This is a genomic window from Rhodococcus sp. GB-02 (assembly GCF_053470465.1).
In genome coordinates this window covers 225,357-283,027 of the sequence record NZ_JBPUKE010000005.1, presented here as the reverse complement: position 1 = coordinate 283,027, position 57,671 = coordinate 225,357, and the positions used below count along the sequence as shown (strand labels likewise).

Sequence of the window (57,671 nt, the reverse complement as noted above, 5' to 3'; positions counted from 1 at the left end):
AAAGCCAAATCCTGCGGTTTGAGGAACGCATCGAAATAGAAGTCATAGGTGCCAGCCGACTGGCCGTGTAGAAGGATGACGACCAGCTTGGCCGCGCCGAAACTGAGTATCAGCGTTACGATGTAGAGGGGGATGATGGTAGTGATCGCCGCGACTACACGCGTGCTGACGATGTACGGAATCGGCCGCACCGCCATCGACTCGAGCGCATCGATCTCTTCAGCGATACGCATCGAACCTATTTCCGCAGTGAGGCGACAGCCGGCCTGGGCTGCGAAGCCGATCGCGGCGATCATCGGTGCCAACTCTCGAGTGTTGGCGTATGACGAAATGAATCCCGTAAGAGACCCCATCCCGACCAGGTCTAGCGAGGCGTAGCCCTGGATGCCGATGGACGCCCCGACAGCCATTCCGAGAATCACAAGCACGATCGCGGTACCCCCGCCGACCAGTACAGCGCCTCGTCCCCAGGCAAACTCCTGTATGAATAAAAACGTCTGTCGTCGATAGGTGGTTGCGACGTGCCGAATTCCGGCGACGGTGTCGATGGTAAATGTTGTAATGTGCCCGAGCTGCGCGGGGACCTCAGCGAGGGGCGTCACAGCACGCACGATCGGACGAGTAACCGAAGTATAACGGGTGGATGGTACTGCGGTCACGTGTTCTCCGTCATCCGATGGTCTGCGGGACGAACATGATGGTCAGTTGGGTGATGAACACGTTGATGACGAAGCACGCCACCACCCCTAGGACCACGGTGGCGTTGACAGATGTAGCCACACCTTTAGGGCCATCTTTCGTGGACAGGCCCCGATGACACGCGATTGTCACGACCACGAGACCGAACACCACTGACTTGATCAGCGCTACAAGGATGTCCGCCGATGATGCGAACGATGCGAACGATGCGACGTAGCTCCCCGGCGTGATGCCCTGGACGTTGACGCTAAGGATGTAGCCGGCCACGAGACCGGTAAACACGATGAGCATGCATAACATCGGAGCGACGATGAGAACCGCGACGAATCGAGGTGCGACGAGTCGACGTGTCGAATTTAGTCCGAGCGTCTCCATGGCATCGATTTCTTCACGGACGGTGCGTGCGCCAAGGTCAGAGGCGATGGCCGACCCTGCCGCACCACCGAGCAGGAGCGCGGTGACGATCGGTGCCCCCTGCTGAATGATCCCGAGTCCACCGGCGGCTCCGGCGATAGATGTGGCCCCGACCTGCTGGGTTAGACTTCCGACCTGCACCGAGACGATGACGCCGAAGGGAATCGCGACCAGGATCGCTGGCAACGTCGTTACGGTGATGACGAACCACGTCTGTGTGACAAACTCCCGAAACGGAAACCGTCCGGTGACAATATCGCGCACGGCCCACCGCAGTGCCTGGCCGGCGAGGGCAATCGAATTTCCAAAGGTCACAAGACTGGCTGTCGCTCGACCAGCAATTTCTGTATAGATACCGGTCTCTCCTCTTCTGTCTGCGCAGCTCGTCGCGATAAGGTGTTCACACAGTATCAGGTACGTGCAGTACCTGATACATGGTTTCGGGAACTTCCGTCGGATTAATCAGCTGACAGGTTGGCGTGTCCCCAAGTGAACGGAGCCATCTCGATTTAGAGCCTTGTTGCCCATGAGCTGGGCGGATAGGACGATGGAAAACATGGCTGGACGGAAACGCAACTCTGCCGAGGACATCGTGCGCAAGCTGCGCAGTGCCGACGAACTGACCGCTGCGGGCAAGACGCAGGAGGAGATCGCGGCGGCGCTCGAGGTGTCGGCGGCGACGTTGTACAACTGGCGGCGTCAGTACGGCGGGATGGCCACCGATGCCGCGAAGGAACTCAAAGAGTTGCGCGAGCAGAACGGCAAGCTCAAACGGTTGCTCGCCAAGGCCGAGCTGGAGAAAGATGCACTGCGGGAGGTAGCGAAGGGAAGATTCTGAGCCCAGCCGCCAAGCGCAGCGCTGTCGACATGCTCGTGAACACCATGAGTCTGTCGAAACGACTGGGCGTGCAAAGCTGCTGGGCTTACCCGCTCCACCTACGCACGAACACCGATCGCCGAAACACCCGCGGACCCCGACGCAGCCCTGAGGGCCGCGTTGCGGACGTACGCAGGCTCGCATCCACTGCACGGCTTCCGACGCGACTGGGCGCATCTGAGGCACGACGAGGGGCTTGTCGGTGAACAAGAAGAAGGTGCACCGGCTCTGGAAGGAGGAGGGTCTGCAGGTTCGGATCTACCATCCCCGCAAACGCGCCGGCGTCAGCTAATGACCGCAGATCGAAGCCGATGCCCCGAAAGTGGTGTGGCCTACGGACTTTCAGTTCGATTCGACCGTCGATGGTAAGGCGATCAAGATCGCGTCGATGATCGATGAACACACCCGGCAGTCCCTGTTGAACATTGTGGAGCGGTCGATCACCGCACAGCGGCTTACCGACGAGCTCGACAAGACGTTCGCGCTGTGGGACGCAAGTGCTGCGGATGGACAACGGTCCGGAGTTCATTTCCCATGTGCTGCAACATTTCTGCCGCGACCGTGTCGGTATCTCCTACATCCAGCCGGGGACGCCGTGGAACAACGGACACATCGAATCCGTCAACAATCGACTACGGAGGGCCTCAACCGCAATCACTGGACGAGCTTGCTCGAAGCGAGGGTCGTGATCGAGGACTTCAAAGACCACCACAACCATCGACACCGGCACTCATCACTCGGATACCTCACGCCGTCCTGGGGGTCCCTCCCGCTTGCGGGGGCGTACGCTGCCCAATGCACCCACAACCACCAACCGGTCGAGGGCTGGGAGGTCGACTGAATCAACTACACCGTGGATCTAGAACACGGTGGCCCGACTTATCGGGGACCTGCCAAGGTCGCCTCGTCGAGCGTGTTGACAACGTCGGCGAGTTTGCAGATGAGGGTCATCCACCCCGCAGCCCAGCGGCTGGCGTCGTGATCTGATCGGCCCAAGGATTCGGACACTGGACCCGCTTGGAATAGGGATCTACCGACATGAGTCCAACAAGCATGAGCAGATCGCGTCGATCGTTCAGCACCGAGTTCAAAGACGAACTGTGCCGAGAGGTCATCGACTCTTCCAAGCCGATCAGTGAGGTCGCCAGGGCGTACGGTGTCGGCGACGACAGCTGCAGCACAGTGCGATGCGCCCCGTGTACCGCGCGCCATTGGACGACGGTGGGCATCATCTCGTGATGGCGGACAGCGAGCGTGAAGCAGACTCCAGGGACTCCGCCAGGATCAGCTCGAGTGCAGGCAGTCTGGCAGCCGACACGGCCACCGCAGCTGCGCGTGTTCGTGCATCGAGACCGCGTTGTGTTCCGGCGCGGGCAGTTTCGGTCCAGGCCTGGGCGCAGTGATCGGCGGCCGCCGCGAGGTCTGCGGTAGCGGGATCACCGGTCAGACGTGCAATTTCGGTACAGCCGTCGGCGAGAAGCCGACGAAAGAGCCCGCCTCCGGTTCCGGCCTTTTCGATGAAGACACCGAGACTGAACAGCAGCGTCTCGAGGTCATCGGGCGGAAGGTCGACCCAGCTCCTCACGTCGGTTGCCAGCTGGTCGACCGCGGCCAATCCTTCGGCACTGGCCGCTGGTACGTGGTCGGCTATTCCCGGTGTCGATGGGGAGCGCATGCTGGCGGCGGATCGGGCAAAGGCCGCAGCCGCGGCAGTCGACACGGGCGGCAGTGTCTGCGGCCATGCGATTCGGTACGTGCAGTGACGTGTCGGTTGTGGGAACGAGGTGGAAGATCGCGCCCGAGCCAGCGCGTCGAGCGGGATCTCCTGCACGTCGGCCCGATCGTTGTCGACGACCGAGGCAGTCCCCCCGATCTCGTCGTAGCCGATCACCACGATGTCGTGGCGACTCATCTGCAGTTTCACCCGTAAGTAGGGCAGCTCAGCGATATCGGCCCATACCAGACTGGGTCGTCCCGCATCGATGTCGTCGCGAACCCATGACCATCCCTCACCGGGATCGTCGGTCGTGAGAACCTCGACTTGTCCGCCGAGCCTGCGCGGCAAGTCGATCTCGAAGTCGGCGCCGCGGCCGACCAAGTACATCGGTGGGACCAGGTCGTTCGATCGCAGGTAGGACAAACCGAGATCACCACCCAGTGCGAACACCAACCCCTCGTCGGGTGGTCCGTCCCATCCCAGACCGTGCCAATGGAGAAGGTCTCGCATTGCACCTGACCCGCAGTGCCCTCCCATCCGGTGGGGATAGTTCTCGATCAGAGTCGTGTGGGTCACTGTGACTGCCTTTCGGGTGGATGGTCGAGCGCGCGTGTCGGCACACTCAGCTGTTCTGGATTCTGTCGAGATACGTTCGGCGAGCATCCATGTCCACGTCCGCGAGGAACACCGAATCTGTGTTCAGGGCCGCACCCAGTCCGGTCGCCAACCGCCGGGGGACGAATTTCACCGCCGCGACCATTGCGCCTGCGAGACGGGTGACGCGGACGAAGGGGCGTGGATTCTCGATCAGATCCGCTGTCGCGCGGGCGATCTCCTCCGGCTCGGCGTTGCGTAATCCCTTTGCGCCGGCGGTTCCGGCGACGAGTTCGGTGTTGGTGAACGTCGGCCGGACTGTGGACAGTCGAACCCCTGACTTGCGGTACTCCAGTCGTGCGGCCTCTGTGAATCCGATGACTGCGAACTTGGTAGCGCAGTAGGTCGCCAAGCCAGGTACCGCGAGCTCGCCGGCCAATGACGCAGTGTTGATGATGTGTCCGGTGCGGCGCGGCAGCATTCGCTGAAGAGCCAGTTTGGTCCCGAAGATGACACCCAGGACGTTGATCTCGACTTGCCGCCGGGTTACTGCATCGTCCTCTTCGTGGGCGTGGCCGGTAGGCATGATGCCCGCGTTGTTGATCAGGATGTCGAGGGGTCCGAGTTCACGTTCGACCAGGTCCAGAAACGTTGTGAACGAGTCAGGTTCGGTGACGTCGAGTCGGGTGACGACCTTCACCCCGAGTTCGGCGGCGGCCTCCTTCGCACGTGCCTCGTCGATGTCGCCGATGGCGACCCGGTGGCCTCGTCGAATCAACTCCTTCGCTGTCTGATAGCCGATGCCGCGAGCTCCACCGGTGATCGCCACCGTCCTGGCGGGGGTGTGAGGTGCGTTGTTCATCATGCTGCGCTCCTTGCATAGATATGCGACATCGGGATACGCCGTTCGGCCCGCTCTCGCGGTAGTAGCTGCGCACACGGAAGAGGGATATGGGTATCGCGCGGCGTCTCGGCCCTGGGGAGGCGTTCGGATCGGTCGTTGATCGCGCGCAGCCACAACCCCAGAGGAAGAGCGGGTCTCGTCTGTTCGGGTTACTTCCGGTGTCGGCCAGAACACGGCCACGCCGACGAGAGAGTCATGTGGCACAGCTCTGCCAGCAGGTATCGGCTCACCCGATTCGAGGGTGTCCGAGGTAGTCCGAGTGTTCACGACCGACGGTTGTCGCGGAGAGGGCTCCGACCGATCGGCAGTCGGCCGCGATACGGGGTTCAGGGCGTATGTTCTCACCGTTTGGGTTCATCGAGACTCCCGCGGCGGGGTTTCGATCCCCCGGAGTTTCGTACGGCCGGGTGCGGTGATCGGGTGCGGCCGGTGAAAACATCATCGAGTGGGTGAGCGCCCGTGAAGATCGTGGGGCCGTAGGCGTGCCGAAGCACCGTCAAGATCGCGTTCAAGGGTAGGTCGTCGAAGACTCCTCGCTCGCGGACATACTCCATGTGCTGAGCTCCGTCTGCGGTGAAGGCATGCATGAGAGCATCGCGATCGCCGTCGAATTCCACTGGCGGCACGCCGAAACGAGCGCACAACTCGACATTGAATGCCGGCGTGGCCTTCAACCACCGGCCCTCGATGTAGAGGCGACTGTAGCCGTGGTAGACGAACAGGTCGGTGCCGCCCATCAGCGCGCGCAACGTCTCGGTCTGCAGGTGATTTCGGACGTCGGCGAAGCCGAGCAGTGCCGGGATACCCGCCGCCCGGCACACTGCGGTCAAGAGCACCGCTTTCGGGACGCAGTAAGCGCGCCCGGTCTCGAGGACGAAGCTCGCTCGGTAGTGGGCAGGATCGTCCGACACGGTGTACGGGTCGTACCAGATCTGGTCGCGGACGGCGGCGAAGAGGCGTCTGGCCTTGTCACGGTCGCTGCTCGCATCCCCGATTGCCGCGGCGGTGAACGCCCGCACGGATTCGTGCTCGATGTCGAGGAAGTCAGTTGCTCCCAGGTACGCGTGTGGTGGCTGCGTCGTATGTGCCCCGGGCGGGCGGTCTGTCAGGGTCATCGCTGATGTTTCCTTCTGTGAGCAACCGGTTGCTGTTGTGTGCACAACGACCGAAGGATCGGTCAGTTGCGCGCGAGTCCGCCGAGCATCAGGTCGGCGCGTTGGACGGGGAGTCGCTGGGCGATCACCCGTTTGCTGTACATGAACTCGCGCGGGCGACCTATGCAGTCGGCGGCAATGAGCTCACCGGCCTGGAGATAGAAGCAACTGAAGTCACTGTCGCGGGTGGGGTCACCGCTGAGAACCACTTCGTCGTATCCGGTGTTGAGGCCGGCGATCTGCAGCTTGAAGTGATATTGATCTGACCAGAACCACGGCAACGCTTCGATTTTTCTGGACTTCCCGCAGGCGGTCGAGGCAGCGACTTTGGCCTGCTCTCCTGCGCTCGAGACGGACTCCAACCGTAGTCGACGGCCGTAACGGGCCATGTCGTGGCTCGCGCAGTCCCCCGCCGCCATGATGTCGGGGTCGTTGGTCCGAGTGTGATCGTCGATCACGATGCCGTTGTCGATGGCAAGACCCGCATCGGCGGCGAGGTCGGTGTTCGGCTCGACGCCGACACCGACGATGACCAGATCTGCGGGGATCGATTCTCCGCTGGCCAAGCTGACTTCGCGAACCTCACGGTCACCGGACAGGCCTTCGACCATGGCGTTCGTTCTGATGTCGACTTCCTGCTCGCGATGTATCCGCTCGAAGAACGTCGATACCTCGGGAGCAGTGACCCGCTCGAGGACACGCGCAGTTGCCTCGAGGACGGTGACCTGTAAGCCCAGTGCGCGCAGCGATGCCGCTGTCTCGAGTCCGATGTAGCCGCCTCCGACGATCACCACCCGCCGGCCAGGGCCGGTGGCCATACGGATCCTCTCGACGTCCGCTGCGGTACGTAGGTAGTAGACCCCGTGGAGATCGGCCCCGGGAACGGTGAGCCGACGAGGGCGGGCTCCCGTGCACAGCGCGAGCTTGTCGTAGGCCAGCTTCTCCCCGGTGTCGAGAACGACGTTGCCGTCCGATCGAGCGATGGCCTCCACCTGCGCGTTCAGGAGCTGAATACCTTGCTTGGAGTAGAAGTCCGTGCTGCGAATGGCGATGTCGTCGAGTACGCATTTGCCCGCCAGGTATGTCTTCGACAGCGGGGGGCGTTGATAGGGAGTGGCAGACTCGTTACCGATGAGGACGATCTCGCCTGTCCAACCTTCTTGGCGCAAACTAGCTGCCAGTTGTGCCCCAGCATGGCTTGCGCCGACGATGATCGCCCGTTGCGATGTCATGCGCTGGAAGTAGGCGTCAGGCGCACCATCATCTTGCTGATGCCCCGCACGAAATTCGACTGAACGTACTCGGGGTCGCCGACGACCTCGATGTTCTCGAAGCGGGGAAGCAACTCCTCCCACAGAATCCGCAGCTGCATTTCGGCCAGCCGATTGCCCATACACCGGTGTACACCGAATCCGAACGCGATGTGATTGCGCGCATTGGCACGATCGATGATGAAATCATCAGGATTCTCGAAAACGCGTTCGTCGCGGTTACCCGAGGCGTACCACATCACCAATTTGTCACCCTTGCGGATGAATTGTCCGTTCAGAACGGTGTCGGCTTTGGCGATTCGGCGCATGTACGCCAAGGGTGTTTGCCATCGGATGATTTCCGAGTTCATGTTGGGGATCAAATCGGGATTGGCCTTCAATTTCTCGAACTGGTCGGGGAATTGGTTCAACGCAAGAACGCCACCGCTCATCGAGTTTCGCGTCGTGTCGTTCCCACCGACGATCAGCAGGACGAGGTTGCCCAGAAATTCCATCGGACGATCGATCAGATCCTTGGTGTCCTCGTTGCTCTGCAACATGGTGATCAGATCGAAACCGGACTCTTCCCCTGCAGACCTCCTGGCTGCTTTGTCATGCCAGAGAGCGCTGAGGCCACGGGCCATGTCACGCATGCCCTCGAACACCTCGTCGTTGTCCGAGGGCCCACCGTTGGCTTGCTCCATCGAGGTTGCCAAATCGGACCAGTAGACGAGTGTGCGGCGTTGTTCGTAAGGGAAATCCAGAAGAGTTGCGAGCATCCGAGCTGTCAACTCGATCGAGACATTCTGCACCCAGTCGAACGGCTCGTTCAAGGGGAGGTCGTCCAGCACCTCCCGTACCCGCGATCGGATCAGTCCCTCCATCTCCCGGAGGTTTTTCGGTGCGACAACCCCCTGGACGGCAGCGCGCTGCTTGTCGTGGCGTGGCGGGTCCATCGCGATGAACATCTCGATATCGAGAAACCGGGGCGGGACGCCGATGACGATGAACGGTTCGGCCGAGAACACAGCGTGATTCTTGTCGACGGCCACGATATCGGCATGGCGCGTGACCGACCAGAACGGGCCGAACGGACTGTTGGGTTGGTAATGAACCGGTGCCTCGTTCCGCACGCGCTCGAAGTACGACTGCCACCGCCCTTGTCTGTAAAGAAAGGGGTTACTGAGGTCGATGTCGGCGAGCTCGACATCCTCGACCGGTGGAATGGGACTTTCGACGAAAATCTTCTTGCCATTCGTGCCAGTCACCCACCGTCGGGTCTTGTCGTACAGATGAGCGCCCTGGATCTGCAGCCCTATAGGGATGGTCGACTGGACCTTGTCGGTGATCGACTCAGAAACTTTCATGCTGTCGTGCCTGCCTTTCACACATCACAATTGGAATTCAGGTGTTCGAACGATCAGGCCATCCCACGCTTCCGAGGCCACCATCTGGCACGACAACCGAGACGTGGGTTCACGCTCGGGGTTCATCGCCAGCATCTCCTCCTCGTTGGCACCGGACAGACCCACCTCTCCTGACCACTGCGGGTCGACGATCACATGGCAGGTGCCACAGGCCGTTTCGCCCCCACAGTCTCCATCGATCCCCGGCACAGCATTGTCGGTTGCAATCTGCATCAACGATCGACCTTCGACCAAGCCCGCCTCGTGCTTCTCACCATCGTGGGCGACGAAAGTTACAACTGCCATGTCAACTCCTCAATTTTCTTCCGCGATTGATAACAGTGTCGCCGCAAACGTGAATGGCGGCCATGTTACGTAGAGTCAAAAACTTGTGAATTCGGGTCAGACGGTTCGCCCCAGAGATCCGACCTGAGTCCACTCCAGATGTGGAGTGCGACAACTCTGCGCTCCGCACGAAGGCATCGAGCGACTGGGCTCCTGTTTCGAAATGCGCGCTCACCAAGTACTTCTTTCACCGCGAAGCCGTCTCACCGGCGACCAGATGGCCATTTCGGATCTCGACGATAGGCAATCTCAGTCCACCCGGAGCGTCCACCGGAACAACGGGCGAGTTGGGGGCGATGGGATCGAGCCGCTGATACGGAAGCCCCTGTGCCGGACGAAGATCCAGCTCGCCCTTGTTCGGCCACAGTGCGGCGGACCGCTCGGCCTGCGCACTGATGGTCAGCGACGGATTGACCCCGAGGTTTGCCGACACGGCCGCCCCGTCCACCACGCTCAGCGTCGGGTAGCCGTGGACGCGGTGGTACGGATCGATGACGCCGTGCGCCGAATCCGAGGCGATGGCGCAGCCGCCGAGGAAGTGGGCGGTGAGCGGAATGTTGAACAGCTCTCCCCAGGTACCGGCCGCGAGGCCGCCGATCTTCTTGGCGATCCGCCGGGTGGCGTCGTTGCCTTCGGGGATCCACGTCGGATTCGGCTCCCCGTGGCCCTGCCTGCTGGAGATCGTGCGGCCGAACGGCCCACGCTTGGTGAACGTGGTGATCGAGTTGTCCAGGTTCTGCATCACCAGCGCGATGATGGTGCGCTCGCTCCAGTGCCGGACGTTGACGACGCGGACGAACTGAATCGGATGCGCGATCATCGCGAACACGAATTTGAGCCAACGCGGAATCTTTCCTCCGCCGTCGGTCATCAGGGTCTGCAGCATGCCCATCGCGTTCGAACCCTTGCCGTAGCGGCACGGCTCGATGTGCGTGTTGGGGCTGGGGTGGAACGAGGACGTGATGGCAACGCCACGCGTGAGATTCATCGACGGGTCCACCTCGTATTTGGCCGCTCCGACGATCGACTCGGAGTTGGTACGCGTCAGTTCGCCGAGTGTGTCCGACAGCTTGGGCAGCGCGCCGGTGTCTTTCATCTTGTGCAGCAGGTTCTGAGTGCCCCAGGTACCGGCTGCCAGAACGACATTGGCCGCGCTGTAGGTCTTCTTGCCCTTGCGGAGCCGAGCGCCGGTGCGCTCGGTGTCGACATCCCAGGTGCCGTCGGATCGGGGGCGCAGGCCGGACACCGTCGTCATCGGCACGATCTCGGCTCCTGCGCGCTCGGCGAGACCGAGGTAGTTCTTGAGCAGGGTGTTCTTGGCTCCGTGGCGGCAACCGGTCATGCACTCACCACATTCGATGCAACCGGTGCGCTCGGGGCCTGCGCCGCCGAAGTACGGGTCCGGGACGGTCTTGCCGGGCTCGTCACCGAAAAACACGCCCACCGGTGTCTGAATGAAAGTGTCGGCGACGCCCATGTCCTCGGCGACCGACTTCATCACCTCGTCGGCAGGGGTCATGTGCGGATTGCGCACCACGCCCAGCATGCGGGTGGCCTGGTCGTAGAACGGCGAGAGCTCACTGCTCCAGTCGGTGATGTGCGCCCACTGCTTGTCCTCGAAGAACGGTGTCTGCGGCTTGTAGAGGGTGTTCGCGTAGTTCAGCGATCCACCGCCCACTCCGGCACCGGCGAGGATGAGGCAATCGCGCAGCAGGTGTACGCGCTGGATGCCGTACAGACCGAGTTTCGGTGCCCACAGGAAACGCTTGAGATCCCAACTGTTCTTCGCGAAGTCCTTGTCCTCGAAGCGTTGCCCGGCTTCCAGGATCCCGACGCGGTACCCCTTCTCCACCAGCCTCAGCGCGGTGACACTTCCGCCGAAGCCCGAACCGACGATCAGAACGTCGTAATCGATTGAACTGCTCGGTGGCGTCGCCATGGCGTCTCCTTCTGGTTCTTCAAACCGGATAACTGCTCCTCGCCCCAGGGGCCTGGACCCCAGCGCAAGAGTGCGCCCCCTCGACGGTGAGACCAAAGCCGACCGCCTGCCTACCCGGGCACACTACTATACAGACGATGACTTTTTGTCCAATTAATTGACAGATGCAGCCTGCGTGTACAGATACTAGTGATGCAGCTCATCAACCACAAGCCGCTGACGCTTCCGTCACCGGCGAGCCGAACCGAAAGGAGCCGGTGCGTCAGAAGCCAGCAAGGAGGGCTCTGACGAGAAGCCGAGGTGCACAGGCGGCGGGGCAAGCCCCGAGATCGACAAGCTAGATCCGCAGCGATCGTCACCGAAATGGCGTGCCGCTCCAGAATTGAACTACCAGGGTAGGTATGACACTAAAATGATATCGACTCATTTGATGGAAACACTTGTGGACGAGATGGAGGACAGGAAGGCAGAGTTGACCGAGAATATCTCTTCATTCATAAGTGCATCAATCCATGAAATGAACGGCAATGCAGACGCAACCGGACTTCTACACACCAGTGTGAAAGCCAACATCAATGCGGCTATCGACTTCCTGGCCGACAGGACTGAGCACGACAACTTGCGAGCTCCGCATGCCGCCCTGTGCCATGCTCGCGTTCTCGCACACACGCATGTCCCGCTGACGGCGCTCGCCCGCGCTTATCACCTGGGCCAATCGAGATTTCTTGAGCATGTCCTGTTCTCGCTCTCGCGAGCTACGCACACGTTGGCCGCGAATCAACTTGCGCATCTGGTCAGCAGGTCTGCCGTCTTCATAGACCGCGTGTGTCAGGACGCATGTTCAGAATACGAAGCGGAGAAATCGAAGATACGTGAAGAAAATAGTTCTGTAAACACGGAACTCGAACGCGCAATGTCGCCATCATGCACAGATCCTTTGGACGCATACAAAATCGATTCATATTACAATCTCACAGGAAACCCTATTGCCATTGAGTTTTGGACGAATGACCGGGAACCATTCCCGAGCAAGTCCTGGCACCAGCTCGTAGATACCGTTAACGTCAGACTCGGTACGATCGGTCGACCGCAAGTCAACAGTAAAGGCGATGCCCGATCCCTGGTTTGGTTTCCGATAATTCACGCCGGAAGGATTTGCCTTGAAAGCGTTACAGACGTTCTTCAGAAGTACGGCCGAATTCGAGCAGCAATTGGAACCGTGCAGAGTGGTGAAAATGGTTTTCGGAAGACAGCCAGGCAGGCAGAGCGCGCGGCCCGCGTGGTTTCGGACGGCAAGGTCGATATCAGTCCGGTGGTAACTTTCGAGGAAGTTGCAGCCATCACTCTTCTGCTCGAAGATCCGGAAAGCCTAAGGGCTCTAGCGGAAGACTCACTCGGAGGCTTGCTTCTGGACAGTGCGCGGAACCGCTGGCTCCGCGAGACCTTGCGAGTCTACCTGGCAAACAACTGTAGCGTTACCGCGACCGCTCACGACATGACGATCCATCGCAACACGGTCAAATACCGCATCCGACAAGCAGCGAAAGAGTGCGGTTGCAAGCTGGACGATGCCGGCATCCTCATGAACCTCAGGATTGCGCTGGATGCCGCGTGGTGGACACCCAGCACAGTACTCAAATTACCCATACCGCTCGGCTCAGTAGACGCACGGTTGACGGTTTGAGCAGGGTGGCTGCGACCCGGCTCAAACCTTCCAGGTTTCCAGCGCCACGTTCGTCAGACTCCATTGCCATGCTGATTCACGATTGTTGCTATCAGAATATCGAATGCCGCATTCGGTGAAAGCGACTTGATTCGGTCATTGATATCCATTTCTTTGCCCTCGATTCCTTCACTTGTCGCAATGTTCGCCGCATTTGATTCGACAGATCCTTCGGACGTCTCCAAGATTCGACCGGCCCACACTCCGGCTGGCGAAGGATCAGTAGCAAGATACTGCTCGCAGTCGGTCAGTATATGACATTTCATGCAAGAGTCCGCTGCAGTTTTATGACGCGCAGCTCGCTGAGCAACCGTCTCGTAGGGTGGATCGGATTCGTAGTCCCACAGTTCGGGCTCCCCCTGGCAGGGTGTGACCAGCACCCGACCACGAACTGCGAGACGGTCCAATGCTCGATTCAAGGTTGATTCCTTTAAATACGGGAGCGAACTCGATACGACCTAGTTGTACGATAGCCATTCCTCATGTGTCAAAGAGGGAAGGATGAGTTGTGCATAAAGAACAAGGACTCCTTGCGACTTTGGCCAACTTGGACATATCACAGAACGGTGCCGATCCAGTACGATCGACACCACGACGACGGCTTCTTCAGGCCTCCATGAATGCAGTGGAAATCGAGGTATCGTGCTGGATTTTGTATTCTTCACATTGACACCGCTCCTACTGTTAATGTTGGCACCCGCGTGGATTCCGTTGACTTACCATGGGTGCGCGAGTCTGATCGAACGCCGAAATATTCGCGACGTGAAAACCAGCCAGATGTAGGTCGAGCTACGCAGACGAGGGGTGTGCGTAGCCGACCTCTGCAATGGAGAGCTTTTCTGACGCCACACGCCGGCAGTTGTGCCGAGTTGCATGCTCTGCGTTCGCTGCACGCCGCTCGGGAAACCTACCGAAAGAACAGATGAGTTCTTCGTAGGTGTTCGGCTCACCGCTGCGCCTGGTTCGTTCGCCCGCCGATAACGCCACTGGTCGCATCGCTGGCAGCATCGACGCGCTGGCGACAGCGACATCATCCCCCACCACCAATGTCCGAACGCGCCTAGACTTCTATTCATGAGTTCCGTCCACACTGCGCGGAGATATTGTCAAGACCTGTGGATGAGGGTGTTTCAGGCGACCTCCGTTTCGCTTGATTCGTCGGGCTCAGCGGGTGAGATGTCGATGGGTCGTTCGAGCAGCTTGCCTTTGTGGAACACCGCGCCGGCACGGACCAGCGCGACCAGATGGGGGGCGTTGACCGCCCGCCAGCGGGCTTGTGCGGCGTCGATCAGCTTGTAGGCCATGGCAATCCCCGCTGCGCGTGACCCAGGGCCCTTGGTGACCTTGGTTCGCAACCGCACGGTCGCAAACGTCGATTCGATCGGATTCGTAGTGCGCAAGTGGATCCAGTGCTCGGCCGGGTACCGGTAGAACTCCAGGAGCACGTCGGCGTCGTCGACGATCTTGGCGACCGCCTTGGGGTACTTCGCGCCGTAATCTACCTCGAAGGCCTTGATCGCGACCTGGGCCTTGTCGATGTCCTCGGCGTTGTAGATTTCCCGCATCGCCGCGGTCGCACCTGGATGAGCCGACTTGGGCAGCGCAGCAAGCACATTGGCCTGCTTGTGAAACCAGCAGCGCTGTTCACGGGTATCCGGAAACACCTCCCGCAGTGCCTTCCAGAACCCCAGCGCCCCATCACCGACGGCCAGCACCGGGGCGGTCATCCCGCGGCGTCGGCATGAGCGCAGCAGATCAGCCCACGACTCTGTGGACTCCCGGAACCCATCGGTGAGCGCGACGAGCTCCTTGCGGCCGTCGGCGCGGACGCCGATCATCACGAGCAAGCACAGCTTCTCCTGCTCCAGGCGGACCTTGAGATGGATGCCGTCGACCCATAGGTACACGAAATCGGTGCCCGAGAGATCCCGGTCGGCGAAGGCCTTCGCCTCGTCCTGCCATTGCGCGGTCAGCCGGGTGATCGTCGAGGCCGACAGCCCGGCACCAGTGCCGAGGAACTGCTCCAACGCCGCACCGAAGTCGCCGCTGGACAGCCCGTGCAGGTACAGCAGCGGCAACACCTCGGTCATCTGCGGGGACTTGCGTGACCACGCCGGCAGGATCGCCGAGGAAAACCGTTGCCGTTCACCGGTCTCGGCGTCGACACGGCGGTCGTTGACCCGCGGTGCGGTCACCGTCACCGCCCCCGCCGCGGTGAGCACGTCACGCTCGTGGTGATAGCCGTTGCGGACCACCAGCCGCCGGCCGTGCTCATCGAGATGCTCGGCGAACTGCTCGATGTATGCGGCGACTTCGGCGGCCAACGCCGCCGCGAGCATCTGCCGGGCACCGTCGCGAACGATCTCGTCAAGCAACGACCGACCAACACCGCTGTCGTCGTTGGAGGATTGCTGATCCTGAACTACCGTGAGCATGGGCGTACCTTCCCGAACCAGCGCGCCAACGCCGGTCCTGATCAGAGCTGATGGAATTTCAGATCATTCCCGGGAAGGTGCGCCCACTCACGCCGCCTCGCCGAGAACCATCCACAGGTTCTGATCATTGCTCACTGCGCGCCCTGATGGTGGCTACCGGACAGCGGCAAGCACTCTCCTTCGTGCGACCGCGTTAGACGCATTGAGCGCTCTCCTGCTGCGGCAGAGCTGGAAGTCCGTGACCATGTCCGAGGTCGCGAAGGAAGCCGGTTTGTCTCGACAGACCATCTATAACGAGTTCGGGTCCCGGCGCGGTGTGGCGGAGAGCTACGCGATACGACTGACCGATCAGCTGGTCAGTGTGGTGGACGATGGACTCTACACTTGCGTTGGTGATATCAGATTGGCGCTCGGCCGAGGTTTGGCTGCGTTTTTCGCCGTCTCCGAACGTGACCCATTGGTCAGATCGCTACGAGAAGAAGACGCATCCGCAGACCTCCTGCGGCTCATTACTGTTCACAGCACCCAGCTTGTCGAGCGAGCCGCAGATCACCTCTCTGCCACATTTCAGCGATGCTGGGTGCAAGCCCCGAAACGCCAAGCCGATATCCTGAGCACGTCCATCGTTCAGATGGCCTTGGCGTATGTCTCACGGCCCCCGACTGACGCAGCCCAGACCGCCACCGATATCGCAGACCTACTCGCTCCGTACATCGAGGGGTTCCAAGATTTTCAAGCCAATCCAGAGTTGAGCAAGACGACTCGATTCGGTCGACCGTAGCGACAGCGGTGTAGCGCCGCTAGCGTCGGTGTCACGCAATATTCCCATTCTCAAGAGAAACGAACTTCCGGACAAGAATCCGTCCAGCTTGCCACCACCTCAGTTCCTGGCGTGATCGACGAAAGTGTCGTCGCAAACGTGGGTGACGGCTATGTTCGGTGGAGTCATAAACTTGTGAATTCGGGTCAAAGGAATCACCGTGAAGCTGAGCGATGAGGGTTTGCCACCGCTTGCGTTCGTGCAGCTGCTCGAACGCCGCGCACTCGACCCTGGCGCCGCCGCGCGCCTTCGCGCGATCATGCACCGCGAAGGAACCAGTGAAGCGACGCTCATTCAGCATGACGTCCAGGCACCGATACGGTGGTTTCGGGAGGTCTATCCCGAACTCGATATCGCCCAGGCCACTCGACTCGGATTTGCGTTTGCCGAGCAGGCCCAGTTGACATCGTTCGGGCCCCTGAGTTCACCTTTGATCAGCGCTGGTTCGGTCGCCGAGATCGTCGATCTCCTAACATACCTGCCATTGATCTCCACGGCGTTGAAATCGCAGTTCCACACTGGCGACTACGGTCTGATCGTCGGGCTCACTGCGCACACAGGCGATTCCGCACTGGACTGCTTGGTCATCACCTACGGTGGGTCGGCGTTATTACGACTGCTGGACATGCTCGCCGGTGACATATCGCCGGTGACACTCCATCTGAGCTGGCCGGAGCCGACCGAGGTGAGCCACGACAAAGGTCCGGGGGCGAATCGCCGGTTCTTCGACGCTCCGATTTCCTTCGTCCACGTACCCGAGGACACACTAAACAAGGCTTGTCGGTTCTCGGACCCTCTCGCATATCGACTCGCTATCGCTGATCTGCAGCGAACACTCGCCCATCGGAGTGGGTCCATGCCATCCGCCGAGAAGGTGAGGCAACTGTTGGAAAAGGACCTCGGACAGCGAACCAACCATGATGTTGCACAAGCTTTGTCGATGTCCAGCAGCACGTTGAAGCGGCGGCTTGCCGAAGAAGGGACCACTTATAGCAAGTTGCGCCAATCGCTGCTGTACGAACGCGCGATGCTACGGCTCCTCGACCGCTCGGTTTCGGTCAGCGAGATCGCTTCTGAACTCGGATACAGCGACCTCGCCAACTTCTCTCATGCCTTCAAACGCTGGACCGGGCGCTCTCCGAAAGACTTCCGAAACCCACGACTCTCGGACGACCCGGATTCGACGTAGACCACACAGACGGGGTCAGATCGATGCCTCCGTTCGCGGCCTGGTCGATCTTCATCGCGGAGATTTCGGAGACGTCACCGCCACCCTGCCGTGAGAAGAAGAGTTTGTGCAAACCCGAGTACGAACCACTTGTCACTCGACGGTGTCGGCCGGTACGCGTGTGGTCTCCGATTCGAGAAAGTCGACGAGTGCTTCCAACAGGCTGTCCGCGCGCGTTTCGACATCGGCCAGAACGGAGTCCACGTCGTCGAGAAGACCGTGGGCGTGTCTACGCGCAAGCGTTCCGCGTTCGCAGTAGCCGGGGTCGAGTAGGACCCGCGGTACTGGATCCGGTGCCGCGATCTGCTCCGGCTGTTGTGACCGCGCAGTGGGCTGCAGGTGGGTGGGTGCCCGTCCGTCCAGGTGCATTCGCACGATGCCCGCGACCGCACGGGCGGTCAGCGGGGTCGCAGCCAACGGGGTGTGGCCCCACCGGTCGATAGGAGTCGACAGCGGCTGTTTCCCGGCCGGGTCGAAATACCGGTCGTATCCGCCGAGCCCGGCGCCGCCGTCCACGGCATCGAGAGCGTCGGCGATCATTCGAGTGCTCGGATACCGGGTCCGATGGCCGAGCACCTCACACCAGCGCTGGTACACCATCCGCGGCGAGATGCCCGTCCCCGCCAGCGCGAGGGAGGTGAGGGTATGAACGCCGCGGCCTGTCTCGACGCGAAGGGCGTCGAGACCCGCATCGGCGGTGACATCGCACGCCCGCAGGGCCGCGATGTGCGTGTACGGCAGACCTGTCGTAGCGAGCGTGAGGATCAGTGCGTCTCTGCGTGCGAACAACGCTGACGGCCAACCGTATTCGGGAAGCCGCGCGATGATTCCGCCGATCACGGCTGCCACCTCTTGCAGGCGCGACGTGCGGGCACCATCCAGCGCAGCCCGGACGGTCTCAGCGCGCCCGGGAGGAGGTAATAGATGCCGATGATGAGCGGTGTCGATCACCGCGATCCGACGGCGTTGGGTCGTCGGCGCGGCGGGGTGCGCGTGAAGGAACCGAGCAAGTGACTCCGGAGAGGCCGCCAGTGAGGGTTCGCCATGGGCGGTGCACCAGTCCTCGAACAGTGACCACGTGTGCCGATCCCGCCTCGGTATCGACGTGTTCGTGATGTCCGCTGGTCGTATCGGACAAGGGCGGTCGTCGTGGTCAGCATCTGCCCCGGTCGTCCCGTCGCCGGTCACGGGCTCGGTCGGGTGCCTGGTCATAGGCCGAGCTCGGTAACGGCGTTGCCGACCAGTGGCGCATTCTCGTGAGCGTATGTTTCGACCATTGCGGGTTGTGGTGTACCCGGTTTGGTGCATGATGGCGCGTACGTCTGCACCGTTACGGAAGGCTTGGGTGACGAATCCGGCACGCAGTGAAGCCCGCCCAGTTGGGCGACGGTGGCGGTATCGTAGCCAGCGCGACGCCGGATTGCCGCATGTACCGTAGCCCCGGACAGGGCTGTGTCGGAGAGATTTTCTCGTATGGCAAATAGGTCTCGCCCGCAAATAAGTCTCGACCTTCGAACTCGTTCCGTGAACCAGCATCAGCAGGAGCGCACGAGCAGGCGGGTCGAACCTCGTGTGCCAGCGCTCCGTCCAGTAAGCCGACGGCAGGGTGGAGTGGCCTTCGTGCGATTTCATTCTCCAAGACCGTGTCAGGGCACGGTCGGGCGTACGGCCACACCTCGCCGACACGTCTCGAGGCCGCGCAAGTATCCTCTTTCAACACCCGGGACCGTGTAGTAAGTAGGCCCGTGATCCATCAAATTCGCCCGAATCTGGTTCATCGCGCGGGCACGCGGTGCTAGCGCCGCCGTACGCACGGGAAGGATACCACGAAATGACGTACGGACCCTTGTCCCGGTGAATCCCGTCGATTGACGATGCCAACCCGCCGAAGACATAAGGATGCACAGACCGAATGACTTTTTGCCCTGCTCACAAAGGCCTCGTGGGGCCGAACCTAGTGGCACTGATAGACCGCTAGCACGCCCCACGCTAAGGACAACCACCTCGGACGAAACCCCACCAGCACACCCCAAAGGATCGGTCGAGGCGAATTCTGCCGTGATGCCGGGTGGCGCGCTCGGGCCAAAGGTGGCGCTCAAGGACCGCGCGGTGATGTACACCACACCGGCACAGTAGACGTGTCGGAGGTTACTGATGAATGGAGAATATGGATGAAAACTAAGGCTGCGGTCCTGTGGGGACTCGGCGAGAAATGGCAGGTCGATGAACTCGATCTCGACGATCCCAAGCCAGGCGAGGTGATGGTCAAGCTCACAGCCAGCGGCTTATGCCACTCAGACGAGCATCTGGTCACGGGCGATATTCCGATTCCCTTCCCCGTCGTCGGCGGTCATGAGGGCGCAGGGATTATCCACAAGGTGGGAGCCGGCGTCACCGAAGTCGAAGAGGGCGATCCCGTCGTCCTTTCCTTCCTGCCAGCTTGCGGACGATGCAGCTACTGCGCCCGAGGCATGACGAACTTGTGCGACATGGGCGCCTCCATCGTTCTGGGGCCACAGCTTGACGGCACTTACCGATTCCACGGACGCGGTGAAGACATCGGGCAGATGTGTGTGCTCGGCACATTCAGCGAGTACACCGTGGTCCCCGTGGCCAGCGTCGTGAAGATCGATCAAGGCTTCCCCCTCGACCGCGCTGCCTTAGTCGGCTGTGGCGTGACGACGGGCTTCGGTTCAGCGGTTCGCACTGGCGAGCTGCGCGCAGGCGACACCGCGGTGGTCATCGGAGTGGGGGGGATCGGCAGTAACGCAGTGCAGGGCGCGCGGATTGCCGGTTGCCGCTACGTGATTGCTATCGATCCGGTCGCATTCAAACGTGAGAAGGCACTTGAGTTCGGTGCAACGCATGCCTTCGCCACCGTTGACGAGGCATGGCCGGTGGTCGCGGACCTCACCCGCGGGCAACTGGCAGATGCATGCATCATCACCACTGGTGTAGCCGAAGGTTCCTACATTCTCCCTGCCCTTTCGTTGGTCGGAAAGCGTGGCCGAGTGGTCGTCACTGCCATTGGCCATCCGGACGAAGAATCGTTTTCCGGGTCACTATTCGAACTCACCCTGTACGAGAAGTCGATCAAGGGATCCCTCTTCGGCTCGTCCAACCCCCAGATGGATATTCCTCGCCTCCTTGAGCTCTACAACCTTGGTCAACTCAAACTCGACGAGCTCATTACCAAGGAGTATGCACTCGAGGACATCAATGAGGGCTACGAAGACATGCGTCAAGGACACAACATCCGCGGGCTAATCCGCTTCTAAACCCTGGGCTGACAGAGAGATCAGAAGAATGGCTAGCACGGAATATTCAGTCGATGTCGACCTGCTCATTGTAGGCGCCGGTCCGGTAGGTCTGTACGGCGCCTACTACGCAGGCTTCCGCGGACTGTCGGTCGCCGTCATCGACGCACTACCCAACCCGGGTGGACAGATCACGGCGATGTACCCGGAGAAGCTGATCTTCGACATCGCCGGATTCCCATCAGTAAAGGGACAAAAGCTGATCGACGGACTTCTTCAGCAGGGCGCACCGTTTCAATCGACATATCTGTTGGGGCAGCAGGCGGTTAGTCTCGACCCAGTTGGAGACCGGTGGAAGATTGCAACCAGTACAGGCTTGCAGATTCTGGCTTCGGCTGTTGTCATTACCGCCGGGGTGGGGTCCGTGTCGCCTCGACCTCTGCCCTGCGGCGAAGAGTTTGTGGGCAAGGGTGTGCAATATTTCGTCCCCCGGCTCGACGTGCTTGAAGGGCAAGACGTGCTCGTGGTCGGGGGCGGCGACTCAGCGGTTGACTGGGCGCTGGCTTCTGTTGAGCGTGCCCGATCGACAACCCTGGTGCATCGCCGCAAGCAATTCCGCGCCCACGCACACAGCGTCAAACTGTTGCAGGAATCGTCATGCCGCCAGCTCGTCGATGCCGAAATCATCTCACTGAACGGAAATGGCAGCGTCGACTCCGCCATCGTCAACGTCAAAGCCTCTACCGAGCCGGTCACGGTTCCCTGCACGCTGGTCGTCGCGGCCCTCGGATTCACGATGCAACTCGGTCCGCTCGCGAACTGGGGACTCGAACTTGAGAATCGGTCGATCCTGGTCGATACCACAATGAGGACCAATCGAAACCGCGTCTTTGCTGCCGGTGATATCGCCACATATCCAGGAAAAGTGAAACTTATCGCGGTCGGTTTCGGGGAGGTCGCCTCTGCGGTGAACAACGCCGCGGCCATCCTTCAGCCCGAAGTCGGTCTTGCACCCGGACATTCCAGCGACAATGCGCCGGTATTCGCAGCCATCAGCTAGAAACCCGGATCGGAAAGGAGCATCGTCATGGGCTTCGTCATCGGCGAAAATTGTATTGACATCATGGACAAATCCTGCATGGAGGAATGTCCGGTCGACTGCATCTACGAGGGCGGGCGGATGGCGTACATCAACCCAACCGAGTGCATCGACTGTGGCGCGTGCGAAATCGTGTGCCCGGTAGAGGCGATCAAACCCATGCAACGTCTGGCCGACAAGTGGAAGCCCTTCAAAGAAGCGGCTGCCAACATTTTCGAGACCATTGGGAATCCCGGCGGCTCAACCACAGTCGAGGAAGCACTTGAGGATCCGGAATTCGTCAAGAACTTTGTCAAAGACGACTAACCCGGCGAGTCACGCCACCGACACGCTATATGCATCAGTCGTCGCGGAACGCGCGGCGACATCACCGAAAAAACTGTTAGGAGCAGAGTATGGAGCGCTCGATCACACACAACGGTCGGACCGGTTTCGGCAGCCTTACCCCAGGTGGCCTGAAACTCGACAACTTCCCGATGAAACTTTTCACCAAGGGTAATGGGAAGGTCTGGAATCCGGCGGCCATCGACTTCACCCAGGATGCGGTGGATTTTGCCGCAATGAGCGCGGACGAACAGCGATTGACCATGGTGCTGGCGTCTCAATTCATCGGCGGCGAGGAATCGGTGACTCAGGACCTGCAGCCGTTCGCGGCGGCAATGGCTGCAGAGGGGCGCCTCGGTGACGAACTGTACCTGACACAGTTTATCTACGAGGAAGCTAAGCACACCGAGGGTTTCCGGCGCTTCTTCAATGCCATTGGCCACGAGAATACAGATCTGCACCAGTACGTCGAGTACAGCGACGCGTACAAGCAGATTTTCTTGGACGAATTGCCCAGTGCTCTATACACCCTGACCGAGGACCCATCCCCGGCGAACCAAATACGGGCGAGCGTGACGTACAACCACGTCGTTGAGGGTTGCATCGCTCTGACAGGCTATTTTGCGTGGGCCAAGATGTGTCAACGACGGGGGATCTTGCCCGGTATGCAAAAGCTCGTCAAACACATCGGTGACGACGAGCGCAGGCACATGGCGTGGGGAACATTCACGTGCCGCCGTCACATTGCAGCTGACGATCGTAACTGGGACGCTGTCAGTGACCGCATGCAGGAACTGCTCAATCCTGCGTTGAACCTAATCGTCAATCTCTTCAGCGAGTACGAGGATCGCGGAATTCCGTTCGGCATCACGATCGACGAGATGACCGACTACGCACTCGACAAGGTCAACCGTCGACTCGAATCGATGGAGAGTGCTCGCGGTCTAGATCCCGCGGGTATCGATCTCGACTACTCCCCCGCCGATTTGGAAGAACGCTTCCATATCCAGGATCAGAAGGCAATCGCTGACGCCATCGCACAGGACAAGAAACTGGTCGGCAGCTAGGCTATTTAGACCTTGGGGGGCTGGTCTCGACCAGCCCCCCAAGTCCCTTCAATCGCCGCCCCGTTAAGCCTGGATACACCGATCCAAATAGTGGCCGAACGCAAGTCGTAATGCGAAAAGCCTTGCCGTAGTGAATGAACAAGATTTCCTGAAGATCACATTCGGACGCAGCGAAGAGCACCTCGCAGATGCAACTATCTCAACCCCGACCATCGCAACTTCCAGATTCGACGACCCGAATCTTGTTTCCACCGTATGGCTGGGCCCCAGTGGTCGCGTTGGCCGAGCGACCCGGACTGCTCACCTGTCCGTACCGACTGATGCAGGCGCCAATGCCGGCCGAAGATTGATCACTCGGCGGCGCTCACGTCGACGGCACAGCTAGGCTAGCATGTTGCCATGGCGATCCTCCGCCACGGAGCAATGAAATCGCTATTCGACCACCCTTAGGCACCTTCGACGTCGGGTTCGTGCCTGCGCAAATTCGCCTTCGGGCACGCGCGCCAACTCGACGCCGTGGCGTCACGGTTTCTCTGCGGACTCGCTGAAATCGCCCTGACTGCCGGCGACGGCGGTCGGGTGCTAATCGACATCAACGACTCGATCATCGAAGTCCACGGCCACAGTTCAACAAGGACGCCCACACCGCGCCAACGATTGTCAGACAGACGGCTGAGGAAAGGTTCGTGCGGTTCCTCCCGAGAAACGGCCCGAAGGATCGCCGACAATGGCGCTGATCCCCAAAGGATATCGAAGCCATTACGCGCAAACTCCGCGTTTTCCGGATATCCCACTATCGGTGCGGCAGTTCGGGGAGGCTCTGTCAACGACGGGTTGGAATTGGTTCTGGCCCACTTTCCGTGACGGCTCCACCTTCACGCCGCGTGTCGTTCCGATATGACGTGGACCGTGTGGGAGATGATCGTTCTGATGTCCTGAGAACTGGTGTGACCTGCGTGCATTTCTTCCGCATCTGGCGGGTGTCGACATCGATTCGGTCGATGTGACCGCAGGCGGAGTCCGTATTCGGGCGTCACCGTTGTCGACGTTGGCGAGCTGCCCGACGTGCGGTGTTTCCTCGAAACGAGTGCACAGTCGGTACGAACGAATGCTCGCCGATACGGCTATAGCTGGCCGATCGAGTTACGTTGTCTTGCAGGTACGTCGACCTATGTGCTCGAACACCGGCTGTGACCGACGCACATTTGTCGAGCAGATCGACGGACTGACCAAGGCTTACGCACGGACCACTCCGCTGCTACGCGGAACCCTCGAGAAGATCGCATTTGGCATCTGCGCTGGGCATATATGTCGGACGCTCTACCCTGTTGCGCCTGGTCCGAGCGCTACCTGATCCGCCCACGACCACTGTCGAAGTGCTCGGTGTCGATGATTTCAAGCTGGGAAGGCGACATCGGTACGGCACAGTTCTGATCGATATGGACACTCACCGGCCCGTCGATGTTCTCTTACCAACCGGAAAGCCGAAACAGTCACCAAAATGGCTCACCGAACATCCGGGAACACAGGTGATCTGTCGTGATAGCGCTGGCGCGTATGCCGAAGCCGCCCGTGCCGGAGCGCCCGAGGCGATCGAAGTCGCCGACCGCCGGCACCTATGGCACAACCTCGCCGAAGCTGTGAGGAAAACCGTTGCAGCCCATCATAATTGCCTGAAGAATCCTGAGTTCGAGCCTGAACCTTCGATCGAACGCACCGCGTCGAAACAACTGAAGCAGGTCGCCGAGCAGGTACACACCACCCGTCCGGAGAGTTCAATGCTCGTCATCCGCACGAAGAATCGTTTCCAGGCGGTCGAGACTCTCAAGAACGAAGGCATGGGAATCCGAACTATCGCACGGCAACTCGAACTGGCACGGGAGACCGTTCGTCGTTTCTACTACGCGAACAGTGTCGATGAGTTGTTGGGGCATCGCGAGCCGGCCTGCCAACTATGTTGGACGAGTTCGCCGAATATCTTCACGAGCGTTTCAACGACGGCCATGCCTACGCTGCTGCACTTTACGAAGAACTTCAAGAATTGGGATATCGCGGCAGCTATACAGCTCCGTTCTGGATTACCTTCGCCCGTTTCGCAGGATAGGGGCAGCTCCACCGTCCACACCGAAAGGTGCCGAAAGTGCGGCGGATCACCTCGTGGATGCCGCGGCATCCCGACAACCTCACCGACGATGGGCAGATCAGGCTCAAGCAGGTTCTCGCCAGCTGCCGGCACCTCGAAGCAACTGCAGGCCATGTCAAGTCGTTTGCAGGGATGCTCACCGGACGCCTTGGCAAACAATTGAACCTGTGGATGTCGGCCGTTTCGGCTGATGATCTGCCGAACTTGCATCGGTTCGCTCGAACGAGGCCAAGCCGATACGTCGGCTTTGTGGGTCGGGCGACGTCAGGCAAAGGGTCGTCCGTTGCGCTACCCAGCTTTCGAGGCGTCGTTTCGGGCCACTGCGACTCGGCTCGGTGTTCATGCGACATCGCACATGTTTCGGCATACGGTGGCTCAGTTGCTGGTCGACACGGCGGGACTGCATGTGGCACAACAAATCCTCGGACATCGGAATGTGTCCACCACTGCCGATGTGTATGCCTATGTCGATGAGAAAGCTATGTTGAAGGCGCTCGTGGAAAGTCGCTCGCCGTCAGCGGAGCGCGCACCTGACTGTTGTGGAAGGAATCCGGACGTCGGTATGCGCGACTACGCCCCGGAGACAATTGCGGCATTGGACGATCTGGGAGGGTGCCGGTGAACGCGGTCAGCCTTCAGATCGATCGGGACCTGCGCAAAGAGCCATTCGAACCCGATCGGGTGATGGCTGCCGTCAGGGAAATGGTGCGCACCTGGGACTGCGGACCGCGGCGCCGACAGCACGTCATATCGGATACGGCGGCGATACTTACGAACACTCCTGCGCAAGAGGGTATTTCGTTGCAGCAGTGGTGGCTGATAGCCGAGGAACGGTGCACCGTCTCGGAGGGGCGGGCATTGGTGCTCGGCCGTTTCGTTCAGCCGACATGACCGTTCATCACATCCGCCCGGATTCCGCAGAACAAGGCACGAGCCATCGGTGAACCCGCCGGACGAATCGCTGCCCGCGAACTCGAAGTAGAATGACTCCGCAAGGCACTACGACGAGCCGAAGAACTCAACGACGACGTCGCCACCGCCCTCGAATCCTTCAGCTGACCAACACAGCATCAAACTCTTGAGACAAGACCTCGTCGATGATCAGTTTGTAGCGGCGAATCTTCTTCAGTTCCGCTTCGATCCGGCCTGCATGGTGTACGGCACCGAGACGAGCAATCCAGTTCGATGCCGTGTCGAAGAGGACGGAGTAGCCGGCGTGGGCCGCTTTTGCGCCGAGTCCGATTGCTATGTGTGTTTTGCCGATGCCGGGCGGGCCGAGCAGGATCACGTTCTCTGCCTTCGCCACGAATGTTTCGGTGGCCAAGGGCGCCAACACCTCACGACGTAGCGATGGCAGGCGGTCGAGGTTGAAGTCCTCGAGTGTTTTCACCGCCGGAAAGTGCGCAGTGCGGATCCGCATGATGGCACCCTTGGATTCGCGCTCAGCGACCTGCTGTTAAAAACAGCGCTGCAAGGTATTCCTCGTGTGGGACCAGTTCTCATCCCGCCCCTGGGCTGCGAGATCTTCCCAGGTTGCTCCGGTCGTCCGCGTTTTCAGTACCCGGGTGAGGTGGGCGATCATCGACGGCAACCCATCGGATGATCCTGCCGGCTTCGTTGGCGTTGTGGTCTTCGAACTGGTAAAGGTAGCCACTTACGTTCTCGCTTTCGTTGTGGGAATGCAGAAATCGACCCTGAAAAGGGCGTCATAGTCAGGCAGAGCACGCAAGGCGGCCCGGTGCCCGTCGAGATGGTGGCGGTCGGCGTCATGGTGACGTCGCTGGTCGGCGGTGAACTGTTGCCGCAACTGCGCGGCCGCCTGGACGTGAGCCGGATCGGTAACCACGGCATGTTCGCCCAGGATCGTCGGTAAGAGCCGACGACCTGTCCCTCGCAGGTGACCACCACCTCGTTCGGGTGATGCGGCGACGTCGACGAACCTGCCGATCACTCGTGGGTCGACGGAGTAGTCTACTGCATCCATCCTGATGTAATAGTCACGGGCCAACTGGATTCGGTGGTGCAGTCCGATCGGCGGGTTCACCGGCGGCGGTGGAAGCATCGCCGAATAGTCCGTGTCGAGCAGGTCGATCGCGCGGCCCCCGATCGAGCGAACCATCCGAGAGTTGGCGCGTAGGAACCAGTCGCCGAGTTAGTCGTTGAAGTCCTCGGGGGAAGCGAACCGGCGGCCAGGCGGAAACGAGGTCTCGAGGTAGCCGTTGTGCCGTTCGACTAAGCCCTTGTACTCGGGGTCCCGCGGTGGAGCGAGTTTGATCTGCGTGGCCAATGTTCCCGCGAACGCCACCGCTGGAGTGATCACCCTTCCAGTGCCACCGATCGCCGAATCTCTATCCCACAGCAGTGTTTTGGTCACTCGACCGATCTTCGCGACCGAGGTCCACATTCCCGAGAGAATACCCCCGCCCTGCCTCGAAGGAATCATCGATGCGGTCGTGAACCGTGAGAACGCAAATGTCATCACCCGCACAAGGCAGGATTCGTTCTTGCCCGGCTGCGACCGGGATTCTCGTCTCTGGGAACCAGAGATCGTATTGGGTGAGTTGACCAGGCTCCTAAGTGATTCGGTCGGCGGAGTCGATTCCCTGGTACTCCGGCCGGATCTGTCCCACCCGATCATTGAGTGTGGTCAGCGAATGTTCCCAGCCGATCCGTTCGGCGATCACCGTCGCGGGCATCCGCGGATACTCGGACAGCAGTTGCCTGATCTGTGGCTCGACTCCATCGGCGAGTGAGCCGCGTCCCCCGACCCGGCTCTGGCCCTGCGCGCGTAACGCAGTGCGCCCGGCGTCCCAGGCGATGCCCATCCGTCGTGCGATTTCCTTGATCGGTGTTTCTTCGCCGCGCTGCAGACGACGAATTTCTGCCCAATCCTCCACTGATATCACCCTCCTAGCATCGGAGACGGTCAATCCCAATCCGTCGCTAACCCCAACGGTTCAACGTGTGGCGCTCCACGCATTCTTCACCCCCACCGACCTCGCAGACATCGACACTTGTTGCGGCCGATGGAATCCATCGCCGGCATACGATCATCGAGCAAGTGCATGCGGATCTGGAGAACTCCGTGCTCGCACACAAAGCCCACAGTGCGTTTTGCGCGAATGCCGACTGGCTCGTCTGCGCTGGAATGGCCTTCAACCGCACGCACACTGCAGCGACACTAACCGGTGACTCCGCACTGGCGAAAAGCGAGCGCCGGCGCCATCCGCCGGACGGTGATCTCGGTCCCCCAACGGATCGCCTAACTCCGTCCAAAAACTGACCTTGCACCTCCCGCCGGGCTGGCCGTGGGAGAAACCGTGGACAACGTTGTTCGAGAGCATGTTCTACCGCCCCGATCATCGCCTGACCGGGTCCGACTCTTGCGCGCCCACGTTGTGAAGATCCAGTAGGACGACCCGACAGCTGAGGTCGGCTGATCGACCACGCTCACAGCTCATCCGATGGCGCGCAAGATAATTCACAACGACGAATCATTACCTCGGTGCATCCAGGAATCGGCGTCGAGTAGCCCATAGCGACCCGCCATGGCCGCTGCTTCGATACGATTTCGCGCCCCTACCCGTTGAATAAGTGATGCGACCATCCTCTTGGCTGTTCTTTCGCTGACATGCACTCGCTCAGCGATTTCCGTTGTCTCCAGACCATGAGCGAGCAGGCTCCACAGTTTCACTTGTTGTGGACCGAGCTTGTCTAGGAGATCATTCTCGGGCTTGCGACTACTTCTGAGTATTTTCTCAAGCACGCCCGCCTCGACGACTTTCATTCCGGCCGCAAGGGCGAGTAGCGGGGCCACGAGCGCGTCCGCGTCGGACGACTTCGCCATGAACCCGTCCGCACCGCTCCGCAATGCACGTTCGGCCAAGGCGAGGTCCTCAGTGCCCGAAAGTGCCAAGATCCGCGTCGTAGGATAGGCGGCACGGACTGCTGCGATGGCCTCCAATCCGCCTCGTGGTGGCAGAGTCAGGTCAATCGTCACGATGTCCGCTCGGTTCTTCCCGACCAGTGCGACTGCCTCATCGCCGTTCGTCGTGGTGCCAGCAACATCGAAAAGGTGGTCAGCCCTGACACCTAACAACAGTTCGAGCCCCTGAGTGAAGAGCGCATGGTCGTCCACGATAACTACGACGAGTGGGGTACCAGACATAGATTGTAGTGTGACATGCCCGACAAGTACGCGATGCTATGCGGGCTCTCACCTAGAGAATCTGAAGGGATCGACTCAGCGCAGCCTTGAGGAGCAACGATCATGTTCAGAGGGTATGACCCTATCGCGGGAGCTGCGATAAAGCCTGTTCATTGGAAGGAACCCGAGCGAGTAATCGCGGTGCTGCGAGTTCTCGTCATCGGCAGCATCACCGTGGTCGTAGCTTTCGGAACACCGATAAACCGTACATACCTGCCGATAGCGGTGCTCGGTCTCGGGTTCGCCTTCACGTATGCCAGTTACATTTTGATTGCCGATCTGCAGGGCCTGCGCCAACTACCCCAGGATGTGGTCGCGGCCCTCGACGGGGTGGCGTCGGTGACATTGGCGGCCGCAACTGGTGGAGCAATGAGCCACCTTGTCGCAGTTCTGCCTTTGGCGATCGTCGCGATCGCGATACGCCAGGGGATTCGGCACGCCATTGCCGGCGCCGCGTGCGTGGGTGCACTATTTGCCGTGGTTGCACTCGCCATACCGCTGCCTAGTGCGTCGATGGCGTACCGCATAGAGACGGCATGGTGGTGGTGCGGTTACCTAATTATGTTCGCAGTCTTGACCGGCACCCTACGGAGCCTCCTCGATCGTGAACATGACCGAGCGGTCCAGGCGAGGGCCGAGGCGCTCTCGGAGCATCTGACAATTGTCGAGGAACGCGATCTCCGAGCCAGACTGCTCGAAGCCCAAGCGATGCGAGATGATGGGCTGAGGATCGTACTGCACGAATTCCGCACGCCGATATCGTCATTGAGTTCGTTGGCTAACTCCCTCGCCACCCCGGGCCGGTTTGACACCCAGGCCCAGGAAAGGGCCATCAGTCTGATTGCAGCACATAGCCGGCACCTCACCGACATGCTCGACAGTTTGGCCGATGTGGCGTTGAGTACGGGCGATCCCACCGGCGTCGCCCGCGTGCGGCGCATCGCATTGGACGAGCTTGCCCACGGGTCGCTCGCAGCGGCTGGCATCTCGCGCGCGAACAGCAAAATCACCATCACACCGCCCGGTGCCGTGGTCCACTGCGATGCCCACCGACTACAACGTGTCATGACGAATCTTCTCGAGAATGCGCGACGATACGGTGCGGACCATCCCGTGGAACTGTCCCTGATCTGCACCCCATCGTCCCTGAAGGTCGAAATCGGCGACCGCGGACCGGGTTTGACCGATGACGAGGCCACCCTGGTTACCCGCAAGTTCGTTAGCCTCGGCGAGCGCAGAGGCACGGCGGGGCTCGGTTTGTGGATCGTCGCGGAAATATCGAGCGCGATGGGCGGTACCTTTGTCTTGGTACCGCGCCCGGGGGGAGGACTGATCGCCCGAGTCGTCATCCCACTGGACAGCCCTCCGGAGATCTCAGCACGCGTCGACCCACGCTGACGCGACTCCCGCACGCCGTAAGTGCAGGAAACGGTCCCAGTCTCAAGCCACGATTCCAACTGGTCAAACAGCACCGGCCTGCCTGACTCGCCTGCCTGCACCGCTCACCACCTTACGGAGAGCTTCTGCCCAGTCGATGCCGTCAATCCGGGTCCTGGTCACATATAGCTTTGCCCGTGAAAGCTGGCACCACCCCGCGACCAGAAAGCCTGTCACTGCGGATATTTCATCCCGATGCACCAAAACCAGCCCCTTTGCAACGCACTTTTCTCAAGCCTCGCACCGGCCCCGGATTGCCCGCAGTGACGGGATCCGCAGCGGTAGTCCTCTCGTGCATTATGGGCACCTCCCGCCCGTCCGCCAACTACCCGCTCGTCGGAAGCTTCGGGCCTTTCATCGCGGCCGCCGACGGCCCGCTCGGGCCATCCATGGCCCGTATGACCCGCGCAAAGACGTGACCTGGATCACCAGACTTGACCCCTAGTGCGCCGAAGTCCGGCGTCCATAAGCAGGAGATTCGATGACCACGATCATCCCTGAAGGCACGGCACCGTCCTTGGATGGTGCCGAGGAGAGTATCTTCATAGCGGGACAGCGCCGCCCAGCGTTGAGCGGCAACACTTTGGATACTGTCGACCCAGGAAACGGGAAGGTCCTGACCCGGATCGCGCTGGGCACCGGCGATGATGTCGACGCCGCTGTGCGCTCGGCCCATTCCGCCCAGACCGAATGGGGTGCGCTTAAGCCCACTGCACGTAGTCGTGCGCTTGCGGAGCTTGCGCACCTCGTCGAGCAAAACGCTGAGGAGCTTGCCACACTCGAAACCCTCGACAACGGTAAGCCCCTCACAGAGTCCCTCTTCCTTGACCTGAGCATCGCAACGGAAGTCTGGCGTTACTACTCGGGTAGTCCATCCCGGTTGACCGGCGATGTTTTGCCGGTGTCGCCACTGGTGGGCGAGGCCCTGACGTATACTCGGCGGCAACCACTCGGTGTCGTCGCGGCCATCGTCCCGTGGAACTTCCCGCTCCTTATCGCCAGCTGGAAGATTGCGCCCGCTCTGGCCGCTGGTAATGCCGTCGTCGTCAAGCCGAGCGAGATGACCTCGTTGACGACGGTGCGGCTCGCAGAATTGGCGATCGAGGCAGGGCTACCTCCTGGCTTGTTCAACGTCGTAACCGGCTTGGGTCACGAAGCGGGACAAGCACTCGTAGAACATCCCGGTGTAAACAAGATTACGTTCACCGGGTCGACTGAGACGGGTCGGCGCATCGTTGCCGCCAGTGCCCGCAACCTTGCGAAGGTGACGCTCGAACTCGGTGGCAAGTCCGCCAACATCGTCTTCGCGGACGCAGACCTCGATGCAGTGGTCGAGGGTGTCCTGACTGCCATCTTCGTAAATCAAGGACAGGTCTGTTGCGCTGGTAGCCGCCTGTTCGTGCACCGCAGCATTCATGACGAGGTGGTTGCCAGACTGGTAGAGGCGACACAGAGAATCGTGACCGGTCACGGCCTCGACGATGGCACGCAGATGGGACCATTGATCTCGGCAAATCAGCTCGACCGGGTCGAAGGTTTTGTTCAGGCCGCACTCGCGGAAGGAGCGGTCCTGCAAACCGGCGGCAACCGCTGCTCGGACTCCGCCGGCTACTTCCTCGAGCCCACGATCTTCACCGGCGTGACCGACCACATGCGTATCGCCCGCGAGGAAGTGTTCGGCCCGGTTCTGTCGGTCCTTGCATTCGATGACGAAGCCGAGGCAATCGCCCGGGCGAACTCGAGTGAATACGGACTCGCAGCCGGCGTGTGGACCCGTGATGTCTCACGCGCACACCGGGTTGCGCACGCACTCGACGCAGGGACGGTGTGGGTCAACATGTACAACATGCTGGACCCAACCTCGCCTTTCGGTGGCTTCAAAAATTCCGGGTATGGACGTGACCTCGGCGAGGAAGCGCTTCTCGGCAATACCCAGACCAAGTCGGTCTGGATAAATCTCGACTAAGGAGAAACACAAATGGGCATCTTCAAGAACGCCGACGATGTGTACAAGTATGTCGGCGGTGTATTCAATCAGGGAGTTTCGGATCCCGAATTGGGACCGAAGTTTGCGGAGTCGGGTGTGACTCTTCGGATTACGTACACCGACCCTGATTCGGTGATCACGGTCGACTTTCCAAACGGTAAAGTTTACACCGGAGTGGATGTCGGGCCCGACCCGAACGTCGAACTGTTCATGTCGGCCGACAGCGGAAACAAGTTCTGGCTCGGCAACCTCAATCTCCCCGTCGCCATGGCGAAGGGCACGGTGCGTGCCAAGGGGCCAGTGCCGAAGCTTCTCAAGATCATCCCTACAGCGAAGACACTGTTTACCCCGTACCGAAACATGCTTGCCGTCGACGAGCGGACTGATCTGCTGAACGCCTAGCCGTGTATGGGAGCGTGGTGCGTCAATTTCACCGCGCCGCGCTCCCGTCGACAAGTCCCCCTTTTTTCTGAAACCTGGAGACCCCGTGCTTAGTACGATGCAAAACTCCCCACTGCTGGTCCGCGAGATACTGCTACACGGGCAGCGCATATACGGGAACTCCACTGTCGTGACCTACGAGCCGGATTCCTGCCGTCGCACCACATTTGACGAAGTAGCCCGCCGTGCCGAACGCCTCGCCAGCGGGCTGACCGAAATCGGAGTTTCTCCAGGCGACCGGGTCGCCACGCTTCTGTGGAATACGCAGGAACATCTTGAGTGCTACCTCGCGATCCCCTCGATGGGTGCCGTCCTCCACACCCTCAACCTGCGACTGACCCCAGAGCAGTTGTCGTTCGTGATTAACCATGCTCAAGACAAAGTCATCATCGCCGACAGGACTACTCTTCCGCTACTGGCCCGAGTACTCGACCAGCTCACGACCGTCGAGCATGTAATCGTCGTCGGCGACACCGACCAGCTACCCAACAACCGATACTTTCACTACGAGGACCTCCTGACAGTGTCCCGCGCACCATACGTGTGGCCGGATCTGGATGAATCGCAGGCCGCGGCAATGTGTTATACAAGCGGCACGACGGGCGACCCGAAGGGTGTCGTCTACAGTCACCGCTCGACGTACCTACACTCCATGGCATCTGCCGCAGGGAACGTCTTCGGTCTCACCGAGCACGACATCGTGCTTCCAGTAGTACCGATGTTCCATGCGAATGCGTGGGGATTGGCCTACACATCATGGCTTTCCGGGTCCGATATGCTCTTACCTGGCCGCTATCTCCAGGCCGATCACCTGGCAAAGATGATCGAGTCCGAGCGACCCACCCTCGCCGGCGCCGTACCGACAATCTGGAACGATCTCCTCAGCTACGCCCGAACACACAGCACAGATCTGAGCAGTCTACGACTCGTCGCGTGTGGAGGATCCGCGGTTCCACGCTCTCTCATCGAGGGCTACGACTCCGATTTCGGTGTCCGCATCATTCAGGCCTGGGGAATGACCGAGACCAGCCCGCTCGCAGCGATAGCTCTGCCACCGAAGGGAAGCGCGCCGGAAGACGAAATGTACTGGCGATCCAAGACTGGCCGAGTGACCGCGGGCGTTGAAGCGCGTCTGGTAGACGACTCCGGCAACGAGGCGCCCTGGGACGGAAAGTCGATCGGCGAGATCCAGGTGCGAGGGCCATGGATTACCGCGGCATACTACGGAGTCGACGCAGCCGACAAGTTCGCGGACGGATGGCTGCGCACCGGCGACGTCGCCCATATTGACCCCCGCGGATACATCCAGATCACCGACCGAACGAAGGACGTCATCAAGTCCGGCGGCGAGTGGATCAGTTCGGTCGACCTCGAAAACGCCCTGATGGGACATCCGGAGGTCTTCGAAGCAGCCGTTATCGCCGTACCCGACGCCAAGTGGGAAGAGCGGCCGCTTGGCTGCGTTGTGCGCACCCCGGGCTCGACGATCGGCACCGATGAACTGCGCACATTCCTGAACGCACAGGTCGCACGGTGGTGGATTCCCGAACGCTGGGCATTTCTCGAGGCGGTGCCCAAAACCAGCGTCGGAAAGTTCGACAAAAAGGCGCTGCGCGCGCTGTACGCCCGAGGTGACATGGAAGAGCAACTCTCGACCCGCACAGCGCAGCTCAGTCATGATTCACCCAACGCCGACGGTACTCGGAGCCTCCGGCAGGGATCCCTCGGATAGCACGATCGGACCGTCACAAGTGGTGACGGCTTTCATTGGGTCACCGGGCTGTGCCGGGGTTCCCACAGTCGCGGGAACCCCGGCACAGCCCCTCTTCACCGTCGGTGTGGACCGCACCCCACTGGTACCGAGCGCCGAAAAGGGGCCCATCCCAGTCAAACCCGGCCGGAGGCGTCTCTGTCGACGCGAATCGAACGCTGCGGCATCCGTCGACACACTCATACACAGGCACTCATCATCGCGGAGGACTACGTGCAACTGCTGGACAGATCCCGATCGGCGGGCGAGAGTGGCGCGAAGGCTTTGGCCGCCTTACGCGTGGCACCCCGTGCGGTCGGTGCTTTCTACGCCACGTCCCTTGAGACGTTTCGCTTCATGTTTCGTCGCCCCTTTCATCTGCGCGAATTTCTCCTGCAGGCGTGGTTCATCGCCAGTGTGTCGATCATGCCGACTCTGTTGATGGCGATCCCCTTCTGCATGATGTTCGTCTATCAGATCAACATCCTGCTGGCAGAGATCGGTGCCGTGGACCTCAGCGGTGCGGGTGCCGGTGTAGCCATCGTTCGCGAAATCGGGCCAATCGTCACAGTCCTGGTCGTCGCGGGCGCCGGATCGACCGCGATCTGCGCGGATCTCGGCTCTCGGACGATCCGCGAGGAAATCGATGCGATGAAGGTCCTCGGGATTGATCCCATTCACCGGCTTTGTGTTCCGCGAGTGTTGGCCTCCATGGTCATCGCGATGTTCCTCAACGGCCTGGTCTCGTCCGTCGGTCTGGTGGGAGGTTATATCGCCACCGTGTACATGCAGGGCGCGTCGCCCGGTCAGTACGTCACCTCGATCTCCATTCTGACCGGTCTCGGGGACTTCTTCGTCGCCGAAATCAAGGCCGCGGTGTTCGGGATGCTCGCCGGACTGGTCGCATGCCACCTCGGCTTGAACGTACGAGGAGGACCGAAGGGCGTCGGTGACGCCGTCAACCAGACAGTGGTCTTCAGCTTCCTGCTGCTGTTCCTGGCGAACTCGGTGATCACGACTTTGGCCTTGCACTGAACACGTTTGGACAACTGACAGAAACCGAACGACAAGAATGACGGGAATCTCGTGTCGATAGCCAACAAACCTACGGTTCTCCGGGGAACCGGAGCCGCCGCGATCAAGTTGATTGATGCGCCGGTCAGCCATCTCGAGGAGATGGGCCGACAACTCTCCTTCTACAACCACACCATCGCGTCGATTCCGCGGACCCTTCGGCGCTACCGCGCTGAGACCGTCCGCCTCCTCGCCGAAGTGAGCATGGGCACCGGAGCCCTCGCCGTAATCGGCGGCACCCTCGTGGTCATCGCCATGCTCACCGCCGCCGTGGGATACGAGGTCGGCCAGCAGGGTTCAACCTCGCTCGGCCACATCGGCCTCGGCGCCCTGTCCGGTTTCATCTCTGCCTTCTTCAACACCCGCGAAGCGATCCCGGTGATAGCCGGCATCGCACTGACAGCGACAGTCGGCGCCGGTTTCACCGCACAGCTCGGGGCCATGCGCGTGAGCGAGGAGATCGACGCAATGGAAACCATGTCGATTCCGTCACTGCCGTACCTCGTCACCACAAGGGTGCTAGCCGGCGTGATCGCAGTGATCCCACTGTATTCGGTGGCCTTGTTCATCGGCTTCGCCGCCACCCAGCTGGTCACAGTCTATATAGTTGGGGAAGCCGAAGGCACGTTCTCGCACTACTTCAACGTCTTCCTCGTACCCAGCGATGTGATCTGGTCCGCGGTCAAGGTGCTGGCGATGGCCGTCGTGGTGATGTGCGTGCACTGCTACCACGGCTATAATGCCGTCGGAGGTCCAGCCGGTGTGGGGGTCGCGGTCGGTCGAGCAGTGCGGACCTCGCTGATTTCCATCATGATCATCGACCTACTTATCGGTATCGCCGTGTACGGCGGCACCGCCGGGGCTGTGCGGGTGTCGGGCTGACATGAGTGGACATCTGACAGAACACAGCCGCAAGGCCTACGTCACACTCGGCCTGGTCCTGATCGTGGTAGGAGCGCTCGCGACGGCGACCTCGATCGCCGTCTACCGGGGAAGCTTCACCTCGGCCATCCCCGTCAAGCTGTATGCGACCCGCGCCGGATTGTCGCTCGAACCCGGATCCGACGTAAAGATGCGCGAGGTCGTCGTCGGCCGCGTCATCGACGTGAAACTGGTCGACGGACACGCCGAGATATCGATGGACATCGACAAAAACCGTGCGTCCTCGATCGCAGCGAACGTCTCTGCGGCAGTAGATCCCACGACCCTGTTCGGCCGCAAGTTCGTAACCCTCATGCAACCCGAATCTCCCTCCCCCGAGTCGATCTCGGCGGGAACTGTGCTGTCGACCGGGCAGGTTGCGACGGAAATCAACGATCTGCTCGAATCATTGGTTACGGTGTTACGCACCGTTGAACCGGAGAAGGTCAACGGGACCTTGAATGCGTTGGCGACGTCGCTCCACGGCCGCGGCGACAAACTCGGCGACACCTTGGTCGACCTCGACACCTATCTGTCGAGTTTCAACGACAGCATCCCCACACTGCAACGTGACCTTGCGCAAGGCGCACAGACCACCGACATCCTCGCAGCCGCGACTCCTGACCTCATGGCAACTGTCGATCACGCCAGCACCACCGCGACGACGATCACCGAACGCCAAGACCAACTCAACGCGTTCATCCTCAGCTTTACCGGCTTCGGCAACAGCGGTCATTCCTTGCTCGACGCCGCCGGCGCACCGCTGAAAGAATCCCTGTCATCGTTGGCGCCGACCACGGACCTGCTCGCCGAGCGCGCGCCAGCCCTTCCCTGCTTCGTCGAAAGCCTGAAGCAGTCCAATACCTACCTCGAACGGACGCTCGGGGGAAGCGATATGCCGGGGTTGAACATCCTCGGCACCCTGTTGATGGGCGACCCGCCGTATACGAACCCGGCCAACCTACCAGTGGTGCAGGCGGACGGTCCCGTTGCCTGCTACGACTGGACACAGCCGCAGGGGCACACCAACTTTGATGACGGCAGTAACGCATATCGTCCCGCACGGACCCCGACGGATCTGATCGGGAACCCCTTCGCGCAGTTCTTCCTGGGAGGTCTGCGATGACCAAAAGCACACCGGTATTCAAGTTGCTGATCTTCGTGTTGGTGACCATGCTGACCGGGTTCGGTGTCGCCACACTGGTCGGCAATCTTCGGTTCGGCAGCACACACACTTACAGTGCAGTCTTCTCCAGCGCTTCCGGAATCGGGAGCGGTGCAGACGTCCGGGTGGCGGGAGTGCCAATGGGCAAGGTCACCGATGTCGCTCTCAACTCGGACAGCACGGCCGTGGTCACCTTCTCTCTGTCCACCGAGCGGCCGCTGACCTCTGCCACCGAAGCGAAGATCAAGTACAAGAACCTGATCGGGGACCGATATGTCGACCTGTCCCAGGGTGCATTCGATCCGCGTCCGCTCGACGGCCCCATCCCACTCGCGCAGACGACCTCCGCTCTGGATCTTGACCAGGTCGTCAACGGTTTCCGTCCCCTTCTCCAGGGCCTGGACCCGGACCAGACCAACCAATTGTCCACCTCTCTGGTCCAGGTCCTCAACGGTCAGGAATCGAGTATCAGCACGCTGATCACCCAAGTCGACACCCTCACTAACACCCTCGCTGACCGCGATCAGGCCATCGGTCAGGTGATCACCAACTTCAACACCGTTCTCGGCACCGTAAATAGCCGGCACGACCAGTTCGGGGCGCTCGTCGATCAGCTGCAGCACCTAGTCGCAGGTCTCAACGACGACCGGGGACTGATCAGCCGCTCCTTGGGACAGATCGACGACGCATCCAAGACATTGGCCGAGGTTCTTACCGAGAACCGTCCCGCCATCGCGCAGGACGTATCGGCCCTCGGCGACCTGGCCGGTCGACTCAATGCCAAGACCGACACCCTAAACATGATCTTGGCCAAGCTGCCCGAGAACTACCGCCTGACTGGTCGGGCCGGTGGATACGGAAGCTATATGAACCTGTTCGTGTGCGGGCTGGCGGTCAAGTACGCGCAGGGACCAGGCGGAGTCACGCCGATGTTCACCGCGCCCGCCGAAAGGTGTAAATAATGATGACTAAGTCATTCCTCGAACGGAACCCGATCCGTATCGGCGTCGTAGGCACCCTCATCCTCGTCGGTGCAATCGCCCTCGCCCTCAACTTCGACACGATGCCCGGTATCGCTGCGAAGACGTATCACGCCGAGTTCGGCGACGCGAGCGGTCTGGCGGTGGGTGACACCACCCAGATCGCCGGTGTCAAGGTCGGCGAGGTGCGGAAGATCTCGCTGGACGGAGACAAGGTCGACGTCGAATTCGATGCCGACAGCGGCGATATACGCCTCGGTGACGACACCCATGCCACTATCAAGGTCGAGACTGTGCTCGGACGCCGGTATCTCGAACTCGCGCCGGGAGGCGGCGGGGAGCTCGGTCGAGGCGGCACGATTCCGCTCGCCAACACCACGTCCGGATATGACCTGACACGATCGCTCGAAGAAGTGACCGACAAGGTTTCCAAGACGGACACCGTCGATCTGTCCGGCGCTCTCGATCAGCTCTCGCAGGTCGAACAGGCTCTCCCCCCCGACCTGCAGTCGTCACTGACTGGACTGTCCCGGTTGTCCGAGACGGTGGCCAGTCGCGATGCCGAACTGCGTCACCTGCTGACCAACACCGCAGGCGTCAGCAACGTCCTCTCCGACCGCAGTCAGCGTGTCGCCCAACTGCTCGGCCAGGGTCAGTCCCTGTTCTCCACGCTCAATCAGCGGGCCGACTCTATCCACAACATCCTCGTGCAGGCCCGGCAGATCGCCGACGAACTCACCGCGTTGAAGCGGGACAACGAAGGCACCCTCACACCCACCCTCTCGCAGGTGGACATCCTGGTGACCACCTTGAACAACAACTACGACAACATCAACGCCTCCCTAACCGGTCTCGAACGCTATTCCAAGCAAATCGGTGACGTCGTGGGCAGCGGGCCATTTTTCGGGGCGCTTCTGCAGAACATTCTGCCCGCGAATCTTGCAGGTCAGCTTCCCGGCAGTCTCGGAGGTCCTCGATGAAGGGGACACGCAAGCCCACTCGTATGCCGGCGAAAGTTCTGCTGCTCATCGTGGTCGTGGTCGCCGTCGTGGCCGGAACTGGGACCTGGGTCGCTACCAACGCCACCCACCAGGTCTCCGCTTACTTTCGGAGCACGACAGGACTATATGTCGGCGACCGCGTCATGATCCTCGGCGTCCCTGTCGGCCGGGTCAACGAGATCATTCCGGAAGGTGATCGCGTCCGGGTCGAGTTCGAATACGACGGCGACTACGACGTCCCGGTTGACGCACAGGCAGTGATCGTGGCACCGGTCCTGGTCACCGGCCGATACATCCAGCTCGCGCCGGCCTACACCGAGGGCGAGAAGATGCAGGACGGACAGATGATCCCCGTCGAACGCACCGCGATACCAATGGAGTTCGACGAGGTCAAGGAGCAAGTCGTCAAACTCGCGCAGGACGTCGGCCGCACGCCTGAGAACCCAGACGGATCACTAAACGACTTCGTGGCGAACACCGCAGACACCCTGCGCGGCAACGGCCAGACCCTGCACGATTCCCTCGTCCAGCTCGCCGACGCGACCACCACGCTCAGCAAGGGCGGGGAGGACCTGTTCGCCTCCGTCCGGAATCTGCAGTCGTTCACCAGCGCACTGGCCGCCAACGAGCAGCAAATCACGGCCTTCAGTAGGGAACTCGCCACCACGTCGTCGGTACTCAACGACAACCGCACCGAACTCGATGCCCTGCTCAACAGCATGCTCACAACCTTCAACGAGGTCACCCAGTTCCTCCAAAACAATCGCGGAGCACTGACCACCGACGTGGGTAAGCTCACCGACATCACCCGCCAGCTAGTCGACCGCGAGGACGCGCTCGCCTCGATACTGCACTCCGCTCCAACCTCGCTGACGAATTTCTACAACATCTACGACCCCGACTCGAACTCGCTGACAGCCGCGATAGCCGTTTCCGATACCCCCGACCCACGGTCATTGATCTGTGCCCTTCTCACCACAGTCGACGCTCCGGCCGACGAATGCATCAAGGCCACAGGAACACTCGCCAACGGCCTGGTCCAAGGCGCTGGCGCACCAGCTCCGAGTGGAGGAACCCGATGATTTCGATCAAACAGCTCGCCACCTGCTCGGCCTTGGCACTCGGGATCGCGGTGACAGCCACCGGATGTCGATTCGACGGCATCAATTCCATCCCGCTACCAGGAAACGCCGTCGGCGGCGAGACCTACGAAGTCACAGTCGAGCTCGCTGACATCCAGAATCTGGTTGGCAACTCGCCGGTCAAGGCGGACAACGTCATCGTCGGGAATATCGCTCGCATCGGTGGAGAGGATTGGATCGCTCACCTGACACTCGAGCTGCGCGACGACGCCGCGATCCCAGCGAACGTCACTGCGAAGCTGACACAGAACAGTGTGCTCGGCTCGCAGTATCTGGAACTGACGGTTCCAGCCGCAGAAGAGCCAACGGGAACCCTGCAGGACGGAGCCATCATCCCCCTGTCCCGTACCAGTCAGTACGCCTCCACTGAAGAAGTTCTGTCCGCCCTGTCCCTGGTTCTCAACGGCAGTGGGCTACAGCAGGTCCGCACGGTGACCTCCGAACTCGTTCGTGTCCTGGACGGTCGGGAGCAGAATCTGCATGAGCTCTTCGGGAACTTGGAGACCTTTATGGGCGGACTCGATCAGCAGCGAGCCGACATCGTGCGCGCTATCGACGGGCTCGACCGGCTCGGCGGCGAGTTGGCAGCGCAGAACGGAACACTCGACCGAGGCATCGAGACCATCACCCCGGCCATACAAGTGCTCAACGACCAGCAAAAGCAACTGACGACGATGCTGACCAGCGTCGGTGAGTTCGGCCAAGTCGCCACTGAGGTGCTCGACAGCAGCCGGGCGAATCTGCACGCCAATCTCACCGCGTTGCAGCCCACATTGAGTCAACTCGCCTCCGTCGGGGATTCGATCCCCGAGGCGCTCAAGATCGCCGCGACCATGCCGTTCCCGATCGAAACCACCGAGCGCGCGGCGCGTGGTGACTACGTGAACCTGTTCCTCACCCTCGATGTGAGCGCCGAGACAGTGGGCGGAAAGGTGCTCGGCAGCATTCCGTTTTCCGAGCTGGCCGGCCTCAACCCGGCCAGACAAGCCGCCAACCCGCTGCTGGCACCCACCGAGTCGCACCCGGCCGCACTTCCTGCCGTCGGGACACCCCAACAGCAGGGAGGTCAGCGTTGATGCGCACGAAACTTGTCCGCACCCAACTCGTCATTTTCACCGTTGTCGCAATCGTCGCCGTCGGTAACTCCGTCTACAGCTACATGGGGTTGAAGCGATTTTCAGGTATCGGAATGTACTCGGTGGATGTCGAACTCGAACGAGCTGGCGGACTCTACCCGAACGCGCTCGTCACCTACCGCGGCGTCGACGTCGGCGTCGTCGAATCCCTCGACGTGAACCCCGACCACGTGACCGTGCATATGCAGCTGGACTCAGACCACAAGATTCCCCAGGCGACCGATGCATACGTACGCAGCGTGTCAGCGATCGGTGAGCAGTACGTCGATCTGATGCCGACTACCTCCGAGGGACCATTCCTGGGCGACGGCGACGTCATCGATCGATCCCGCACCACCCTGCCCGTGCCAGCCGCGAAAGTGGTCGACGAGGTGAACACCCTCCTGGAAGGACTGCCCAAGGAGGACCTGAAGACCACCGTCGACGAGGCGTACATTGCTTTCGATGGTGCCGGCACCGCCCTGTCCCAGCTGATCGACTCCACCCGCCCACTCATCGCGCTCGCGCAAGCGAACCTGACACCGACCACCACCTTGATCGACGACGCCGAGCCTGTCCTCGCTGCAGCCAACGAGGCCGGCTCGGACATCACCAGCTTCGCCACCGATCTGGCCTCGTTCACCGAGCAGCTGACCATGAATGACACACAGATTCGCGGAGCATTGGACAGCGGCCCCGCATTCTTCGACGCATTCGGCGGAACTATGACCGATCTCCAACCGTCGCTGCCGCTGCTGTTGGCGAACCTGCAGAGCACAGGTGAAGTGTTGCGGGTCAACTTACCCGGTCTGCGCCAGATTTTGGTGGTCTATCCGGCGTTGTCGGCCGCGATCAACTACTCACATCTGGGCGTGCAGGGCGCAGACCGCACCTACGGCCAGGGACCTCTCGATATCAAGCTGGGCAACACCGCTAATCCCCTGCCCTGCACCGAAGGATACGGACAGACCCAGCGCCGGGACCCCGGCGATCTGTCCCCTGCCGAACCGGCCATCGACCCGTACTGCAAGTTGCCCCCGAACGAGCCCCGTGTGGTCCGTGGTGCTCGCAACCTCCCCTGCGCCACCGACCCTGCTGTGCGCACGGCCGAGGTCGGGGAATGCCCAGGCGGCCTGCCGTCGAACTGGCCGCAGATGCTGGCTCGGCCAGGGCAGCCCTACACCCCGGCGCCGGGGGAACCGCCCACGACGCCCGAACAGTCCGACAGCTCTCAGCCGACGCCCGTCACGGCAACCCCAGCCTCCTGGGACATCAGCAAAACGCCGGCGATCACCACTTCACCCTACGACCCGATCACCGGCACGTTCCGAGCCCCAGACGGCACCCTGTACTCCATCGACGCCACAACCCCCACCCGGTCCAAGGAGGAACTGACATGGCAAAGTCTGCTACTGCGTTAGCCACCGAGACGATCGACGACGAAAACGTCCTCGACCAACCCGAAACACACACTCACACCACCGATTCCGGCGACTCCGCAAGCCGACAGACCGGCCGTATTACCCTCGCTGCAATCGTGTTCGCCGGTGCTCTCGTGCTGGCGGGCACTGTTTTGGGGATAAACTCGTGGAACGACTGGCGGACTACGGAAACAGCCGCATCCCGCGACATCACCATCCTCGATACCGCCACACAGATGGCCACCAATCTGGTAACCCTCCGCCACCAGAGCCTCAAGGAGGATATCCAGAGGGTCTCCGACGGCACTACCGGAACATTCCACGACCAGTTCACCACCTCCTCAGGTGGTTTCGGTGATGTGCTGAACGAGGGACAGGTCGAGTCCACCGGGGAAGTGAAGTCCGTCGGAATCATCGACGCGACAGACGATCACGCCACCGTCCTCGCGGCAGTCACATCGACGGTCAAGAACACCGAGGCACCCGACGGTGAGCTGCGGGTCTACCGCATGAAAATGACACTCGACCAGGTCGACGGTCGCTGGCTGGTATCCAACGTGGAGTTCGTCGCATGATTACCTACATCTCTCGCATCACCTCGTTCCTCAACACGTGGAGCAGCCGCAAACGCACCCTGGTGGTCGCCGGCCTCGGCGTCCTGACGGTCGCGGTGACAATCGCCAGTGCGACGCTGACAATCCTCGCCTACGAAGGCCGCAGCCAGGAAGACACCCGGCAGCAAGCCCTCACGCAGGCCACGCAAATGGTCCCCGACATCCTGTCCTACGACTTCAACACCGTCGACGACCACTTCACCAGCGCACTCGCGCATCTCGGGGGCGACTTCCGCACTCAGTTCGAGAGCGTAAGCAAAGACATCATCATCCCGTCCGCGAAGAAGCGACAGGTAGTCACCTCGGCCACTGTCGTGGAATCTTCTGTAGTCTCGTCCGACACCGATGCCGCCACCGTGCTGATGTTCGTCAACCAGTCGACCACCAGCACTGACAGTCCCGCCCCCAAGCTGGACGGCAGCCGTATCCAGGTTTCGCTGCACCTCGACGACAACGGTTGGCAGATCACCGAAATGACCCCGATCTGAGCCCCGGCATCAACTACCCGAATTCCCCCGTTCACGAATCGATGTAAGGAAGTCACGCGATGGGTGTCGAAGTTTCAGTCAGCGACCTGACCAAGTCTTTCGGCTCGCAAAGGATTTGGCAGGATGTGTCGTTGACGCTCCCTGCCGGAGAGGTCAGTGCTCTTCTGGGACCGTCGGGCACCGGTAAGTCGGTATTTTTGAAGTCCCTGATCGGACTACTCCGCCCGGAACAGGGCTCCATCCTGATCGACGGCACGGACATCCTCCAGTGCTCGTCCAAGGAACTCTATGAGATTCGCAAGTTGTTCGGTGTGCTCTTCCAGGACGGCGCACTTTTCGGTTCCATGAACTTGTACGACAACATCGCTTTCCCATTGCGCGAACACACCAAGAAGTCCGAGTCGGACATCCGCAAGATCGTGATGGAGAAGCTCGATCTGACGGGTCTCGTCGGCGCCGAGGAAAAGCTCCCCGGCGAGATCTCCGGTGGTATGCGTAAACGTGCAGGTTTGGCGCGGGCGCTCGTTCTCGATCCCGAAATCATCCTCGTCGACGAGCCGGACTCCGGCCTCGACCCGGTTCGCACCACCTACATCAGCCAGACGCTCATCGACATCAACGCGCAGAGCGACGCCACGATTCTAATCGTGTCGCACAACATCAACCTCGCACGAACCGTGCCGGACAACATCGGCATGCTTTTCCGTCGCCAACTTGTCATGTTCGGCCCGCGTGAGGTACTCCTCACGTCGGACGAGCCCGTCGTCAAACAGTTCCTCAACGGCACCATGATCGGTCCGATCGGTATGTCGGAGGAGAAGGACGAGGCTCAGATGGCGCACGAGCAGGCGCTCGTCGACGCCGGTCACCACGCCGGTGGTGTCGACGATGTCGAGGGCATCGTTCCGCAGATGAAGGCAACGCCCGGTAACCCGGAGCGTCAGGCCGTCGGTCGCCGTCAGGAACGTGTCCGCCAGATCATGCACACCCTGCCTGAGAGTGCACAGATCGCCATCCAAGAAAGTTTCGAGGAACACCAGATCTACAGCGACTTCGATTCCGCTACAGAAGAACTCGGAGCCATCGACGTTCATGATTGGAGCATTCCCTAACCTATGCCTGTCTCCGTTGCGCATGTGCACACGGCCGGTGAAGCCGATAGCCGCGATTTCGGTCATGTCGGCGAGTTTCGAGGCGGCTACTGGTTTGCTGCACGTGCGCACCCCGGCTGCGATCCTCATGCAAAATCAAGTGATCTGCATCTACTGCCGGACAATGCGGTGCATCACGGCCGGAAACGTGGTGCGTGTGGGTGCGTCGAGAGAATTCCAATGGCGGTGTGGGCGAAACCGCGGAACTCGCGGGTGGTTCCGCTGAATTTCCTGGTGATGCGGGCATTGGATCTGTACTTGCTCGAACGGACAGAAACTGGGTGATGCTCGTCGTAGCGGCGAGTGCGACTTCGTGAGCGATGCGCTGCGCTCGGACTTTGACGAAAACTGAGGAATGCGCCTCACACCATCGAGATCACACGCCGGAAACTATCGCTGCGCTCCTGGCCGCTTGTGCGGCAGGCACCGCTGCGGTCGTTGCCGTCGACCCGCCAGCGAGTGCGTCGCCGATCTCTACCCGGCCGCGTTGTCCGACAGCTTCTACACCTCGCCCGCCGATCTGACCGACCACCGACCTGGTGACGTTCTCGCTGCGCAACCAGCACCTGACCTCCTCGCAGTCCTTCTCACCCCATCGAAACAGTGAGCGCCCTACTCCTCTTCAAGCTGCGTGCGATGATCACCTCCCCCCTGATGACGACAGGTTACCGAACCGACACCCGCTTCCTCGAAGCATCAAATTGGATTTACACCACCCGCCAAGCGCATAAAATGCGGGACAGCCTGCAGTACAATAAGATTCGATTCAGATGCACATCACCGAAAGGCCCATAACCGTCGATGGACAAGGGATACTTCCGCACACAATGCCGCCACTGTGGCAACCTCGTCTACGAAGGACCCTGGATCCCACCCCAGCGGCGCCACCACATCCATCACGACCACCGAACAACCTGCACCAGCAGTGCTGAGCAACGTCACCCGCTACGACCACTGCTCAGCCTCGTCGGAGCCACCTCGGCCGAGCCCCACTGACCGCGCGCGCCCCGGCTTCACGTCACACCCTCGCGCAGCACGCGGCGAGGCAACTCAGCTAGCCGCTCACTGTCCGCCTGCTCCGGCTACGCCCAAGGGTGCAAGCTGACAGTTCCGTTTCACCGCAACCCTCGACGGGTAGCCAACTTCACGGCGGAGAGCTGCACACGCAACGAGTCGCCGACCAGGGCCTTCCCCAGGTGAGCACCAACCGGAAAACGGCCTGCGGCATCCCCACACGCGAGCAAGGGATACACCCGATTCGTCGGCTGCCACCACCAGCAGCCGGCGAATCGCCCACACCACACGACACTCGCTGCGCTCGACGACTTCCGTCTCACTAGTGTTTACGACCGCCGAGCCCGGAGTTCGTGACTTCTATCGGGATGGCGGGCCTATCGCCGCCCTCCGCCCATATTGCTTTACGTGACTGACTGTTTCGGCATTCCACGCCCGTCTGCGCCATGTCCGCGCTGACATACTCGCCTCCTGGAACCGATGCAGGAGACCAGACGAGACCGTCACCTTTCTTCAACGTCGACCTCGCAATGTAAAACTCAGGGGTAGTAACACCTGACCATCGTGCTCGCCGACGCGGGAGACGAATGGCGCACTGACGCGAGCGGGCTATCTGGTGACGTACTCGAATGTCCTGCCGGACGCCGGCGCAGAGAATACCGTGATCGTCGGTCCCGGCGATGCGGTGACCGGGCTCGGATGGTCCGCACCCGAAGGCCCGGACGAGGCCATAGCCCTCGGAAGATTCGAGGGCTCGCCGGTTGTGACGATCACCCAACCAAACGGTGATCTCATCTCCGGTTTCTGACCAGACCGGTGGTGTCCACGTCCGATTCCGATCGCAGCGACCCACAGGCGCTACGCACGGTACCTGCCGTCGGCAACGAAGTTCCCGTGGACTCGCTCGGCGCCGACACCACGGCCCGTGCAGATCACCGACAGCATCGCTGGCGGATCGGATACTCCCTCGCTGATCTGCCAAGGTCACTGTATTCCGCAATCGATTCGGGTCGTCATGCAGATTCCCTCGCCCCCGGACGATCTCACCTGGATCCTCGATGTTCAGCTCAACGGCCAACTCATCGAGTGTCGCCGACTCGACCGCACGATGGCGGCGACACCATCGCCGCCGTCGACGAGGCCGCCGGAACCTACCCCGGACGGATTGCTTGATCTGGCAACCGAGCTCGGTGAAATACGTGCCTGGCTACCTGTGCTTTCGACTACTGCGTAGCTACTTCACCTTGAGGTCGACCCTGAGCTTGATCTATCCGCCGATACACCCGCGCCGTGCCGGCGCACGGGCGCGTCACGCTGTTGCACGACTTCACCGTTCGAGACTTCGTCGGCCGTCAATCACCCCTAACAGGTGAAGTGAAACATGCCCACCGCGCTCCACACTGTCGGTATGGCTACGACATCGAATGCGGCATCCGAGTCAATCATCCGCCAGCAGAAGGCACTCCTCGAGAGTCTGCCGTTCTCCGATACGCAGGATTTCGACGACGCACACCGCGGCCTTGTCGGCCGCCGCCAACCGAACGCGGTCACCGCCGAGGACGGAACCGTCCTCTGGGACAACGACACCTATTCGTTCCTGCAAGGCGACGCACCCGACACCGTCAATCCGAGTCTGTGGCGGCAATCCCAACTCGTTGCCATCGCCGGATTGTTCGAAGTAGTCCCGGGCATCTATCAGGTCCGCGGAATGGACTTGTCGAATACCTCCTTCATCGAAGGTGACGAGGGGGTCATCGTCATCGACACCTTGCTCTGCGCCGAAACAGGTAAAGCTGCCCTCGAACTCTATCGAGAACATCGCGGCGACCGGCCGATCAAAGCGATCATCTACACCCACTCGCACGTCGACCATTTCGGGGGTGTCAAAGGTTTCGTCTCGCAAGAGGAAGTTGACTCCGGGGCGGTGAAAATCATTGCACCGGAAGGATTCGTCGAACACGCCGTCTCCGAGAACGTCTACGCGGGAACCGCGATGGGGCGACGCGCCGGCTACATGTACGGCGCTGCACTGGCCCGCGGCCCACAGGGACAGGTTGGCGGCGGATTGGGACAGACCGTGTCCATCGGAACCGTCACGCTCATCGCTCCCACCGACATCGTCACCACCACCGGACACGAGGACACCATCGACGGCGTGCGCCTCGTCTACCAAATGGCGCCGGATACCGAAGCGCCCTCGGAGATGTTGATCTACCTCCCCGATTTCAAGGCGCTGTGCGCCGCCGAAGACGCGACCCACACCTTCCACAATCTGCTGACCTTGAGAGGCGCCGTCGTGCGTGATCCCCACGGCTGGTCGCAGTACCTCACTGAAACCATCGACATGTTCGGTGACGACGTCGAAGTCGTCTTCGCCTCGCACCACTGGCCGACCTGGGGCAAGGAACGTGTCGTCGACTTCCTGTCTACCCAGCGCGATCTGTACGCCTATGTGCACGATCAGACGCTGCGCATGATCAACCAGGGCCTCACCGGACCTGAAATCGCCGAGCGGATCCAGTTGCCACCCTCGCTCGAGAATGCCTGGAGCGCAAAAGGTTACTACGGTTCGATCAGCCATAACGTCAAAGCGATCTATCAGCGCTACATCGGCTGGTTCGACGGTAATCCGGCCAGTCTGTGGGAACACACACCGGTCGAACAATCCATTCGATACGTCGAATTCATGGGTGGTGTCGACGCGGTCGTCACGAAAGCCCGCGACTCGTTCGACGCCGGCGATTACCGTTGGGTCGCACAGGTACTCAATCACGTTGTGTTCGCGGAACCTGACCACGCCGGAGCAAAAGCGCTGCTGGCCGACGCCTACGAGCAACTCGGCTACGGTGCCGAAAACGGTACCTGGCGCAACTGGTATCTCTCCGGTACCACAGAACTGCGTGACGGCCAGTTCGGCACCCCGACCGAAACCGCCGCGCCCGACGTCGTCGGCCAACTGACCCCGGCGATGCTCTTCGACGCCATCGCCATTCAAGTCAACGGCCCCGAGGCGTGGGACGAGCGACTATCCATCGACATCGTGCTCACCGACGTGGACGAACGCTACCGACTACGACTTGCCAACGGCGTGCTCACCTACACCGCTCACAATCAGAAGGGCTCCGCCGACGCCACACTGACCACGACCAAACGAGCCCTACCTGCCTTGGCACTCGGAGGACTCTCTGCCGATGGACTCGCGGACGCGGGCATCGAAATCAGCGGCGACGCCTCTGTTCTCGGCCGCCTGGCAGCGGTGCTCGAACCAGGTGACAAGAACTTCGCGATCGTCACCCCGGAACGGCCGAGCTAACCCGCACTCCTCACCCGGGATTCTGCGTAACGGCGAAGACTCCCGGGCGAGGGGTTCGTGAATGACCAATCGACACCGGTCACCTCGCTGAACTTGGTCTGACCCGGTCCTGTCGCCACCATCCGCAGACCTGCACCGATCAAGGAGTGAACATGAACGGAATCGCGGTCCTACTGGTCGGGCTCCTGCTCTGCTTCTACGGCATCCGCTCCCTGCACCTGGGTGTGTTGGCCATCGGTTTCGGGCTCGGCTGGATGATGGCGGACCTCTTCCACGCCTCACTGACTGCGCTGCTGCTGTTCGGACTCATCGGCGCTGTCAGCGCCTGGATCGTGACCACTCTCGTCTTCAAGTTCTCCGCCTACTTCATCGGCGGGCTCGCCGGCGCGATGGCCGGCGCCCGCACCGCCGACGTGCTTCAACCCGGAGACAACGACTGGGCTTTGAGTGCGATCGTCATACTCGCCGTCGCGGTCGCCGCAGCCTTCCTGGCAGACAAATACCGCGCCCGAGCACTACTGTGGCTCACCTCCATCGGAGGTGCAAGCATGATCCTCAACGGGCTGGGACGGACCACGGACGCGCTCGAATTCCTCCGAAGCCCACAGCCAGGCTGGCAACAGATCTTCGCCACGGCCGCGTGGATCGCGCTCAGCGTCGCCGGATGGATCGTCCAGCGACACCTCTTCGCAGAGAAGCTCGGAGTAAAGAACACTCTAGTTGGTAGCACCAGTCCCTAGGCCGAAAGGTCCTGAATCCCTCCAGGACCTTGTGCGGTCGACTCCCCTGCATGCACCCTTAGCGTCATTACCCACACATGCAGTGATCCCCCACACATGCAGTGGCCAAATACTTTTCGAAACTCAACCCAGCGAACCCCCCAAGTGCAAATCGATTCGTCATCGCTGGGTTCGGATATTTCCGAGCATCTCGGCACTGCTCGATAGGGCGCAGACATCACCTGTATCGGTCGACCGATCAGCTCACCTTCGACTCCCATGAGAACGCCAAGACCGGCTACGCAAATCACTCGCAGAAGCCCGTTTAGCGAAAGGCCTAAAAAACTCGAATCCAACAGGCAGCACTTCGGTGTCGAAACGGTGCTCCGCCCACGCGCGGTGCGCTTTCACCTGCGAGTGCACACCGAAGGCTTCGATGTCGGCCCGGGTCAGATTGCGACGACGGGCGATGCGTTCGGCGGCCTCGAATTGATCGGGCATGTCGATGTTCCAGGAGGCAGGACGACGAGGTCCGGCATGCACACCGACATTGGCGCCGAGGGGCACCCGGCTCATCGCTTCGACGCCACAGCCGATCCCGACGTCGAGCGCATCGGTGGCGATCAGACCGGCGATCAGATGGGTCGACTGTTGGGCGGAACCGCATTGGCAGTCGATGGTGGTACACCCGGTCTGCCAGGGAAGACCGGCATGCAGCCATGCGGTCCGCGTCACGTTGTTGGACTGTTCGCCAGCCTGCGTGACGCACCCCCCGATGACTTGTTCGACGAGCATCGGATCGAGTCCCGCACGATCGAGTAGCCCTCGTTGAGCGGCTCCCAGCAGTTCGGCGGCGTGCAGACCCGAGAGCCATCCTCCGCGCTTTCCGATGGGAGTGCGTACCGCTTCCACGATCACAGGATTTCCCATGTGTTGTCGTACCTCCTCGAGTAGCAAAAATTATTAGAACGTGTTTGTCCTTTTCAGGGCGACGAATAAAGCTATACCACAACATGTTTCAAATCACTGACGCCCCTTTTCTGAAACATGTTGTGCTTTGAGTCTTCGCCATGGCCGACACTTCCCGCTCTGCGCCGACGAATACCCACGCAAATTGCTAAGATTCGCAAGTACCACAACCGGTGGGAGCTTCTGCGCTCGATTCGCAGGGGCAGGACAGCGGCGCGCCACACCTACGCGCATGCCGCCGATCCGACTCGAGTGACAGGAGGCGTCGTGGTTGTGAACTCGCGCCAGCCGCTTTATCAGATGAAGGCCGATTTCTTCAAGACGCTGGGACACCCCGCACGTATTCGCGTCCTCGAGCTCTTGAGCGAGCGTGAGCATGCCGTCTCGGAGATGCTTCCCGAGGTAGGGATCGAGCCGGCCAATCTGTCGCAGCAACTGTCCATTCTGCGTCGAGCAGGTCTGGTGACTGCGCGGCGGGAAGGGTTGTCCGTCTCATACGCTCTGACGTCGCCGCGTGTCGCCGATTTGTTGACCACGGCGCGCGCCATCTTGACCGGGATGGTCGCCGGCCAGGCCGAAATGCTGGTCGAGGAGATTCCGGAGCCGCCCGCTCTGGCCGGTAAGGCACGGTAGGGCGCACATCATGCAGGACTAGTTCCTGCACTTATCCACCAGTTGCGAAATTGCTAAAGTACGTACATTGTAGAACTGGTAACCGGACGACCGGTTGATCGATTCGAAAGAGGTGGCGTGCGGTGACGACCAACGACGTCCATCCGAACAGTGCAGTCTTGAGCCGCGGCGATGTCGCGGTGGTGGGAGTTGCGGCGGCCCGATCGCATCGCGCCGCGGTCAGGACGCGGTCACCGTGGGAGGCGATGGAGGACTACGCCACCATGATCTGCGACCGGACTGCACTGCACGCAGTTCGGTTGCCCTTGGCGACGGCGGACGTCAACACCGTGATCGCCCGTGTACTGAGCCTGCGACCGCGGATCTCCGCTGCCTTCGTCGGCGGACTGGACGCGAATGCTGCCACAGCCGTGCAGCACGGGGTCGCCGAGCGTGGCGGCCCGCTGGTCGTCACCGAGATCGACGTCGTGACAGCAACATTGACCGCGATGACGATTTCGGCGCTGCGGAACCTCGTCGTGGGGCCGCGGGTAGGGCAAGTGATGATCACCGGGGCCCATCGAGCTCCGATGCTCGGGCCGACGTTGTTGATGTCCGGTGTCGCCGGTATCAGCAGCTGGCGTGCGAGTGATGCGCACCAGTTTCCGCTGCGCCGACTGATGGAACACAACGATGTTCTCGTCGATCTCGATGGCTGCGTGGGCGATTCGGTGCCCGCGCGGCAAGTGGTGAGCATGCCTGGTGACACTTTCGATCACGGCGCGGTCGTTCTTCCCGGATTGCTCGGTGTCCTCTGCGGCCATGGCGTCACGGTTCTGACCGCCGAGATGATCGCTGCCTGCGCGCGCTCACTGGCGTTGATCACCCCTGTGGGGTGCACTCTCCCGTCCGCGGACGAGCGGATGCTGCTCTCCTCCATCGCCAGGCAGGTCACCAAATCTCTCGGCCACGCCCCTCCATACAGCACCCACCTGCACTGATCGTATTTCCCGTCTATCCCGCTCGGACAGGTGCGTACCGCGCACCGAACACATGTCAGGAGAACACAGTGACAACCCATATCGACTCCGACCCGATTCGTCTCGGCGCGCTTCGTGCCGACATCGCGGCCTGGGTGGCCGAGGTCGAGGACCTGACCTCACCGCGAGAGGTGGTCTGGTGTGACGGGTCCGGCGCCGAATGGGATCGCCTGACCGATCTGCTCGTCGACAAAGGCACGTTCGTGCGCCTGGACCGCAAGCCGAACTCGTTCCGGTGTGTCTCCGATCCCGAGGACGTCGCCCGGGTCGAGGACAGGACGTTCATCTGTTCCCAGTCACGCGAGGCTGCCGGTCCGACGAACAATTGGATGGACCCGCTCGACATGAAAACGGTCATGACCGAGCACTACCGCGGCGCGATGTCGGGGCGCACGATGTATGTCATCGCGTTCTGTATGGGGCCCCTCGATGCCCCGGAACCGAAATTCGGGATCCAGATCACGGACTCCGAATACGTCGCCGTGTCGATGCAGATCATGACCCGATCCGGGACACCGGCCTGGGAAGCGCTGGCCGCAGATGTCGAGTACGTCAAATGCCTGCACTCGGTCGGCGCACCCCTCTACGACGGGCAGGTCGACGTCCCGTGGCCGTGCGATCACACCAAGTACATTTCCCACTTCCCCGAAGAACGCATCATCTGGAGCTACGGTTCGGGCTACGGTGGCAACGCGCTGCTGGGGAAAAAGTGCTACTCCTTGCGGATCGCGTCGAAAATGGCCAAAGACGAGGGTTGGCTGGCAGAGCACATGCTCATCCTCAAGCTCACCTCCCCGGACGAGGTGGTGCACTACATCGCCGCGGCATTCCCGTCCTCGTGCGGTAAGACGAACATGGCGATGCTCGATCCCACGCTCGAGGGGTGGACCGCGGAAACGATCGGTGACGACATCGCCTGGATGCGGTTCGGTGACGACGGCCGACTCTACGCCGTCAATCCCGAAGCCGGTTTCTTCGGTGTCGCCCCCGGTACCAGCACCGCGACGAACCCACATGCCATGGCGACGATCGAGAAAGGGAACTCCATCTTCACCAACGTCGCCCTGACCGACGACGGCGACGTGTGGTGGGAAGGGATGACCAAACAGCCCCCGGCGCATCTCCTCGATTGGCAACAGCGCGAGTGGACTCCGAAATCGGGAACACCGGCCGCACACCCGAATTCACGTTATTGCACCCCGATCGCACAGTGCCCGACAGTGGCGCCGGAATGGAACGACCCGGCAGGGGTTCCGATCTCGGCGATCTTCTTCGGAGGCCGGCGCGCCACCACCATGCCGTTGATCACCGAATCCTTCGACTGGCAGCACGGCGTCTTCCTCGGTTCGACACTCTCCTCGGAGACCACGGCCGCCGCAGCCGGCGCCGTCGGGGTGGTACGCCGCGACCCGATGGCAATGTTGCCGTTCCTGGGCTACCACGTCGGGGACTATTTCCAGCACTGGCTCGATATCGGCGCGCGCACCGATTCCTCGAAGTTGCCGAAGATCTTCTACGTGAACTGGTTTCGCCGCGGCGACCACGACGAGTTCCTGTGGCCCGGCTTCGGAGAAAACTCGCGGATTCTCAAGTGGGCGCTCGAACGCGTCGACGGAACCGGTGACTCCGAGGCGACCCCGATCGGTCACGTTCCGACCCTCGATGCCTTGGATCTGACCGGACTCGACCTTCATCGCCCCACCATTGCCGCTGCGTTGAAGGTCGACCCGGCGGAGTGGGCGGCCGAACTTCCCCTCATCGATCAGTGGTACGCCACGATCGGCGGCAACAGACTCCCCGACGCGCTGCGTGAAGAGTTGCGTGCCTTGCGTCAACGACTGTCGACATTCGATTACGAACTCACCGACGAGGCCCCGTCCCGCGACACGCATTTCCGGCGTGTGCGCACCCGCGCCGACGACTGCTGACCCCCGAGCAGGGCTGCCAGCGCATCTCACGTCGAGTCTCTCGCGCTGGAGGCCCTCACCGAAGGTCCCGATCCGGTCAAGTTGCCCCTCAACCTCCCGGATCGGGATCTTCTGACGTGAGACCGAACGTGGTGATCTCCCACCCAGAGCGCCGTCAACTCGACGAGCGCAGCGGGGAGCCCAGGACAGCCGTCGACAACGCCCGCTCCCCACACCATGGGCACACGTTTCCGCCCGGCGTCACCGCGGACCGACGGCACAACCTGGCACATTCGCGGCACTGCAGCAACGGCGCGCTCAGCAGTCCGCGCAGTGGTGTTACACGCATCACCGCTCCCTTCATCTGGTTACTTGCTAATATTAGCAAGTAACCAGACAGGCTTCCACTTTCTTCTCGCAGTACCGAGGAACCTTATGACCGCTACGCCCGCACCGAATTCCACTCCGTCCCCGCAGAACTCGCTCGGCCGCGCTGCCCAGGCCGTACGGGACCTGTTGCCGCGATGGAGCGAATGGAGTTCGTCGCTGCGCGCACCCGGCGCGGATCTGCTGGCCGGCCTGATCGTGGCACTGGTCGCTCTTCCGCTGGCCTTGGGATTCGGCATCTCCACCGGGCTCGGGGCGGCGGCCGGGCTGACCACAGCTGTCGTCGCCGGCGCCGTCGCCGCTGTCTTCGGCGGCTCCCGGTTCCAGGTGTCCGGGCCGACCGGGGCCATGACCGTGGTCCTGGTTCCCATCGTTCACGAATACGGCGGATCCGGTGTCCTGGCGGTCGGGTTGATCGCCGGCATCGTGCTGGTGGTGTTGGCGTTCGCCGGAGTGGGGCGGGCCGTGCGTTTCATGCCGGCACCGGTCATCGAAGGGTTCACCGCTGGTATCGCCGTGGTCATCGCCCTCCAACAGATCCCGGCCGCTCTGGGTATCACCGACGCCGAAGGGGACAAGGTGTGGCGCAGCGCAGCGGACGCGGTCGCCAAATTCGTCGCGCACCCCTCGATTCTCACCCCGGCAACAGCGCTCGCGGTGGCCGTCGCCATCCTCGTCGGCGGACGCTACTTCCCCAAGGTTCCGTTCTCGCTCGTCGCCGTGGCTGTCGCGACGTTGGCCGCGCAACTGCTGCACCTCGACATCGCCCGCATCGGTGAAATCCCCTCCGGCATCGCCGCACCCACACTGAACTTTCTGCATCTAGGGGATCTGACCTCGCTGGTGGCCCCGGCCCTGGCAGTGGCCGCGCTGGCCGCCCTCGAATCACTTCTGTCGGCGACCGCGGCGGATTCGATGGGAGTCGGGACCCGCCACAATCCCGACCGGGAATTGTTCGGACAGGGGTTGGCGAACATCGCCGCACCCCTGTTCGGCGGCGTCCCGGCCACCGGCGCCATCGCTCGCACGGCCGTCAACGTTCGCTCCGGCGCGCGCAGTCGCCTCGCCGCACTCACCCATGCCGTCATCTTGGCCGCGATCGTCTACCTGGCATCGACCATGGTCGCCGAGATACCCCTGGCCGCTCTCGCCGGGGTACTGCTGGCCACCACCGTGCGCATGGTCGAAACAGCCTCGATCATCGCCATCGCGCGCGCCACCCGAGCCGACACCGCGGTCATGGGCGCAACGTTCCTGGTCACCGTCGCACTCGACCTCGTCACCGCGGTCGCGGTCGGTGTCGCATTCGCCGCGATCCTGGCACTGCGCGCAGTGGCGAAATCGGCCAAGATCGAACAAGTCCCACTCGATGACGACGGGCACCAGAGCGAAGAACACGAACTGCTCCGTGAACACATCGT

General features: G+C 61.2%; 50 protein-coding genes and 7 pseudogenes (2 of these 57 cut by a window edge). 38 read left to right on the top strand and 19 right to left on the bottom strand.

What is annotated here, in order from left to right; all coding sequences use genetic code 11:
- Together ACSW29_RS30445 and ACSW29_RS30440 are read right to left on the bottom strand one after the other, a co-directional pair.
- Positions 1 to 659, bottom strand: partial view of an ABC transporter permease gene (locus tag ACSW29_RS30445; RefSeq protein WP_054827575.1) — the 5' portion only. It extends 205 nt beyond the left edge of the window; the window shows 659 of its 864 coding nt (coding positions 1-659); the start codon lies at positions 657 to 659; its stop codon lies off the left edge, out of view.
- A 10-nt stretch (positions 660 to 669) separates the two neighbouring features.
- Positions 670 to 1,428 carry an MlaE family ABC transporter permease gene (locus ACSW29_RS30440; RefSeq protein ID WP_181881569.1) on the bottom strand — a complete coding sequence of 253 codons (759 nt, stop codon included), beginning with the start codon at positions 1,426 to 1,428 and terminating at the stop codon, positions 670 to 672.
- Positions 1,429 to 1,669: 241 nt separating this feature from the next.
- On the opposite strand from ACSW29_RS30440, the pseudogene ACSW29_RS30435 reads away from it, so the two are divergent.
- Together ACSW29_RS30435 and ACSW29_RS30430 are read left to right on the top strand one after the other, a co-directional pair.
- Positions 1,670 to 2,831 (top strand): annotated as a pseudogene (locus ACSW29_RS30435) (IS3 family transposase).
- 212 nt (positions 2,832 to 3,043) lie between these two features.
- Positions 3,044 to 3,163 (top strand): annotated as a pseudogene (locus tag ACSW29_RS30430) (transposase); the annotation flags it as partial.
- 55 nt (positions 3,164 to 3,218) lie between these two features.
- Here the strand turns inward: ACSW29_RS30430 and ACSW29_RS30425 are convergent.
- The 7 genes from ACSW29_RS30425 to ACSW29_RS30395 form a co-directional block, all read right to left on the bottom strand.
- Positions 3,219 to 4,283, bottom strand: coding sequence for a BtrH N-terminal domain-containing protein (locus ACSW29_RS30425; RefSeq protein WP_054827593.1), 1,065 nt, complete (start codon positions 4,281 to 4,283; stop codon positions 3,219 to 3,221).
- A 46-nt stretch (positions 4,284 to 4,329) separates the two neighbouring features.
- Positions 4,330 to 5,166, bottom strand: a complete 837-nt coding sequence (locus tag ACSW29_RS30420) for an SDR family oxidoreductase (RefSeq protein ID WP_054827573.1) — start codon at positions 5,164 to 5,166, stop codon at positions 4,330 to 4,332.
- Between the two features lie 380 nt (positions 5,167 to 5,546).
- Positions 5,547 to 6,320: a transglutaminase-like domain-containing protein gene (locus tag ACSW29_RS30415; protein WP_448278976.1), complete on the bottom strand. Its 774-nt coding sequence runs from the start codon at positions 6,318 to 6,320 to the stop codon at positions 5,547 to 5,549.
- A gap of 62 nt (positions 6,321 to 6,382) precedes the next feature.
- Entirely contained in the window at positions 6,383 to 7,591 is a 1,209-nt protein-coding gene (locus ACSW29_RS30410) for an NAD(P)/FAD-dependent oxidoreductase (RefSeq protein WP_448278975.1), read from the bottom strand.
- Entirely contained in the window at positions 7,588 to 8,976 is a 1,389-nt protein-coding gene (locus tag ACSW29_RS30405; protein ID WP_042926022.1) for a cytochrome P450, read from the bottom strand. Before ACSW29_RS30405 ends, ACSW29_RS30410 begins: the two co-directional genes overlap by 4 nt.
- A 24-nt stretch (positions 8,977 to 9,000) precedes the next feature.
- The gene (locus tag ACSW29_RS30400) at positions 9,001 to 9,321 is read right to left on the bottom strand and encodes a 2Fe-2S iron-sulfur cluster-binding protein (RefSeq protein WP_042926005.1); all 321 of its coding nucleotides are present in this window, start codon (positions 9,319 to 9,321) and stop codon (positions 9,001 to 9,003) included.
- A 226-nt stretch (positions 9,322 to 9,547) separates the two neighbouring features.
- Entirely contained in the window at positions 9,548 to 11,299 is a 1,752-nt protein-coding gene (locus tag ACSW29_RS30395) for an FAD-dependent oxidoreductase (protein ID WP_042926008.1), read from the bottom strand.
- Between the two features lie 430 nt (positions 11,300 to 11,729).
- Here ACSW29_RS30395 and ACSW29_RS30390 point away from each other — a divergent pair, with 430 nt between their 5' ends.
- The gene (locus tag ACSW29_RS30390; protein ID WP_042926010.1) at positions 11,730 to 12,983 is read left to right on the top strand and encodes a PucR family transcriptional regulator; all 1,254 of its coding nucleotides are present in this window, start codon (positions 11,730 to 11,732) and stop codon (positions 12,981 to 12,983) included.
- Between the two features lie 53 nt (positions 12,984 to 13,036).
- Here the strand turns inward: ACSW29_RS30390 and ACSW29_RS30385 are convergent, their stop codons facing one another.
- Together ACSW29_RS30385 and ACSW29_RS30380 are read right to left on the bottom strand one after the other, a co-directional pair.
- Positions 13,037 to 13,441 carry a hypothetical protein gene (locus ACSW29_RS30385; protein WP_128638070.1) on the bottom strand — a complete coding sequence of 135 codons (405 nt, stop codon included), beginning with the start codon at positions 13,439 to 13,441 and terminating at the stop codon, positions 13,037 to 13,039.
- 711 nt (positions 13,442 to 14,152) lie between these two features.
- On the bottom strand, positions 14,153 to 15,457 hold the full coding sequence (locus ACSW29_RS30380) for an IS256-like element ISRer3 family transposase (RefSeq protein ID WP_042927240.1): 1,305 nt from the start codon (positions 15,455 to 15,457) through the stop codon (positions 14,153 to 14,155).
- A 202-nt stretch (positions 15,458 to 15,659) separates the two neighbouring features.
- Between ACSW29_RS30380 and ACSW29_RS30375 the strand changes: the two genes are divergently transcribed.
- Both ACSW29_RS30375 and ACSW29_RS30370 read left to right on the top strand, forming a co-directional pair.
- Entirely contained in the window at positions 15,660 to 16,238 is a 579-nt protein-coding gene (locus ACSW29_RS30375; protein ID WP_080733443.1) for a TetR family transcriptional regulator, read from the top strand.
- A 199-nt stretch (positions 16,239 to 16,437) separates the two neighbouring features.
- On the top strand, positions 16,438 to 17,466 hold the full coding sequence (locus ACSW29_RS30370) for a helix-turn-helix domain-containing protein (protein ID WP_051649474.1): 1,029 nt from the start codon (positions 16,438 to 16,440) through the stop codon (positions 17,464 to 17,466).
- 132 nt (positions 17,467 to 17,598) lie between these two features.
- On the opposite strand, the gene ACSW29_RS30365 is transcribed toward ACSW29_RS30370, so the two are convergent.
- Together ACSW29_RS30365 and ACSW29_RS30360 are read right to left on the bottom strand one after the other, a co-directional pair.
- Complete coding sequence (locus ACSW29_RS30365) at positions 17,599 to 18,345, bottom strand: recombinase (protein WP_448278974.1); 747 nt, start codon at positions 18,343 to 18,345, stop codon at positions 17,599 to 17,601.
- Positions 18,346 to 18,713: 368 nt separating this feature from the next.
- Positions 18,714 to 18,989 (bottom strand): annotated as a pseudogene (locus ACSW29_RS30360) (tyrosine-type recombinase/integrase); the annotation flags it as partial.
- 687 nt (positions 18,990 to 19,676) lie between these two features.
- Here ACSW29_RS30360 and ACSW29_RS30355 point away from each other — a divergent pair.
- From ACSW29_RS30355 to ACSW29_RS30320, 8 genes are all read left to right on the top strand, one after another.
- Positions 19,677 to 20,783, top strand: coding sequence for an NDMA-dependent alcohol dehydrogenase (locus ACSW29_RS30355; RefSeq protein ID WP_042920077.1), 1,107 nt, complete (start codon positions 19,677 to 19,679; stop codon positions 20,781 to 20,783).
- A 28-nt stretch (positions 20,784 to 20,811) separates the two neighbouring features.
- Positions 20,812 to 21,822, top strand: a complete 1,011-nt coding sequence (locus ACSW29_RS30350; RefSeq protein ID WP_042920079.1) for an NAD(P)/FAD-dependent oxidoreductase — start codon at positions 20,812 to 20,814, stop codon at positions 21,820 to 21,822.
- A gap of 27 nt (positions 21,823 to 21,849) precedes the next feature.
- Complete coding sequence (gene fdxA / locus ACSW29_RS30345; RefSeq protein ID WP_042920082.1) at positions 21,850 to 22,167, top strand: ferredoxin; 318 nt, start codon at positions 21,850 to 21,852, stop codon at positions 22,165 to 22,167.
- 89 nt (positions 22,168 to 22,256) lie between these two features.
- A complete protein-coding gene (locus ACSW29_RS30340) occupies positions 22,257 to 23,252 on the top strand; it encodes a R2-like ligand-binding oxidase (RefSeq protein ID WP_042920084.1) in 996 nt (331 codons plus the stop codon).
- A gap of 1,003 nt (positions 23,253 to 24,255) precedes the next feature.
- Positions 24,256 to 24,606 carry a transposase family protein gene (locus ACSW29_RS30335; protein ID WP_074447157.1) on the top strand — a complete coding sequence of 117 codons (351 nt, stop codon included), beginning with the start codon at positions 24,256 to 24,258 and terminating at the stop codon, positions 24,604 to 24,606.
- A 22-nt stretch (positions 24,607 to 24,628) separates the two neighbouring features.
- Positions 24,629 to 25,558 carry a transposase gene (locus ACSW29_RS30330; RefSeq protein WP_058228368.1) on the top strand — a complete coding sequence of 310 codons (930 nt, stop codon included), beginning with the start codon at positions 24,629 to 24,631 and terminating at the stop codon, positions 25,556 to 25,558.
- Positions 25,559 to 25,585: 27 nt separating this feature from the next.
- Entirely contained in the window at positions 25,586 to 26,017 is a 432-nt protein-coding gene (locus ACSW29_RS30325) for a tyrosine-type recombinase/integrase (RefSeq protein WP_051649477.1), read from the top strand.
- Positions 26,014 to 26,286, top strand: a complete 273-nt coding sequence (locus tag ACSW29_RS30320) for a hypothetical protein (RefSeq protein WP_058228369.1) — start codon at positions 26,014 to 26,016, stop codon at positions 26,284 to 26,286. The genes ACSW29_RS30325 and ACSW29_RS30320 overlap by 4 nt, the downstream gene beginning before the upstream one ends.
- Positions 26,287 to 26,446: 160 nt before the next feature.
- On the opposite strand, the pseudogene ACSW29_RS30315 reads toward ACSW29_RS30320, so the two are convergent.
- Together ACSW29_RS30315 and ACSW29_RS30310 are read right to left on the bottom strand one after the other, a co-directional pair.
- Positions 26,447 to 26,833 (bottom strand): annotated as a pseudogene (locus ACSW29_RS30315) (ATP-binding protein); the annotation flags it as partial.
- A 216-nt stretch (positions 26,834 to 27,049) separates the two neighbouring features.
- Positions 27,050 to 28,301, bottom strand: a pseudogene (locus ACSW29_RS30310) (Mu transposase domain-containing protein).
- Positions 28,302 to 28,368: 67 nt separating this feature from the next.
- Between ACSW29_RS30310 and ACSW29_RS30305 the strand changes: the two are divergent.
- Positions 28,369 to 28,797: pseudogene (locus ACSW29_RS30305) on the top strand (IS1380 family transposase); the annotation flags it as partial.
- Positions 28,798 to 28,876: 79 nt separating this feature from the next.
- Here ACSW29_RS30305 and ACSW29_RS30300 read toward each other — a convergent pair.
- Complete coding sequence (locus tag ACSW29_RS30300; RefSeq protein ID WP_058228370.1) at positions 28,877 to 29,563, bottom strand: response regulator transcription factor; 687 nt, start codon at positions 29,561 to 29,563, stop codon at positions 28,877 to 28,879.
- 102 nt (positions 29,564 to 29,665) lie between these two features.
- On the opposite strand from ACSW29_RS30300, the gene ACSW29_RS30295 reads away from it, so the two are divergent.
- The 16 genes from ACSW29_RS30295 to ACSW29_RS30220 all read left to right on the top strand — a co-directional run bounded on the left by ACSW29_RS30295 (position 29,666) and on the right by ACSW29_RS30220 (position 46,250).
- Positions 29,666 to 31,000 carry a sensor histidine kinase gene (locus ACSW29_RS30295; RefSeq protein ID WP_051649478.1) on the top strand — a complete coding sequence of 445 codons (1,335 nt, stop codon included), beginning with the start codon at positions 29,666 to 29,668 and terminating at the stop codon, positions 30,998 to 31,000.
- A gap of 302 nt (positions 31,001 to 31,302) precedes the next feature.
- Complete coding sequence (locus tag ACSW29_RS30290) at positions 31,303 to 31,458, top strand: hypothetical protein (RefSeq protein WP_156519336.1); 156 nt, start codon at positions 31,303 to 31,305, stop codon at positions 31,456 to 31,458.
- Positions 31,459 to 31,520: 62 nt separating this feature from the next.
- On the top strand, positions 31,521 to 33,005 hold the full coding sequence (locus ACSW29_RS30285; RefSeq protein ID WP_042920093.1) for an aldehyde dehydrogenase family protein: 1,485 nt from the start codon (positions 31,521 to 31,523) through the stop codon (positions 33,003 to 33,005).
- 12 nt (positions 33,006 to 33,017) lie between these two features.
- Positions 33,018 to 33,428 carry a sterol carrier protein gene (locus ACSW29_RS30280; RefSeq protein WP_042920096.1) on the top strand — a complete coding sequence of 137 codons (411 nt, stop codon included), beginning with the start codon at positions 33,018 to 33,020 and terminating at the stop codon, positions 33,426 to 33,428.
- A gap of 97 nt (positions 33,429 to 33,525) precedes the next feature.
- Positions 33,526 to 35,199: a long-chain fatty acid--CoA ligase gene (locus ACSW29_RS30275; RefSeq protein WP_064113462.1), complete on the top strand. Its 1,674-nt coding sequence runs from the start codon at positions 33,526 to 33,528 to the stop codon at positions 35,197 to 35,199.
- 375 nt (positions 35,200 to 35,574) lie between these two features.
- The gene (locus ACSW29_RS30270) at positions 35,575 to 36,252 is read left to right on the top strand and encodes an MlaE family ABC transporter permease (RefSeq protein ID WP_231915856.1); all 678 of its coding nucleotides are present in this window, start codon (positions 35,575 to 35,577) and stop codon (positions 36,250 to 36,252) included.
- 141 nt (positions 36,253 to 36,393) lie between these two features.
- A complete protein-coding gene (locus ACSW29_RS30265; protein ID WP_081559622.1) occupies positions 36,394 to 37,173 on the top strand; it encodes an MlaE family ABC transporter permease in 780 nt (259 codons plus the stop codon).
- Between the two features lies 1 nt (position 37,174).
- Positions 37,175 to 38,338, top strand: coding sequence for an MCE family protein (locus ACSW29_RS30260; protein ID WP_058228372.1), 1,164 nt, complete (start codon positions 37,175 to 37,177; stop codon positions 38,336 to 38,338).
- Positions 38,335 to 39,339 (top strand): MCE family protein, encoded by a 1,005-nt coding sequence (locus ACSW29_RS30255; protein ID WP_042920102.1) that lies wholly within the window; start codon positions 38,335 to 38,337, stop codon positions 39,337 to 39,339. Before ACSW29_RS30260 ends, ACSW29_RS30255 begins: the two co-directional genes overlap by 4 nt.
- On the top strand, positions 39,339 to 40,337 hold the full coding sequence (locus tag ACSW29_RS30250) for an MCE family protein (protein WP_042920103.1): 999 nt from the start codon (positions 39,339 to 39,341) through the stop codon (positions 40,335 to 40,337). The genes ACSW29_RS30255 and ACSW29_RS30250 overlap by 1 nt, the downstream gene beginning before the upstream one ends.
- A complete protein-coding gene (locus ACSW29_RS30245) occupies positions 40,334 to 41,440 on the top strand; it encodes an MCE family protein (protein WP_042920106.1) in 1,107 nt (368 codons plus the stop codon). The genes ACSW29_RS30250 and ACSW29_RS30245 overlap by 4 nt, the downstream gene beginning before the upstream one ends.
- Positions 41,437 to 42,576, top strand: a complete 1,140-nt coding sequence (locus tag ACSW29_RS30240) for an MCE family protein (protein WP_042920109.1) — start codon at positions 41,437 to 41,439, stop codon at positions 42,574 to 42,576. Before ACSW29_RS30245 ends, ACSW29_RS30240 begins: the two co-directional genes overlap by 4 nt.
- On the top strand, positions 42,576 to 44,036 hold the full coding sequence (locus ACSW29_RS30235) for an MCE family protein (RefSeq protein ID WP_042920112.1): 1,461 nt from the start codon (positions 42,576 to 42,578) through the stop codon (positions 44,034 to 44,036). The genes ACSW29_RS30240 and ACSW29_RS30235 overlap by 1 nt, the downstream gene beginning before the upstream one ends.
- Positions 44,012 to 44,611 carry a hypothetical protein gene (locus ACSW29_RS30230; RefSeq protein WP_042920115.1) on the top strand — a complete coding sequence of 200 codons (600 nt, stop codon included), beginning with the start codon at positions 44,012 to 44,014 and terminating at the stop codon, positions 44,609 to 44,611. The genes ACSW29_RS30235 and ACSW29_RS30230 overlap by 25 nt, the downstream gene beginning before the upstream one ends.
- A complete protein-coding gene (locus ACSW29_RS30225) occupies positions 44,608 to 45,138 on the top strand; it encodes a hypothetical protein (RefSeq protein ID WP_042920118.1) in 531 nt (176 codons plus the stop codon). Before ACSW29_RS30230 ends, ACSW29_RS30225 begins: the two co-directional genes overlap by 4 nt.
- Before the next feature lie 59 nt (positions 45,139 to 45,197).
- Positions 45,198 to 46,250 carry an ABC transporter ATP-binding protein gene (locus tag ACSW29_RS30220; protein ID WP_042920120.1) on the top strand — a complete coding sequence of 351 codons (1,053 nt, stop codon included), beginning with the start codon at positions 45,198 to 45,200 and terminating at the stop codon, positions 46,248 to 46,250.
- Positions 46,251 to 46,665: 415 nt separating this feature from the next.
- Here the strand turns inward: ACSW29_RS30220 and ACSW29_RS30215 are convergent, their stop codons facing one another.
- Positions 46,666 to 46,848: a hypothetical protein gene (locus ACSW29_RS30215; protein WP_128637843.1), complete on the bottom strand. Its 183-nt coding sequence runs from the start codon at positions 46,846 to 46,848 to the stop codon at positions 46,666 to 46,668.
- Positions 46,849 to 47,919: 1,071 nt separating this feature from the next.
- Here ACSW29_RS30215 and ACSW29_RS30210 point away from each other — a divergent pair.
- The 4 genes from ACSW29_RS30210 to ACSW29_RS30195 all read left to right on the top strand — a co-directional run bounded on the left by ACSW29_RS30210 (position 47,920) and on the right by ACSW29_RS30195 (position 51,356).
- Positions 47,920 to 48,111 carry a hypothetical protein gene (locus ACSW29_RS30210; protein WP_042920127.1) on the top strand — a complete coding sequence of 64 codons (192 nt, stop codon included), beginning with the start codon at positions 47,920 to 47,922 and terminating at the stop codon, positions 48,109 to 48,111.
- 117 nt (positions 48,112 to 48,228) lie between these two features.
- Positions 48,229 to 48,537 (top strand): hypothetical protein, encoded by a 309-nt coding sequence (locus tag ACSW29_RS30205; RefSeq protein WP_058228373.1) that lies wholly within the window; start codon positions 48,229 to 48,231, stop codon positions 48,535 to 48,537.
- Positions 48,538 to 48,711: 174 nt separating this feature from the next.
- Positions 48,712 to 50,616: an alkyl/aryl-sulfatase gene (locus ACSW29_RS30200; RefSeq protein WP_042920323.1), complete on the top strand. Its 1,905-nt coding sequence runs from the start codon at positions 48,712 to 48,714 to the stop codon at positions 50,614 to 50,616.
- A gap of 152 nt (positions 50,617 to 50,768) precedes the next feature.
- On the top strand, positions 50,769 to 51,356 hold the full coding sequence (locus ACSW29_RS30195) for a DUF4203 domain-containing protein (RefSeq protein ID WP_058228374.1): 588 nt from the start codon (positions 50,769 to 50,771) through the stop codon (positions 51,354 to 51,356).
- 333 nt (positions 51,357 to 51,689) lie between these two features.
- On the opposite strand, the pseudogene ACSW29_RS30190 reads toward ACSW29_RS30195, so the two are convergent.
- A pseudogene (locus ACSW29_RS30190) lies at positions 51,690 to 52,265 on the bottom strand (thiolase family protein); the annotation flags it as partial.
- 306 nt (positions 52,266 to 52,571) lie between these two features.
- Between ACSW29_RS30190 and ACSW29_RS30185 the strand changes: the two are divergent.
- From ACSW29_RS30185 to ACSW29_RS30175, 3 genes are all read left to right on the top strand, one after another.
- Complete coding sequence (locus ACSW29_RS30185; RefSeq protein ID WP_019747233.1) at positions 52,572 to 52,937, top strand: ArsR/SmtB family transcription factor; 366 nt, start codon at positions 52,572 to 52,574, stop codon at positions 52,935 to 52,937.
- Positions 52,938 to 53,059: 122 nt separating this feature from the next.
- Positions 53,060 to 53,917, top strand: a complete 858-nt coding sequence (locus ACSW29_RS30180; RefSeq protein WP_448278973.1) for a hypothetical protein — start codon at positions 53,060 to 53,062, stop codon at positions 53,915 to 53,917.
- Between the two features lie 68 nt (positions 53,918 to 53,985).
- Positions 53,986 to 55,884 carry a phosphoenolpyruvate carboxykinase (GTP) gene (locus tag ACSW29_RS30175; RefSeq protein WP_042920139.1) on the top strand — a complete coding sequence of 633 codons (1,899 nt, stop codon included), beginning with the start codon at positions 53,986 to 53,988 and terminating at the stop codon, positions 55,882 to 55,884.
- 154 nt (positions 55,885 to 56,038) lie between these two features.
- On the opposite strand, the gene ACSW29_RS30170 is transcribed toward ACSW29_RS30175, so the two are convergent.
- Positions 56,039 to 56,212 (bottom strand): hypothetical protein, encoded by a 174-nt coding sequence (locus ACSW29_RS30170; protein ID WP_154606736.1) that lies wholly within the window; start codon positions 56,210 to 56,212, stop codon positions 56,039 to 56,041.
- Positions 56,213 to 56,298: 86 nt separating this feature from the next.
- On the opposite strand from ACSW29_RS30170, the gene ACSW29_RS30165 reads away from it, so the two are divergent.
- Positions 56,299 to 57,671 carry the 5' portion of a SulP family inorganic anion transporter gene (locus tag ACSW29_RS30165; protein WP_042920142.1) on the top strand. It continues 358 nt past the right edge of the window, so only the first 1,373 of its 1,731 coding nucleotides appear in the window; the start codon lies at positions 56,299 to 56,301; its stop codon lies beyond the right edge, outside the window.

Coding starts and splice junctions, on each gene's coding strand:
- ACSW29_RS30325 (WP_051649477.1), top strand. CDS start 25,586: ATGATCTGCCGAACTTGCATCGGTTCGCTCGAACGAGGCCAAGCCGAT.
- ACSW29_RS30390 (WP_042926010.1), top strand. CDS start 11,730: ATGGAAACACTTGTGGACGAGATGGAGGACAGGAAGGCAGAGTTGACC.
- ACSW29_RS30340 (WP_042920084.1), top strand. CDS start 22,257: ATGGAGCGCTCGATCACACACAACGGTCGGACCGGTTTCGGCAGCCTT.
- ACSW29_RS30400 (WP_042926005.1), bottom strand. CDS start 9,321: ATGGCAGTTGTAACTTTCGTCGCCCACGATGGTGAGAAGCACGAGGCG.
- ACSW29_RS30255 (WP_042920102.1), top strand. CDS start 38,335: ATGACCAAAAGCACACCGGTATTCAAGTTGCTGATCTTCGTGTTGGTG.
- ACSW29_RS30170 (WP_154606736.1), bottom strand. CDS start 56,212: ATGCGTGTAACACCACTGCGCGGACTGCTGAGCGCGCCGTTGCTGCAG.
- ACSW29_RS30300 (WP_058228370.1), bottom strand. CDS start 29,563: ATGTCTGGTACCCCACTCGTCGTAGTTATCGTGGACGACCATGCGCTC.
- fdxA (WP_042920082.1), top strand. CDS start 21,850: ATGGGCTTCGTCATCGGCGAAAATTGTATTGACATCATGGACAAATCC.
- ACSW29_RS30285 (WP_042920093.1), top strand. CDS start 31,521: ATGACCACGATCATCCCTGAAGGCACGGCACCGTCCTTGGATGGTGCC.
- ACSW29_RS30250 (WP_042920103.1), top strand. CDS start 39,339: ATGATGACTAAGTCATTCCTCGAACGGAACCCGATCCGTATCGGCGTC.
- ACSW29_RS30410 (WP_448278975.1), bottom strand. CDS start 7,591: ATGACATCGCAACGGGCGATCATCGTCGGCGCAAGCCATGCTGGGGCA.
- ACSW29_RS30235 (WP_042920112.1), top strand. CDS start 42,576: ATGCGCACGAAACTTGTCCGCACCCAACTCGTCATTTTCACCGTTGTC.
- ACSW29_RS30420 (WP_054827573.1), bottom strand. CDS start 5,166: ATGATGAACAACGCACCTCACACCCCCGCCAGGACGGTGGCGATCACC.
- ACSW29_RS30245 (WP_042920106.1), top strand. CDS start 40,334: ATGAAGGGGACACGCAAGCCCACTCGTATGCCGGCGAAAGTTCTGCTG.
- ACSW29_RS30195 (WP_058228374.1), top strand. CDS start 50,769: ATGAACGGAATCGCGGTCCTACTGGTCGGGCTCCTGCTCTGCTTCTAC.
- ACSW29_RS30220 (WP_042920120.1), top strand. CDS start 45,198: ATGGGTGTCGAAGTTTCAGTCAGCGACCTGACCAAGTCTTTCGGCTCG.
- ACSW29_RS30295 (WP_051649478.1), top strand. CDS start 29,666: ATGTTCAGAGGGTATGACCCTATCGCGGGAGCTGCGATAAAGCCTGTT.
- ACSW29_RS30350 (WP_042920079.1), top strand. CDS start 20,812: ATGGCTAGCACGGAATATTCAGTCGATGTCGACCTGCTCATTGTAGGC.
- ACSW29_RS30225 (WP_042920118.1), top strand. CDS start 44,608: ATGATTACCTACATCTCTCGCATCACCTCGTTCCTCAACACGTGGAGC.
- ACSW29_RS30230 (WP_042920115.1), top strand. CDS start 44,012: ATGGCAAAGTCTGCTACTGCGTTAGCCACCGAGACGATCGACGACGAA.
- ACSW29_RS30265 (WP_081559622.1), top strand. CDS start 36,394: ATGGGCCGACAACTCTCCTTCTACAACCACACCATCGCGTCGATTCCG.
- ACSW29_RS30415 (WP_448278976.1), bottom strand. CDS start 6,320: ATGACCCTGACAGACCGCCCGCCCGGGGCACATACGACGCAGCCACCA.
- ACSW29_RS30240 (WP_042920109.1), top strand. CDS start 41,437: ATGATTTCGATCAAACAGCTCGCCACCTGCTCGGCCTTGGCACTCGGG.
- ACSW29_RS30275 (WP_064113462.1), top strand. CDS start 33,526: ATGCAAAACTCCCCACTGCTGGTCCGCGAGATACTGCTACACGGGCAG.
- ACSW29_RS30270 (WP_231915856.1), top strand. CDS start 35,575: ATGTTTCGTCGCCCCTTTCATCTGCGCGAATTTCTCCTGCAGGCGTGG.
- ACSW29_RS30280 (WP_042920096.1), top strand. CDS start 33,018: ATGGGCATCTTCAAGAACGCCGACGATGTGTACAAGTATGTCGGCGGT.
- ACSW29_RS30405 (WP_042926022.1), bottom strand. CDS start 8,976: ATGAAAGTTTCTGAGTCGATCACCGACAAGGTCCAGTCGACCATCCCT.
- ACSW29_RS30395 (WP_042926008.1), bottom strand. CDS start 11,299: ATGGCGACGCCACCGAGCAGTTCAATCGATTACGACGTTCTGATCGTC.
- ACSW29_RS30355 (WP_042920077.1), top strand. CDS start 19,677: ATGAAAACTAAGGCTGCGGTCCTGTGGGGACTCGGCGAGAAATGGCAG.
- ACSW29_RS30260 (WP_058228372.1), top strand. CDS start 37,175: ATGAGTGGACATCTGACAGAACACAGCCGCAAGGCCTACGTCACACTC.
- ACSW29_RS30380 (WP_042927240.1), bottom strand. CDS start 15,457: ATGCTCACGGTAGTTCAGGATCAGCAATCCTCCAACGACGACAGCGGT.
- ACSW29_RS30200 (WP_042920323.1), top strand. CDS start 48,712: ATGGCTACGACATCGAATGCGGCATCCGAGTCAATCATCCGCCAGCAG.